Raw genomic sequence first — 56,404 nt, 5'->3', positions numbered from 1 at the left:
CGACCACGACCACCAGCGATTCACTGCCCGGCGCACGGTTGCCGTAGCCGTAGTACTCGCTCAGCGAGAGGATCGGCAGGTACTCGCCACGTACGCGCAGCACGCGGCCTTCGCCGGCCATGCTGCGGATGTCCTCGGCCTGCGGCTGCAACGCCTCAAGCACATAGGCCAGCGGCAGGATCAGGGTTTCGCCGGCAACCGCCACGGTCATGCCGTCGAGGATGGCCAGGGTCAGCGGCAGGCGGATCAGCGTGCGGGTGCCAGTACCCAGGCTGCTTTCGATCTGGACCTCGCCGCCCAGTGCCTGGATGTTGCGGCGAACCACGTCCATGCCGACGCCACGCCCGGACAGGTCGGTGACCGCATCGGCAGTGGAGAAGCCTGGCTGGAAGATCAGGTCCCAGACCTGCGAATCGGTCGGGTTGTCCGGTACGGCCAGGCCGCGTTCGGTGGCCTTGGCCAGGATCTTGGCGCGATCCAGGCCGCGGCCGTCGTCGCTCACTTCAATGACGATATGGCCGCCCTGGTGCGAAGCGGCCAGGGTGATCGTGCCGGTTTCGTCCTTGCCCGCGCCGCGACGCACGTCGGGCATTTCCAGGCCGTGGTCGATCGAGTTGCGCACCAGGTGCACCAGTGGATCGGCGATCTTCTCGATCAGCCCCTTGTCCAGCTCGGTGCCCTCGCCGACGGTGCGCAGGCGCACCTGCTTGCCGAGGCGGCTGGACAGGTCGCGGACCAGGCGTGGGAAGCGGCGGAACACCGCGTCGACCGGCAGCATGCGGACGCCGATCACCGCTTCCTGCAGGTCGCGGGTGTTGCGTTCCAGCTGGTCCAGGCCGGCGAACAGGCTCTCGGCGTGGACCGGGTCCAGCGCGTGCGAGACCTGCTTGAGCATGGCCTGGGTGATGACCAGTTCGCCGACCAGGTTGATCAGCGCATCGACCTTGTCGACGCTGACGCGGATCGACGTTTCGGCTTCCTGGGTGGCAGCACCGCCGGCGGCAGGCGCAGCAGGCGCTGCCGGCACGACGGCAGCAGGTGTGGAAGGGGATGCAGCAACGGGCGCCTGGGTTGCCAGGCTCGGCGGCGCTGCCGGACGGATGTCCAGCTCGCAGTCGTCCAGTACCCAGGCGAAGGTGTCTTCGATCTTGCTGCGCGGCACCTTGCCGACCAGGCCCAGGTCCCACGCCAGGTGGGCCTCGAGCGGGTCGAGCTGGGCGAAGCCCGGCAGGCGTTCCATGCGCGCGGCCACCTGCAGCGAGCCGAGGTGTTCCAGTTCGCGGATGATGCGCAACGGGTCGTTGCCGCTCATGAACAGCGACGGCGCCGGGGTGAACCCGATCTGCCAGGCTTCCGGCGTATCGTCCACCTTGGCTGCGGCAGCGGCCGGCGCGCTCGGTGCGGCCTGGCCGGAGAGAACGGCTTCGAGGCGCGCCTTCACTGCGGCGACCGCCGCGGGGTCTGCGGCCTGGCCATGTTCGGCTTCGCGCAGCAGGGCGCGCAGTACATCCACCGAGGACAGCATGGCATCGACGGCATGGCCTTCCAGGGCCCGCTTGCCGGCACGCAGCTCATCGAGCAGCGTTTCCAGCACGTGGGTCAGGCCGGCGATGGCATCGAAGCCGAAGGTGCCGGCGCCGCCCTTGATCGAGTGGGCGGCGCGGAACACCGAATTGATGATCTCCGCGTCCTGCTGCCCCGATTCCAGGGCCAGCAGGCCAGCCTCCATCGCGTCGAGGCCTTCGCGGCTCTCCTCGAAGAAGGTGGCGTGGAAGCGTTGCAGGTCCATGCTCATGGCAGTGGTGGTCCGGAAGCGAAGAAGGGGAGCGGTGCGGGGCGATCAGCCCAGCACTTTCTGCACGGTGGCGACCAGCTGTTCCGGATTGAACGGCTTGACCAGCCAGCCGGTGGCACCGGCGGCCTTGCCTTCGGACTTCTTGTCGGCGGCCGATTCGGTGGTCAGCATCAGCAGCGGGGTGAACTTGTAGTCCGGCAGCTGGCGCAGTTCGCGGATCAGCGCGATGCCGTCCATGTTCGGCATGTTGACGTCGGTGACCACCGCGTTGAAGCGCTGGCCCTTGGCGCGACCCAGCGCGACCGCGCCGTCTTCGGCTTCTTCGACGGCAAAACCGGCCGAGGTGAGGGCGAAGGAAACCATCTGGCGCATCGACGCCGAATCGTCCACCACCAAGATACGTGCGCTCATGCAGCGTTCTCCACAGATTTCAGGTTGTCATGGGTTACGTCCAGGCCCAGGGCCTGGGTGACGCCCAGCAGGCGCGCGGCGTCACGGAAGGTTGCGGTGCAACCGTGGAAGCCGGTGCCCAGGCCTGCCTCGCGGCGGGCCTGCACGAATGCACACAGCACCTGCACGGCGGCCGTGTGGATGCGGGCGACCTGGCTTGCATCCAAGGTCAGCTCGCCTGCCTGCGCCACCAGCGGGGCGAGGCGGTTCTTGAGCTCGGTGCTGCTCTCGATGCCGAGATCCTCACCCAGTTCGACAGTGCTCATCGTTGCTCCGGACAAACGGTTCCGTGATCCATAACGGCACCCCGGCGGGGTTCTTTAGAGGAATCGACGCGGTGCGTCGACGCGGTCGCAGCTGAAAAGGGGACGGAGGGGATCAAGTCGCAAGCGACCTGGCTCTACTGCAGCCCCTCGGCAACGGCGACCGCGCAGTAGGGACGTAAGGTGTTGATCCAACGGATCAACTCCTTGTGTCCCCGACAGGCACCGCGTCGGCGCAAAGCGCCGAGCCACTTGCGACTTAATCCCCTCCGTCCCCTTTTTTCCAGATCAACTCAACAGCCGTGTGGCGTCCAGCAGGATCATCGGGCGCTGGCTGACCCGGGCGACGCCGCGGAACAGATCATTGGAGATCTGGCAGATGCGGGCGGTATCCGGGGGTTCGATCTGTGAATCGGTGAGGTTGGCGACATCTTCCACTGCCGACACGCGCAGGCCGATGGTCTCGCCGTCTTCTTCCAGCACCACGATGCGGGTCTGGGCATCGTCTTCTGCTGCTGCGGCGCCGAGGTGCAGGCCGAGGTCCATCACCGGCACCACCTGGCCACGCAGGTTCATGATCCCGAGCATCGCCGGTGCCGTGCCGCGCAACGGCAGCAGTGGCACCGGCAACACCACTTCCTGCACTTTCAACAGTTCCAGCGCATAGGCCTGGGTCCCGCAGCGCAGGCGCAGCCAGCGCGAGGTGCGCTCGCCGGCGCGGCGGTTCTGCGGGTGCGGGCTGCTGGCGGGCTGGTGCGCCTGCGCCTGCAGCTCCTGCCAGGTACCGGGACGGTTGGTGGCCGGGGCATCCAGGGCAACGCGGGGCGGCGGCGCGGCGGCAGCACGCGCGGCCGGGGCGGGCGCGGGTGCAGGGCGCGGTGCCGGGGGCGCAACCACGGCCGGTGGCGGCGTGGGGACATCCTCGCCACCCGCAGCGGCTTCGAACGCAGCCTGCAGACCGGGGCTGTCAGTGTGGGCGAGCTGATGGCTGTCGGCCGCGTCGGTCTCGTAGATCACTTCGTCGGGCAGGTCGTCCCAGGTGGGCTCCGGGCCGGCCTTGGCCGGGGTCGTCTCGTGGATCACCTCGTCAGGCAGGTCATCCCAGGTCGGTTCGCGCTCGGGAGCGGCGACCGGCATTGCGGCGGCCTCGAAGGCGGCTTCCAGTGCTGCCTCGTCCTGTGCCGGGGCAACGGCAACAGCGTCCGTCTCATAGATCACTTCAGCGGGCAGATCGTCCCAGGTGGGCTCGCGCTCGGCCGTTGTGGCCGCCTCGAAGGCGGCTTCGAGCGCGGCGTTGTCCACGGCAGGCCCCGCGGCGACGGTGTCGGTTTCGTAGATCACCTCGGCCGGCAGGTCATCCCAGGTCGGCTCGCGTTCCGGTTCCGATGTGCTGTCCGGAGCCGGGGCGGCGCTGTCCGGCGTTGGCAGCACGACGGCCGCCGGGGGGATCGCTTCGCCCAGCAGTTCGTCCAGGTAGTCGTCCAGTACGCCGGTGCTGTTCATGCGGCCTGCTCCAGGGCACGGGCATCCTCACCGAGGATCCAGTTCAGTGCGCGGCGATAGGCGGCCAGGCCGCGGCCCGGGTAGTCTTCACCAACGCTGGGCAGGGTCAGGCCTGCGGCATTGCTGATGCGGGTGTCGATCGGAATGGCGTCTTCCCACACGCGGGTGCCATGGCGATCCTGCATCGTGCGCAGCGACTCATTGCCGGCGCGGGTGCGGCGGTCGAACAGGGTCGGCAGGATCGAGATCGGCAGCGGGCGGCGGCGCGAGCGCTCGACCATCTCGCCGGTGCGGACCATGCCGTCCAGGCCATGCAGGGCCAGCGGCTCGGCCTGGGTGGGAATGATCAGGCGGTCGGCAGCGGCCAGCGCGTTGATCATCAACAGGCCAAGGGTGGGGGCACAGTCCAGCAGGATGTAGTCGTGCTGGCCCTGGTGACGCGCCAGTGCGTTCTGCAGGGCCAGGCCGAGGCCGGGCTGGTTGGCGCTGCGGCGCTCCAGCGTGGCCAGCGCCGACTGCGCGCAGACGTAGTCCAGGCCGTGGATGCTGCTGGCATGGCACAGGCTGGAAAGATCGGCCGGCGGGGCGCCGAACAGTTCCAGCACGCCCGCCGGTGGCGGATCCACCGGCACGCCGAAGGCGCGGCTGAGCGAGGCATGCGGATCGAGGTCGATCAGCAGCACGCGATGGCCAAGCGCGGCCAGGCCGCGGCCGAGGGCGAGGGTGGTGGTGGTCTTGCCGACTCCGCCCTTCTGGTTGGCGACTGCCCAGATGCGCATCGGTTTACTCCTTCATTGCCGGGGGAACGGCGGCGCCGACGCGGCTGCCAGCCGGCACCGGCGGCAACTTCACCGGTGCGATGGGGGAGGTGGGGGCGGTAGCCGGAGTTGCGGCGGCCTGTTCGGTGGTGTTGTCGTCGACGGCGCCGGTGGCCGCGTTGAGGCGCTGGCCAAGCGGATCCACCGAATGCGAGGTGTCGGCCAGGATGATGACCATCACCCGGCGGTTGCGGTTGCGCCCCTGCGCGCTGTCGTTCTCTTCGCGCGGACGGAACTGGCCATAGCCAACCATCGCCAGCCGTGATGGCTGCACGCCCTGGTCGGCGAACAGGTGCACCACGCTGGCGGCGCGTCCGGCCGACAGTTCCCAGTTCGAAGGGAAGGTGGCGGTGGCGATCGGCACGTTGTCGGTATGGCCTTCCACGCGCACGCTGTTGGGCACGTCGCGCAGCACCTCGGCCAGGCTGGCCAGCGTCTGCCGTGCATGCACGTCCAGCGCGGCCGAGCCGGTGGGGAACAGGATGTCGCTGTTGATCTCCACTTCGATCCACAACTCGGTGCGGCGCACGCTGATCATGCCGCGGTCGATCAGCGGCGCCAGTGCGGCGGTGAGGCGGTCGGCGATGCTGTTGAGCTGGCGCTCGGCACGGGCGATCTGTTCCTGGTTGTGCACGGAGACCGGCATGCGCATCTGCGAGGCCATCGACGGCAGCAGGGTCGGGTCGTGCGACGGCGCGGGCGCGGAGGGGCCGATCTTGGTGCCGGACTTGATCACCGAGGGGCTGTCCCAGCCGCCACCCTGCACCTGCTTGTTACCCACCTGCACCGGATTGATGGTGCGCGGTGCGCCGCCGAAGGCATCGGTGAGCGCGTCGGCCATGATCCGGTACTTGCCCTCGTTGACCGAGGAGATCGCGTACATGACCACGAAGAAGGCGAGCAGCAACGTCATCAGGTCGGCATAGGGGATCGCCCATGCTTCATGGTTGGCGTGCTCTTCGTGGTGCTTGCGGCGCGCCATGTCAGTGCAGGAAGCCGGAGAGGTTGGTTTCGATGTTGCGCGGGTTCTCGCCCTGGGCGATCGAAATCAGGCCTTCAATGACCATTTCGCGGTCGCGGGTGTTGTGCGAGATCACGCTCTTGAGCTTGGCGGCGATCGGCAGGAACAGCAGATTGGCCGAGGCGATGCCGTAGATGGTGGCGGTGAACGCGGCGGCGATGCCGTGGCCGAGTTTGCTCGGGTCGGCCAGGTTCTTCATCACCGCGATCAGGCCGAGCACGGCACCGATGATGCCGAGCGTGGGCGCGTAGATGCCCATCGCTTCGAAGACCTTGGCGCCGGCCTGGTCCTGGTGCTCCTGGCTGCCCAGTTCGATCTCCAGCATGTGACGCATCGATTCGGGTTCAACGCCGTCCACCAGCAGCTGCAGGCCCTTGCGCAGGAACGGGTCCTGCTGCGCTTCCACCTGCGATTCCAGGCCCAGCAGGCCCTGGCGGCGGGCGATGTTGCTCCACTCGACGATCTGCTGGATCAGTTCGCGGCGATCGCTGTGCGGCGGGCGCACGACCCAGCGCACGATCTTGAACGCATGCTTGAACACCGCCGGCGAGGTGTGAAGCAGGATCGCGGCAACGGTACCGACGATGACGATCACGAACGCCGCAGGCGACCACAACGACGCCAGGCCGGCGCCCTTGAGGATGCTGCCACCGACCAGCGAGGCCAGGGCGAGAAAGAGTCCAATGAGGCTGAGTCTATCCATGGTTCCGGTATCGGCTTGTATGAATGGGACTTGAGACACCGGGAGAATGCGTACAGACGGTAGTCACAGTTTTCGGGTCGCCGGGCCATGCCCGGCGGCGTTCAGCGTATGCCGTCCACGTCCAGGATCAGTGCCATGCGACCATCGCCGATCAACGTTGCACCGGCATAACCGCGCGGGCCGCGCAGGGCTTTTGGCAGTGGCTTGATGACCACTTCCTCGCGCCCGCGCACCTGGTCCACGACCAGGCCGAAGCGCGCTTCGCCGGCCTGCAGCACCACGATGGTCAGCAGGGTTGACGCGGCCGGCGTCACATCCAGCCACTGGCGCAGGTCGACCAGCGGCAGGGTGTGCGAGCGGCGATCAAGCACGGCGCGGCCATCGAACCAGCCCAGCGAGGTGCGCGGCGCGTGCAGCACTTCCATCACGCGTGCCAGCGGTAGCGCGTAGACGTCCTCGCCGGCCTGCACCAGCAGGGTCGGCAGGATCGCGAGGGTGAGCGGCACGCGGATCAGGAAGCGGCTGCCACGACCCAGTTCCGACTGGATCTGGATCTGGCCGCTCAGTTCGCGGATGCGCGACTGCACCACGTCCATGCCGACGCCACGGCCGGAGATGTCGGTGACCTGCTGCTTGGTCGAGAAGCCCGGCAGGAACACCAGGTGCAGGCACTCCTCGCTGCTCAGGCGGGCAGCGGCTTCCGGATCGATCAGGCCTTTCTCACGCGCCTTCGCGCGCAGCTTCTCCGGGTCGATGCCGGCGCCATCGTCCTGCACCTCGATGCTGACGTAGTCGCCTTCCTGCTGCGCTGACAGGCGTACATGGCCCATCCGCGGCTTGCCTTGTGCTTCGCGCAGGTCGGGCATTTCCACGCCATGGTCGATGGCGTTGCGGACCAGGTGCACCAGCGGATCGGCCAGTGCTTCGACCAGGTTGCGGTCGAGTTCGGTCTCGGCGCCGACCAGCTCCAGGTCCACTTCCTTCTTCAGCGAGCGGGCGACGTCGCGGGCGACCTTGGGGAAGCGCGAGAACACCTTGCCCACCGGCTGCATACGGGTACGCATCACCGCCGACTGCAGGCGGGCAGTGGCGATGTCCAGCGTCGATACGGCGCGGTCCAGCTCTTCGTCGCGCAGGCGTGCACGCAGGGTCTTCAGGCGGTTGCGGGAAAGCACCAGTTCGCCGATCAGGTTGACGATCGCATCCAGGCGCTTGGTGTCCACGCGCACGGTGTGTTCGGCTTCGGCCAGCGGCTTGGCGGCCGGCTTGGCCGCCGGTGCCGGTGCGGCCGCCGGGCGCGGGGCGGCGGTCGGCGCTGGCGCCACTACCGCAGCGGGCTTGGCGCCCGGTGCGGCGCCACCGTGCAGCTGGTCGAGCAGGGCTTCGAATTCGTCTTCGCTGATCAGTCCGTCGTCAGCCTTCTTCGCTGGCGCGACCGCGGTCGGTGCGTTGCCGCCATGCAGCTGGTCCAGCAGGGCCTCGAATTCGTCGTCGGTGATCAGGTCGCTGGCGGCTGCCGCAGGGGCGGCCGCAGCGACCGGCGCGGCAGTGCCACCGTTCATGTCGAACTGCGCGATCAGGTCCGGCGGCGCATAACCCGGCTCGGTGCCGGAGGACACGGCGTCCAGCATCGACTGCAGGTAGTCCAGCGATTGCTGGGCGGCGTCGAAGTGGTGGGCCTGCAGCACCGCCTGCCCGGCACGCGCGATGCCCAGGGCCTCTTCAGCGGCGTGGCACAGCTCGACCATCGCCGTGACGCCAAGGAAGCCGGCACCGCCCTTGAGCGTGTGGTATCCACGGAACACCGCGTTGAGCTGCTCGGTGTCCTGCGGTGCCTGCTCCAGCGACACCAGCTGTTCGCCCAGGCGATCCAGGATTTCCTGTGCCTCGATGATGAAATCGGCAGTGATGTCGTCGGATACCGCGCTCATGCTTACAGCCCCAGATCCGACAACAGGTCGTCGGCGTCGTTCTGCGAGACCGCGTGGCGGTCCAGTCCCTTCAGTGCCGGCCCGGCCAGTTCCGGGTCGGTGCGATGCTGTTCCGGCGGCAGGCCGAGTGCGCCGAAGCCCTCGTGCACGCGGCGGACGATGCCGACCACGCGACGGATGATCTGCCCGGTCAGGTCCTGGTAGCTCTGGGTCAGGGCGATCTCGGTCAGGTTGTGGCGGATGCGCTCGAGCTGCGCGTCCTGGCCCGGCTGCAGGCCTTCAGCACGCAGCTGTTCGGTCAGGCTGCGGCATTCCTCGGCCAGGTCCAGGGTGCGGTGCGTGGCCTGTTCGGTCATGGCCACCACGTGGTCCAGGCGTGCGCAGGCGTCGTCCAGCTCACCGGCCTCGCTGGGCACGGTCGGCAGCTCACCCAGTGCCTGCCCCAGCTCGCGGGCCAGCCGCGAGAGGCCGCTCATCATCGGCTGCGTACGCAGCGCGACCAGTCCGTCGATGCGCTGCCGCCAGGCGGCCTCGTCACCGGACTCGAGTGCGTCCAGGGCTTCCTGCAGGCGCAGGGCGAGGGCGCTCTTGTCGACCGTGGTATCCATCAGGCGCTGGCCGCCAGGCGTTCGAAGATCTTGCCGAGCTTCTCTTCCAGCGTCTGCGCAGTGAACGGCTTGATGATGTAGCCGTTCACGCCGTTCTGGGCGGCTTCGATGATCTGTTCGCGCTTGGCTTCGGCGGTGACCATCAGAACTGGCAGGGTCTTCAGCTTGGCATCGGCACGGATCGCCTTCAGCAGCTCGATGCCGGTCATCACCGGCATGTTCCAGTCGGTGACCACGAAATCGAACGGCTGGCTCTGCAGCAGCGACAGCGCGGCATGCCCGTCCTCGGCTTCGGCGGTATTGGTGAAGCCCAGATCGCCCAGCAGGTTCTTGACGATCCGACGCATGGTCGAGAAGTCATCGACGATCAGGATGCGCATGTTCTTGTTCAAAGCAGAGTTCCTTTGTTGTTCATTCCGGGCGGCCGGGGGCAGCCGCCTCGGGCATGTTCATTCTTCCAGGCCGGCGTCCGCCGCCTCGAAAATCTTGAGCCGGCCACGCAGGCGCAGCACCGCCTGGCCGTGGATCTGGCAGACCCGCGACTCGCTCACGCCGAGCACCGCGCCGATCTCCTTCAGGTTCAGTTCCTGCTCGTAGTAGAGCGAGAGCACCAGCTGTTCGCGCTCGGGCAGGTGGCCGATGGCCTTGCCCAGCTCGCGGCCGAACTCACCACGCTCCAGCACCTGCTGCGGGGTCGGGCCGCCCTGGGCGACGGTGTCCAGCTCGCCCTGGTCCTCGATGCGCGACTCCAGGCTCAGCACCTGGCCACGTGCGGCGTCTTCCATCAACCGCAGGTATTCGGGCAGCGGCATCTCCATCGCGGCGGCCACTTCGGTGGCGCTGGCGGCGCGGCCGCTGCTCTGTTCCAGGCGGCGGATGGTGGCGGCGGCATCGCGTGCACGGCGGTGCACGGAGCGCGGCACCCAGTCGCCACGGCGGATCTCGTCGATCATCGAACCGCGGATGCGGATCGAGGCATAGGTCTCGAACGAGGCGCCCTGGTCGGCGTCGTAGCTGCGCGACGCTTCGATCAGGCCCATCATGCCGGCCTGGATCAGGTCGTCCACTTCAACGCTGGCCGGCAACCGCGCGGCCAGGTGGTGGGCGATGCGCCGCACCAGGTCCGAATGCTGGGCGATGACCTCGTTGGCCGCCGAGCGCTGGACTTCCCTGTACTGGGCTGCGCCTTTCATGCGGCCACCCCGCGCTGCTTGAGGATGCGCTCGAGGAAGAACTCGACGCCGCCGCGTGGTTCGGTCGGCGCCTGCCAGCGTGCGGTTCGACGCGCGATCTCGGTGATCGCCAGCGCGGCCGGGCTGGACGGGTAGGCCTTCACCACCGGCTGCTGGCGCTGCACCGACAGGCGCAGCCAGTCGTCCTGCGGCACGCAGCCCAGGTAGTTCAGCGAGACATCGGCGAGGAACTTCTCGCAGACGCGGGTCAGCTTTTCGTACAGCACGCGGCCCTCGTTGGGGTCGCGCACCATGTTGGCCACTACCTGGATGCGGTCCACGCCGCGTTCTCGCGACAGCACCTTGATCAGCGCGTAGGCGTCGGTGATCGAGGCCGGCTCGTCACAGACCACCACCACGGTGTCCTGCGCGGCCTGGCAGAAGGTCAGCACGCCGTCGGTGATGCCTGCGGCGGTGTCCACCACCATGATGTCCAGTTCGCGTTCCAGCTCGGAGAACACGTTGACCAGGCCGACGTGCTCGGCCGGGGCCAGCTCGGCCATGTGCCGGCGGCCGGACGCGGCCGGCACCACCAGCACGCCGTTCGGGCCTTCGACGATGACGTCGTCCAGCGAGCAGCGGCCGGCGACCAGGTCGGCCAGCGTGAAGGTCGGGTTCAGCCCCAGGATCACGTCGATGTTGGCCAGGCCCAGGTCGGCGTCCAGCAGCAGCGTGCGCTTGCCCATGCCGGCCAGTGCCACCGCCAGGTTGGCGGACACATTCGTCTTGCCCACGCCGCCCTTGCCGCCAGTGACGGCAATGGTGCGCACAGGGCCGAGCGGCTCGCTGCGGGTGGCCGACAGCGGGAAGGTCTTGGTCAGCTTGGCGTACTCACGCGACGGCATGGTTCAACTCCGGGTTGCAGGGCATATCGGCCGCGCGGCGCAAATCTTCAAGGCGAAGTACGAGATTGGCCGCACTGGCCCGGTGCAGGTCCTCCGGAACGTCCTGGCCATCGGTCACCCAGGTGATCGGCAGGGCGTGGTCCACGGCCACTGACAGGGCGTTGCCGAAGCGGCCGGTCTCGTCCAGCTTGCTCAACACCAGGCCCTGCAGGTTGGCGGCGCCGAAGCGGCGGACCACCTCGTCCATGTCGCCGAAGCTGGTGTTGGCCGGCAGCACCAGCAGGGTGCGTACCTGGCGGGCGGCGCGCAGCCACTGCAGCTGCGCGGCCAGCGCGCGGTCGCGCGGGCCCAGGCCGGCGGTGTCGATCAGCACCAGCTTGTAGTCCTTCAGGCGTTCCAGCAGCTGGTCCAGGTCGGTGCCGCTGTTGGCCTCGTGCACCGCGATGCCGAGCTGGCGGCCGTAGCCGTACAGCTGCTCGCGGGCGCCGATGCGGGTGGTGTCGGTGGTGACCAGGGCCACATCGCGCGGCGCATGCTTCTCGGCGAAGCGCGAGGCCAGCTTGGCGATGGTGGTGGTCTTGCCGGCGCCGGTCGGGCCGACCAGGGCGATCACGCCGCCTTCTTCCAGCGGGTCGACCGGGGCGATCGGCAGCTTGCGCGAGATCAGCCCCAGCATCAGGCCGCGGCCACGATGGGCTTCGGTCTCCAGCGGGATCTGCATGGCCACGTCGCGGGCCAGCCCGGCGTCGAAACCGTACTCGTCCATCAGGTCCAGCGCGGTGGCGCGCACCGGGCTGCCACGCAGGCGCTCGTCGGTGAAGCGGTTCATCTCGCGCTCGATCACCTGGCGCATGCCGGCCACTTCCTGGCGCAGCTGGCGGATCTCGGCGTCGTCCTGGGCAACCACGGTCAGCGTCGGTGCCGGGGCCAGCATGGGGGCCGGGCTGGCTTCGCCGGCGGCTTCGGCCGCTGCCGGTTCGCTGGCGGCGATCCCGAGCTGCGCTTCGGTCACGGCAGCGGTCGGCAGCGGCGGCGGCTGCACGGCCGGGGCCACGCTTTCGTGATGCATGTCGCGCGGCGGGTCGATCTGGAAGCGGGCGCGGTTGGCCGGCACGGTGGCGGCCGGTGCAACGATGGCCTCGGCGAACGGGGCGAAGCTCTGTTCGGGCAGCGCCGGTTCGTTGACGGCGGCGCGCGCCAGGGTGGCGGCGAAGCCAGTGCTGCCACGGGTCGGCACGATCTCGTCGGCGCTGTCCAGGGTACGGCCGGTGGCCCCAACGGCCGCACGGGCGAGGGCGGCCACGGCCGAGGTGGTGGCGGCGACCGGTTCCGGCGCCGGGGTGCTGCTGCGGCGGCGGGTGACCGCGGCGATCACCGCGTCAGCAGCGGTGCGCGGCTTGGGTGCCGGCGGCGGTGCGACATCCCGGCGCGAGGCTTCCAGTGCACGCTGCACGGCGCTCTCGTCGTAGTTGGCCGCGGCGACGATCTCGACGCCTTCCTCGATCCGGCGGTTGGACAGGATCACGGCGTCAGGACCATGTTCCTTGCGCACCAGGTTCATGGCCGAGCGCATGTCGGCGGCGACGAATCGTTTGATTTTCATGCTGTGGTCACGGGACGAAGACGGCGGGGTGGCGGTCGGAGAACTCGGGTGGTCGGTGGTCTGCACGGTGCGGGTTCCCCTTGGTATCTGTCTGTTGCGTTGGTTCGAAGGTGGTGTCTGTTTTCTGGCGCATCGGTGGGCGGCGTCAGCTGATCGTTCCGACCAGCTTCAGGCGCTTGTCCTCCGGCACCTCGCTGTAGGCCAGGACCGACAACGACGGAACGCTGTGGCGGACCAGGCGCGCCAGCGCGGCGCGCACCGGGCCCGGTACCAGCACGACCGCCGGCTCGTTTCGCGCTTCCTGCTTGCTGACACATTCGGCCAGGCTCTGGTGCAGTCGCTCTGCGAGTCCGGGTTCCAGCGCGGCGCCGTTGCCCTGCGTGGACTCCTGCAAGACACGTTCCAATTGCGGGTTGAGGGTGAACACCGGCAGCTCCGCCGACATTCCGGCGATCTCCTGCACGATGAAGCGGCCCAGCGCGGTGCGCACGGCGGCGGTCAGCACCGCCGGGTCCTGGCTGCTGGGCGCGTGTTCGACCAGCGCCTCGGCGATCTTGCGCAGCTGGCGGATCGGGATGCGCTCGACCAGCAGGTTCTGCAGCACGCGCACCACCGCCGACAGCGGCAGCGCCTTCGGCGTCAGATCTTCGACGAGCTTGGGCGCGCTCTTGGCCAGGTTGGCCAGCAGGTGCTGCACTTCCTCGTGGCCGAGCAGTTCCGGCGCATGTTCGCGGATCAGGTGCGAGAGGTGGGTGGCCACCACGGTGGCCGGGTCGACCACGGTGTAGCCCAGCGTTTCAGCCTGGGCACGCTGGTGCGGCTGGATCCAGGTGGCATCCAGGCCGAACGCGGGATCCTTGCCGGCAATGCCCTCCAGGGTGCCCAGCGCGCTGCCCGGGTCCAGCGCCAGTTCGCGGTCGGGGTGGATCTCGGCGGTGGCCACCGGCACGCCGTGCACCAGCACGCGGTAGCCGTTGGCGGGCAGTTCCAGGTTGTCGCGGATATGCACCGACGGGATCAGGAAGCCGACGTCCTGGGTCAGCTTGCGGCGCACGCCCTTGATGCGCGCCATCAGTTCGCCGCCCTGGTTGCTGTCCACCAGCGGGATCAGCCGGTAGCCGACCTCCAGGCCCAGCGGATCGACCGGGCGCAGTTCGTCCCAGCTCAGTTCGGCGGTCGGCGCAGGTGCCGCCGGGCGGCCGAGTGCGTTGAGTGCGGCCGCCTCATTGCCGGCGGCTGCCGGGTCGGTGGCTGCGGCCTTGCCCTTGCGGTAGACCTTCCAGGCGATGAAGCCGAGGATCGCGGCCAGCGTCAGGAAAGCGACGTTGGGCATGCCCGGCACCAGGCCGACCACGCCGATGATGCCGGCGGTGATCGCCAGCGCGCGGTACTGGCCGAACACCTGGCCGGTCATCGCCTGGGCCATGTCCTGCGAGCGCGAGGCGCGGGTGACCAGCATCGCCACGGCGCTGGAGACCAGCAGGGCCGGCAGCTGCGCCACCAGGCCGTCACCGATCGACAGCAGGGTGTAGGTAGCTGCCGCGTCGCCGAACGGCATGCCATGCTGCAGCACGCCCACGGCCAGGCCGCCGAGCATGTTGATGAACAGGATCAGGATGCCGGCGATGGCATCACCGCGGATGAACTTGCTGGCACCGTCCATCGCGCCGTAGAAGTCGGCTTCCTCGCGGACTTCCTCGCGGCGCAGCTTGGCTTCTTCACGCGTCAGCAAACCGGCGTTGAGGTCGGCGTCGATCGCCATCTGCTTGCCGGGCATCGCGTCGAGGATGAAGCGCGCGGTCACTTCCGAGACGCGGCCGGCGCCCTTGGTGATCACCACGAAGTTGATGATGGTGAGAATCGCGAACACCACGATGCCCACCGCGTAGTTGCCGCCGATCACGAATTCGCCGAAGGCGGCGATGACCTTGCCCGCGGCGTCGTGGCCGTTCTGGCCGTTCAGCAGGATGACGCGGGTGGAGGCCACGTTCAGCGCCAGCCGCAGCATGGTGGTGATCAGCAGCACGATCGGGAAGATGGTGAAGTCCAGCGGGCGCTTCACGTAGACCACCGCCAGCAGCACCATCAGCGAGATGGCGATGTTGAAGGTGAACAGCGCATCGAGCACCGGCGCGGCCAGCGGCACCACGACCATGGCCAGCAGGGCCAGCACGATCAGCGGCGCGCCAAGGCCCTGGCGGATCATTTCCAGGGCGCGGCGGGTGTTGAAACCGGTGGAGGGCTGGGCGCTCACGGGCGGCCTCCCTTGCCGAATTCATCCACCTGGATGTGCGGGGCGTCCGGCATCGGGCCAGTGCGCCAGGCGCGCAGCTGGTAGACGTAGGACAGGACCTGGGCGACGGCCGAATACAGTCTCACGGGGATTTCCTTTCCGAGTTGGCCTTCCCGATACAAGGCGCGTGCCAAAGGCGGGGCGGAGACGATCGCCACCTTGTTGCCGTCGGCCACTTCACGGATGCGCAGGGCGGTCTCGTCCACGCCCAGCGCGACCACGGTTGGGGCGTTCATAGCGCCTCCCTCGTACTTCAACGCCACCGCGTAGTGGGTGGGATTGACCACCACCACGTCGGCCGTGGGCACTGCTTCCATCATCCGGCGATTGGCCATCTGCTGCTGCAGCTGGCGGATGCGGCCCTTGACCTCGGGGCTGCCTTCGCTTTCCTTCATTTCCCGGCGCAGTTCTTCACGGGTCATCTTCAGCTTGCGCATCCAGTTCCAGCGCTGGTACGGCGCGTCGATGGCGGCCAGCACCAGCATCGCGCCGGCGGTGGCCAGCAGCAGGCGCAGGGTGAAGCCGAGGCCGTCGGTGATGGCAGTCTCCAGCGGGTGGTGGATCAGCCCGCGCAGGGTGTCAAAGCCGGTCCACACCACCAGTCCGGCGGCGACGCCGACGAAGGCCACGCGCAGCAGCGACTTGGTGAACTCGGCGATGGCCTCGGGCCCATACAGGCGCTTGAGCCCGCTCATCGGGTTCATGCGGTTGATGTCGGGCAGCAACGCCTTCTGCGACCAGCGCAGGCCGCCCATCACCAGCGGTGCGACGAAACTGGCCAGCAGGCAGACCAGCACCAGCGGCGCGATCACCAGCATGAACTGCAGCAGCAGGTCGCCGAAGTGGCCGAACAGTTCCTTCGGGTTCTGCCGCAGGCCCTGTTCCGGGCTGAGCGCCTGCTTCATCCAGGCCGTGGCGCCACGGCCGATCGAGCCGCTCATGGCCATCACTGCCAGCACGCCGGCACCGAACACGGCGGCGGTGCCGAGTTCGCGCGAGCGCGGCAGGTTGCCTTGTTCACGGGCGTCGCGCAGGCGTTTTTCGGTAGGTTGTTCGGTCTTTTCGCCGGCGGATTCGTTCTCGGACATCACGGGCACTGCGGCAGGGGATGCCGGGGTGCGTGCAAGAAGTGTTCCGTGATGGGCCGTTGCCTATCCACGCATGGTATGGATCTACTGTAGGGAGTCGCTGGCAGGGTGCAGGGGAATCGTCAGAACACTGTCGCTGTGCCACTCCACCTGCAGGGGGGCGCCCGCAGCGGCGGCCGATTCGTCGCTGACATCGCGGCCGCTGCCGTGGTTGACCTGGTGCATGGCGTCCTTCAGCACATCCACCTTCACCAGCAGGCGGCTGCCGGCAGCCAGGCGGCGGGCGACCATGCGCGTGCGATCGAAGGGCAGGTGGGTCCATTGGCCGGGCTGCAGTAACTGGCGCGTGCTCGGGTCACGCACGTGGCTGGCCCGGCCCATGTAATAGGACAGCTGCATCCGGCGTCCATCGGCGAGCAGCTCGTACACGGTGACGGTGAAGTCGAAGTCGCGCTTGTTGATCCGTACCTTCAGGTCGCCGGAGAAGCTGCCCACCAGATCCATCGGACCGGCAAAGGGATCGGTGGCAAAGGACAGCGCGGTATCCCTTTCGTCCTGCGCCGCGATGATCGGGAACGGGTAGTAGCCGTGCCGCATTTCGTTGCGGTCGGCCATGTCCACGGTCTGCCCCAGCTGGCCCGGCGCTGCCGGCTGTTCCTGCAGGCGGTGGTAGCCATCGGGCGAAGCGGGTGCGGCCGACAGGTGGTAGCGGCGGTGGGCACCTGCGGCGGCGTCCAGTGTTGCCGCATGCCCCCAGCGGTTGGCGCCCATCAGCTGGTAGTTTACGCGGTCGGGCACCAGCGCCGGGCGAGGGGCGCCGCGCAGCACATGGTCCAGCCACTGGAAGGTCAGTGCGGGCGTGTCGAACTGCGCGACGGCGTCCAGGTCGTATCCACGCAGCTGCATCGGCTTGAGCGCCGACTGCGCACCGCGATGGTCATAGGGGCCAATCAGCAGGGCATGGTCGGCATCGGGGCGGTGCCGCAGGTGGTCCTTGAAGTACTGCAGTGCCGAGATCTGGCCGTCGTCGTAGTACCCGGTGATGGTCAGCACCGGGATGCGGATGTCGTCGAACTGGTCGCCATAGGGAACCATCGACTGCCAGTAGGCGTCGTACGTCGGGTGATCGAGCCAGCGCTGCAGCCAGGGGTTGGGCGTGCCGTCGATCTGGTCGATCTGCCGGTAAGGGCGGCCGGAGGCATACCAGCGGCGGGGCAGCTGTGACCAGCGTTCGTTCTGGTTGTAGGTGTCGTTGTCCAGCATCGGGCCATTGGCCACATAGAACGCCCAACCGTAGTTGGCACTCAGGAACACGTTGTTCTCCATCGGCAGGCCCTGGCCGGGGATGGCGGCAACGTAGGGCACGATGGTCTTCAATGCGGGATGGTGATGGCGCGCCGCCGCCCAGGCAGTAAAGCCCTCGTAGCTGCCGCCATACATGGCCACCCGGCCATCGCTCCATGGCTGGCGGCTGATCCAGTCGATGGCCGCGTTGGCGTCCGCGCCGTCATGCTCGTAGGGGGCGATGGTGCCGCTGCCCTGGCCCTTGCCGCGCGCATCGACCACGATGCCGGCGTAGCCATGCGCGGCGGCCAGCAGCATCTTCTGCCGGTTCTTGGGTGGATCGGTGTAGATGGTGAACAGCATGGCCGCAGGCAGGGGCGCCGATGCGGCGCGAGGGCGGGCCAGCTGCGCCGACAGCACGACGCCATCGCCAACGGGGATGCGCAATGCGTCGTCGATGGCGAAGCGGCGCTGCTCTTCCGCCGCGACCAGCGGAGGGGCCAGGGCAGCGGCCAGGGTCTGCGCACGCAGTACCGCCCGCAGGCGCAGCAGTTCCAAAGCGACGGCCTCGGCAATGGTCGTCGCCCCCGCCTGTGCCGCGACGGCCTGCTTCAGCTGGGCGCGCACCGGGGCTGGCTCAACCGAGAGTGCGGCACCGGCCTGCACTGCGGCAACGTCGTCGAGGGCGACGAAGGTGCTGTGGAAGGCACGCACATAAGCGGCGTTGTCCCGCTCGCCGGCGGTGGCAAGCAGCAGCATCGGCAGCCAGCGCTGCATCGCCGCGGTGTCGCCGTCGCTTGCCAGCGATGCGCGTACCCGCTGGATCGATTGCCGCGCTTCGGCGGTCTGGCCCATCGCCAGCAGCGCGTGGCCGCGCTGTGCATCGGTCAGGTCGGGCGACTTCAACACGCCCTTGCCGAGGACCTGCAGGGCGGCGTCGACCTGGGCCGGGGAAGCATCGGCTGGTAATGACCACGGCAGATCAGCGGCAGCAGCGTGGCCAACAGCAAGGGCCAGCAACAGGCCAGCAAGGGGGGTGCGTAGGGCCACGGGCGCTTCCTGGGATGAGGGTGGAACGGCGCATCCACGCGTGGCGTGGATCTACCGAAGGCCAACCAATGGTAGCGCCGGGCCGTGCCCGGCGGGAGCCGAGCGCAGGCTCGGCGCTACCGGGGCGCGTTGTCGCTGGGCGGTGGGCTCTGCGCCAGTTCCACCCGCGGCCGGGGCAGGTCGTGCAGCTGCATGAAGCGCGCCGCATCGACCGGCCGTCCCAGCAGGTAGCCCTGCAGGTAGTCGCAGCCCAGGCGCTCCAGGTAGGCGCGCTGGGCGGCGGTCTCCACGCCCTCGGCGACGATGTCCATGTCCAGCGCATGGCCCAGCGCCACGATCGCCGAGACGATCACCACGTCCTCTGCACTGTGTTCCAGGTCGCGCACGAACGCATGGTCGATCTTGATCTCGGTGGCTGGCAGCCGCTTCAGGTACAGCAGGCTGGAATAGCCGGTGCCGAAGTCATCGATGGAGATGCCTACGCCCAGCGCCGACAGCGCCTGCAGCAGGCGCAGGCTGGTGTCGGTATCGCGCATCACCGTGCTTTCGGTGATTTCCAGCACCAGGTGGCGCGGGGCGAGGTTGTGGCGTTCGATCACCGCGCGCACATCCTGCAGCAGGTGCGGCGAACTGAACTGCACCGGCGACAGGTTCACCGACATCGACCAGCCTTCGTGACCGGCATCGTGCCAGCGCCGCAGCTGCAGGCAGGCCTGGTCCAGCGCCCAGCGCCCGATCTCGTTGATCGCGCCGCTGCGCTCGGCCAGGCGGATGAACCGATCGGGCGGAATCAGGCCATGCTCCGGATGGTGCCAGCGGATCAACGCTTCGGCACCGGCCACCTTCTGCGTGGCCACGCGGATCTTGGGCTGGTAGTGCAGGAACAACTGCTCGCTGCCGATGGCCCGGCGCAGGTCGGCCAGCAGCCGGAACTGTTGTTCGGCGCTGTCATTCATCCAGTCGGCGAACAGCACGAAGGCGTTGCGCCCGGATTCCTTGGCCTGGTACATCGCCGCGTCGGCAAAGGCCATCAGCTGCCGCTCGCTGGCGGCATGGTCGGGGCAGATCGCCACACCGATGCTGGCGGTTACCTGCAGTTCGTTGTCCGGCAGCAGCGGCCCACTGCCGACCGCCTGCAGGATGCGCCGGGCGAGGGTTGGCAGATCCTCATCGTGCTCGATGCGCACCACCAGCACGAACTCATCGCCGCCCAGGCGCGCCAGCATGTCATGCGGGCGCAGCAGCTGGCGGGTGCGCTCGGCCACCGCCACCAGCAGTGCGTCACCCGCCTGGTGGCCATAGGCGTCGTTGACCTGCTTGAAACCGTCCAGGTCCATGAACATCACCGCGAAGCGGCTGCCGCCCTGTTCGGCCTCGGCCAGTGCCTGCACGATGCGGCGCTGCAACAGCAGGCGGTTGGGCAGGCGGGTGAGCGGATCATGCAACGCGGCCTGGGTCAGTTCCTGCTGCGCATCGGTCAACGAAGTGCTCAGCATGGAATTGCGCAGTCGTAGCAGCTGCGCCTCCACCCGCTGGTCCAGCCAGGACACCACCAGCACCACCGCGAGGATCGCGACCGTCAGCACCACTACCAGCATCGCCAGCCACTCGTTCTGCAGGCCATCGCCGACCGCCGCGCCGCAGATGCTGCCTTCCGGAAAGCGTGCGGCGGCCATGCCGGTGTAGTGCATGCCAACGATGGCCAGCCCGAGCAGGCCAGCGGCTGCCAGCCGGTCGCCGACACGGGTGCGCTGCGCGCGCAGGCGGAATGCCACATACAACGCAGTCCATGAGGCGGCGACCGCCACGATCAGCGAGAACAGCAGCCAGCCCGGGTCATAGTCGATGCCGGGTTGCATGCGCATCGCCGCCATGCCGACGTAGTGCATGCCGGCAATGCCGGTACCCATCAGCAATGCCCCGCCGGCCAGGCGTGGGTGCGGCAGGGTGCGCAGCGAAACCAGCCACAGCGCGAACACCGATGAGGCGATGGCCAGGGCCAGGGAGAGCAGGGTGATCGGCAGGTCGTAGCCGAGCGGAATGGGCAGGTCGAAGGCGAGCATGCCGATGAAGTGCATCGACCAGATGCCCAGGCCCATGGCGAAGCCACCACCGAGGCGCCACCACCAGGCCGCGCCCTTGCCGGGTGCGGTGACCGTGCGCCCGGCCATCGCCAGCGCGGTGTATGACGCCATCACGGCAACCAGCAACGAGATCGCCACCAGCCACGGGTTGTACGTGCCTACCAGCATTCGTCAGTCTCCCGGACCTGCCTGTCGACGGAAACCACGGTGGGGCATGCATGAGGCAGGCCGACGCAGGGCGGCGGCCACGTGCGGCATCCCCCCGGTTGCCGCGCATTCACTCTAGCGCGCAGACCCGGGGGAAGGGCAAGCAGTAAAACGTGATGATCGGGTCAGTGTGTGACCGCGTCCGCAGCCTGGAAGGCGGCATCGAACAGGCGCTGTACCGGCGGGCCCATTTCCCCGGCCAGCAGGGCCAGCAGGAACAGGCCCAGCAGCAGTGAGACCGGCAGGCCCAGCTGGATCGGATTCAGTGCCGGGGCAGCACGCGCCAGCACGCCGAAGGCCAGGTTCACCGCCAGCATCGCCACGGTCAGTGGAATAGCCAGGGTCAGTGCGCCGCGCAGCACGGTCAGCAGGAAGGTCGGAGCGATGCTGAAGAAGGCGTGCGGGTCCGGCAGCGGGGCGCCGATCGGCAGCGCCCGGTAGCTGTCCACCACCAGCGAGATCAGCGCCAGATGGCCGTTGGCGGTGAAGAACAGCAGGCCGAACAGCAGGTAGAACCACTGCCCGATCACGCCGGAGGTGCCACCACGAAGCGGGTCGCTCATCTGCGCGAAGGCCAGGCCGGTGCCCTGGGCGATCAGTTCGCCGGCCATCGCGCCGGCCTCGAACACCAGCCGCAGCAGGAAGCCGATGGACACGCCGATGGCCAGCTCGCGGGCGATGGTCAGTACGGTGGCAGCATCGAAGCCGGTCCAGTCCGGAACCGGCGGCAGCAGCGGCGCCAGCGCGATGGCAAGGGTACCGGCCAGGATCACGCGGATCCGTGCCGGCACCGCGCGGGTGCCGACCATGGGCATGGCCATGGCCACCGCGCCGATGCGCAGCATGGTCCACAGCACGGTGCCGATCATGCCGAAGGCCTGCAGGCCGTCGGCAGCCATCTGGGTGGCGGCGTCCATCGAGGCGCGTGTCCTAGCCGATCAGGTGTGGAATGCGCTGGAACAGCAGCGTGGTGAATTCAACCAGGTGGCCGATCAGCAGGCTGCCCAGCGCGAACAGCACCGCGGTCAGTGCCGCCGCCTTGGCAACGAAGGCGATGGTCGGTTCGTTGAGCTGGGTCGCGGCCTGCACCACGCCCACCACCACGCCCACCACCAGCACGGTGAGCAGCAGCGGGCCGGCCACCCACAACACGGTGATCAGGCCGCCACGCAGTTCGGTCAAGGCAAGTTCGGGAGACATTCGGGGTCCATCTGCTTGTGTGGAGTCGAGCCGCGCTCGACTGTGCTTCTGTAGAGCCGAGCCATGCCCGACTGCCTCTCAATCACGCCGGATTGAAGCTCGCCGCCAACGTACCCACGGTCAGCACCCAGCCATCCACCAGCACGAACAGCAGGATCTTGAACGGTGCCGACACCAGCATCGGCGACAGCATCATCATGCCCATCGACATCAGCACGCTGGCCACGACCAGGTCGATGATCACGAACGGGATGAAGATCAGGAAGCCGATCTCGAAAGCGGTTTTCAGTTCGCTGGTGACGAAAGATGCGACCAGTACCGGGAACGGGATCGCGTCGGGGCTGGCGTAGGTGCCGTGCCCGGCGATGCCGGCGAAGGTCATCAGGTCGGTCTCCCGGATCTGCGCCAGCATGAAGCCGCGCAACGGCGTGGTGGTCAGCGTCCAGGCGGTCTGGAAGTCGATCTCGCCGTTGAGGTACGGCGCCATGCCGGTGCTCCAGGCCTTGTCCCAGGTCGGCATCATCACCATCGCGGTGAGGAACAGCGCCAGGCCCAGCAGCACCTGGTTGGACGGCGTCTGCCCGGTACCCAGCGCCTGGCGCAGCAGGCCCAGCACGATGATGATGCGGGTGAACGAGGTCAGCACCAGCAACATCGACGGGATCAGGGTGATCGCCGTCATCAGCAGCAGGGTCTGCAGCGGCAGGCTGACCGGCGCACCTCCGATCTTGCCGACGTTGATGTCCGGCAGTGGCGTGGTCGGTGCGCCGGGTGCAGCGAAGGCCAGTGCCGGCAACAGGCACAGGGCGAGCATCAGCAGCCACGGCATCAGGGTGGCAAGACGGGTACGGGTGACACGCATGTCAGGGGTCCTTGCGCAGCCGCTGCTGCAGCAGCTGGGCGAAAGTCGGAAGATTCTTGAAGTCCGGCACGCGCACGGGCGCGGGCGGCGGCAGCGGTTCGGGCAGGGTGTGCAGGGTGTTGATGCCGCCGGCGGTGACGCCCAGCAGCAGCTGCTGGCCGTTGACATCGACCACCACCACGCGCTCCTTGGCGCCGACACTCAGGCTGGCCACCACCTTCATGCCTTCGGCCGGGCGGAAACCACTGCCGGGCAGGCGCTTGAGCAGCCAGCCGAGGCCGATGACCAGCGCCAGCACTGCCAGCAGCGCCAGCACCGCGCCGAACAGGCTCGGTGCGGCGGCTGCGTGCTGGCCGATCTGCGGGCCGGCCGGAGCGGCGGTCTTGCCGACCGCCAGCAGGGTGGAGGCCAGCAGGCTCAACGCAGTCTCCGGATCCGCTCGCTCGGGCTGACCACATCGGTCAGGCGCACGCCGAAGCGGTCATTGATCACCACCACTTCGCCATGGGCGATCAGGGTGCCGTTGACGAACACATCCAGCGACTCGCCGGCACCACGTTCCAGTTCCACCACCGAACCCTGGTTGAGCTGCAGCAGGTTGCGGATCGGCAGGCGCGCGCGACCGACTTCCAGCGACAGCGTCACCGGTACGTCGAGGATCACGTCCAGGTTCAGGTCCGGGCCGTTCGCCTCATCGGCCTGCAGGCTGCTGAACTGGGCCGGAGTGGGTTCGAGGGCGTCGATATCGTTCATTGCGGGTCTTCCTGGATGACGGGTACGCGCGGGCGGGTGCCCGGCGGATGGGTAGCGGTGATCTTCACGGCGTTCATGCCGTTGGCGATGCCGAACTCGCCGGTGAACACCGGGATGTTCTCCACGCACACCGGCACCTGCGGGCTCAGCTCGATCGGCAGGATGTCGCCGACCTTCAGCTGGGTCAGGTCACGCAGGGTCATGCGCTTGCTGGCCAGTACGCTGGACAGGGTGACTTCGGCGATGTTGAGCTGTTCACGCAGGGTCTTGCCCCAGCTCTCGTCGCGGTCGTTGCGGTCGCTCTGGATGCCTGCGTCGAGCAGCTCGCGGATCGGCTCCAGCATCGAATACGGCAGGGTGACGTGGATGTCGCCACCGCCGCCATCGAGTTCGACGTGCAGGCGGCACACCACCACGTATTCGCGCGGCGTCACGATGTTGGCGAAGTGCGGGTTGATCTCCGAGTTGATGTACTCGAAGTCGACGTCCATCACCGGTGCCCAGGCCTCGCGCAGGTCGGCGAAGGTCTGCTTCAGCAGCAGGTGGATCACCCGCATTTCGGTGGCGGTGAACTCGCGGCCTTCGATGCGGGTGGGGTAGCGCCCGTCGCCACCGAAGAAGTTGTCGACGATGGCGAACACCAGGGTCGGCTCGAACACGATCAGGCCGGTACCGCGCAGCGGCTTGAAGCGGATCAGGTTCAGGTTGGTCGGCACATACAGCGAGTGCATGTAGTCGTTGAACTTGATCAGCTCGATGCCGCGCACCGACAGCTCGGCCGAGCGGCGGATCAGGTTGAACAGGCCGATCCGCCACAGGCGCGCGAAACGCTCGTGGACCATTTCCAGGGTTGGCATGCGACCGCGGATGATGCGGTCCTGGCTGGCGAAGTCGTACGAGCGCGCTTCGCCTGACGGCGGTTCCGGATCGGTTTCGACCGCGCCACTGTCCACGCCGTGGAGCAGGGCATCGATCTCGTCCTGGGACAACAGATCATTCATCGGTGGGCCCTTACTGAGTCACGAAGCTGGTGAACAGCAGGTCGTCGGCACCATTGCTGCCGGTCTCGGCCTTGAGCACTTTCTGCACTTCGGCCAGCGACGCAGCCTGCAGCTTCTGCTTGCCGGCGACATCGGCGATCTGGTCCGGGCTGACCTGCGAGAACAGCATCAGCAGGCGTGCGCGGATGGCGGGTGCATGGGTCTTGATCGCTTCCAGCGCGGCCGGGTCGCGGGTCATCAGCTGCACTTCCAGCTGCAGGTAGCGCGGGCCGTCGACCGGGCCGTTGAGGTTGACCACGAAGGCCGGGTCCAGCGCGAAATACTGGGCCGGTGCCGGGGTCGTGGTCTTCTTCGGGGCCTGCGCGGCCTTGTCTTCGTGCTTGGACTGGGTGAAGAACCAGACGCCGCCACCGGCGGCAGCGGCGGCCAGTACGGCCACCAGCGCGGTGATCAGGATCGGACTGCGCGGCTTGGCGGCCTTGTCCTTCTCGGCGGTCTTCTTGGTTTTGTCAGCGGCTGCGGCCACGGGGTGAAGCTCCTGAGGGTTGCTTCACCGGGATATGCAAGGGGTGTGCCGAAGGCGGGGCAGAGGGGTGCGACGGAATTCCGTCGGGGCGGCGGTGGGGCCGTGCGGAGCAAGCTCCGCACCCACCAACGCGATACTGGCCGGTGCGGCTCTATTGCCCCGGTGCCCTGGTGGGTGCCAACCGCCCCGCTCTGGTGGGGCCAACCGCACTGCCCTGGTGGGTGCCAACCTTGGTTGGCACGCCTGTCAGGCGTAGGCGTCCAGCAACCCGCGCTGGCGGATCAACTGTGCGGACGACACGTTGGTGTCGCCCGGCGACGGTTCTCCGTCACCGGCGGTCCCACCGTTGCCAGATGCTCCCGACGCATTGCCGTCGCCCCCCGGGGCCTGGTGGCCAACATCAGCGTGTGCCAGCTGGAAGCCCTGTTCGCCCAGCAGCTCGCGCAGGCGCGGCAGGCTGCTTTCCAGAGCCTGTCGCACGTCCACGTGCGGGCTGCTGAAGCTGGCATGCACCTTGTCGCCGTTCAACTGCAGGCGCACGTCGACCGGGCCCATATCGTCCGGGCTCAGGCGGATATGGGCGTGGCCGATTTTCTGGTCGGCCAGCCAGCCCAGGCGTGCGCCAATGGCCTGGTCGAAGCCGTCGTCACCCAGCACGGGCTTGGGCGTGGGTTCGCCATTGAAGATCGCGTTGCCGGTGGCGAGCGCCGCCTTCAGGTCCTGTACGGCGGCCCCCGCCGGTGCATGCAGCAGTGGTGCACTGGCGCGGTCGCCAACGGCGGCCACGTCACTGCCTTCGCCGCGCTCGCTGCGCTTGCCGGGCAGGATCATCTCCGGCAGTGGCAGCGCGCTGGCATCGCCCGCGCTGGCCGCCGCCGGTTTGCCGTCGGTCGTCGCTGCGGTGGCCGCTGCTGGCGCGGTTGCAGGCAGTGCCGGGTTCGCGGCAGGGGCAACGGGCAGTGCGCTGCCGTCGCTGGCCTGCGACGGTGCAGCGGTGGTCGGCAGGGCAGCGGCCGGATCCACGGGCGTCGGCATCGCCAGCACCAGGCCGGCCAGACCGAGCGGCGGCCAAGGGGCGTCTTCGGTCGCGGCGGGCTTGTCCTTGTCGGTAGCGGGTGCAGCCGGGGTCACGGCAACGGACGGCAGCGGTGGCGCTTCAGCGGTTAGCGCTTCGGCGTCGCTGCGTTCGCCTGGTGCCTGGCCACTGCTGTCTGTGGTCGACGGCTGGCTCGACGTGGATGGCGACGGCGTGGTGGCGCTGCCGGCAGGGGCGGGTGCAGAGGGCGCGCCGTCCTGCAGCAGCTGGCTGAAGTCCTTTCCGCCTTCGCTGCGCGGGGCGCGCGCCGCACTGTTGCTGGTGGCCGGCGTGGCAGGGTTGGCACTGCCGGCGAGTGGGGAGGGCATCACGAGCGACCTCCCTGCTCGGTGCCGTCCTGGTCTTCGGCCTGGACCAGGCGCGCGCGGCGCGCACCGATATCGTCCATCTCGCGCTGGTCGCGGCGGTCGGTCACCACTTTTTCCTCCGCGCGGTAGCTCGCGGCCAGCTGTTCCAGCACGGCCTTGTCACGGCTGGCCAGGATCAGCCGGGCGCGCTCGGCTTCCACCTTTTCGCGGTTGCCATTGACCGTGGCCTGCTGCTGTTCGACGGCACTGTCCAACCGGTCGAGGAAAGCGCGTCGGTTCAGCAGCTGCGCCGGGCTGGTGGCGGCCATCTGAGCGTTGGCATACTCCTCGGCGTAGCGGCGCAGTTCGTCCAGTCGCGATAGATGGGTATCGAGCACGCGCTGGCGTTCGGCCAGGTCGCGGGCAACCGCGTCCTCGTGTTCCTGGGCCCGCTTGAGCAGGGGATCAATGCGCTTGGACTGGTTCATGGCTTAACTCTCTTGTTCCACCAGGCGCTGCAGCGCCGCCTGGCTGTGCGGGAGATCTGCGGCCTTGGCAACGTCCTGGCCGAGGAACTCCATGATTTCCGGCCAGCGTTCCAGGGCTTCGTCGGTGGCCGCGTCGTTGCCGCGCTGGTAGGCACCGATGGCGATCAGGTCACGGTTGGCCGAGTAGGCCGAGACCAGTCGCTTCAATTTGCGGATGCGCAGGCGCCACGGCTCGTCGGCGATTTCCGTGACCACACGGCTGACCGACGATTCAACGTCGATGGCCGGGTACAGGCCGCTGTCGGCCACGCGCCGCGAGAGCAGGATGTGGCCGTCGAGGATCGCGCGCGCCGCATCGGCGATCGGGTCCTGCGGATCATCGCCTTCGGTCAGCACCGTGTAGAACGCAGTGATCGAGCCACGGCCCTTGGCGCCATTGCCGGCGCGTTCGACCAGTGCCGGCAGCTTGGCGAACACCGATGGCGGGTAGCCGCGGGTGGTCGGCGGCTCGCCCACCGACAGGCCGATCTCGCGCTGTGCCTGGGCAAAGCGGGTCAGCGAGTCCATCAGCAGCAGCACGTTCAGTCCCTGGTCGCGGAACCATTCGGCGATGGCGGTAGCGCGGTAGGCACCGTGCAGGCGCGCCAGCGGCGGCCGGTCGGCGGGACTGGCCACCACCACGGCGCGGCGCAGGCCTTCCTCGCCCAGCGTGGTCTCGACGAAATCGCGCACTTCGCGGCCACGTTCACCGATCAGGCCGACCACGATCACGTCGGCGGCGGTGTAGCGGGTCATCATGCCCAGCAGCGTCGACTTGCCGACGCCGGAGCCGGCGAACAGGCCGACACGCTGGCCGCGGCCGATCGGCAGCAGCGCGTTGATCGCGCGCACGCCCACGTCCAGCGGCTGGGTGATCGGTTCACGCGCCAGTGGATTGATCGACACGCCGGCCATGCCGACATGGCCTTCGGCGCGGATCGGGCCCTTGCCGTCCAGCGGCACGCCATCGCTGTCGATGACGCGGCCAAGCAGGCCTTCGCCCACTTCCACGCCACCGCGGCGCGCCGATGGCACCACCCGCGCATTGGGCAACAGGCCATGCAGCTCGGCACTGGGCATCAGGTAAGTGCGCTCGCCGGCGAAGCCGACCACTTCGGCATCGACCCAGCCGCCGTCGACCACTTCCACCTTGCAGCTGGCCCCCAGCGGCGCCTCGCAGCCGACGGCTTCCAGGGTCAGTCCGACCGCGCGGCGCAGCACGCCTTCGCGGATCAGGCCACGGCCATGGGCGGTATCCACGCGCAGTCCATCGAGGCGACGGGCCAGGCGCAGGTTGCGGGCCATGGCCCAGTCGGCCGGTGGCGGCGTCGGCTGCGGATCGGGGTTCATGCATTGGCTCCGGTCTGGCGGATCACCGCGTCCAGCGCGCCGCGCAGGCGGGCTTCCAGGGTGCCGTCGATGCGCACGGCTTCGGCGTGCACGCGAAGATCGCCGCGGCTGAGGCTGGTGTCTGGCACCAGGCGCTGTTGTGGCGGCAGGCTCAACAGCGGGGCGAGGGCGGCGATGTCATCCGGATGCAGTCGCACTTCGACCTCGCGGGTGCTGCCACCCACCGCGTCGATGGCCTCACCGACGAGCTGTGCCAGCAGTGCCGGGTCAGCTTCGTAGGCGCGGCCGACCAGCGCACCGGCGATGCGTACCGCCAGTTCGCCCAGCGCGCCGACCACTTCGTTCTCCAGCCGCACCAGGGGGCGGCTGAAGTTGTCTAGGATGCCTTCGATCTGCGCGGCGAGGCGACGCACTTCGGCCTGGCCCTGGCCGTAACCTTCGGCATGGCCGTGCTGGAAGCCTTCCTTCTCGGCGCTGTCCTGGATGGCCTGGATTTCCTCCAGGGTCGGCAGCTGCAGCGGCGGCTCCGGCTCGTGTTCGGGGTCCGGCTCGGTGAGTTCGAACGCATCCTCCTGCTCCAGCACCGGTTCGGGCTGGGCCAGCAGGTCCGGGGCAAGCCAGCGCACGACGTTGCTCACAGCATGGCCTCCGCGCTGCCACCGATGGTGACGGTGCCTTCATCGGCCATGCGCTTGACGATGGCCAGGATCTCGCGCTGTGCGCCTTCCACGTCGGACAGGCGCACCGGGCCACGAGCTTCCATGTCTTCCAGCAGGATTTCGGCCGCGCGCTGCGACATGTTGCGGGTGATCTTGTCGCGCACCTTGATGTCGGCACCGCGCAGGGCCAGGCCCAGGCGCTCGCCGCTCACTTCGCGCAGCACCAGCTGCATCTCGCGGTCGTCGAGGTCGACCAGGTCGTCGAACACGAACATCAGGTCCTGGATGCGGTTGCTCAACGGCGCATCGATGCGGGCGATTTCGCCCAGGATCGCCTGGTCCTGGCCGCTGTCCATGAAGTTCAGGATGTTGGCCGCGCACTGCACGCCGCCGATGTTGGACGATTTCAGGTTCTGGTTGCCGGCGAACTGGCGCTCCATGATCTCGTTGAGTTCATTGAGTGCGTTCGGCGGAATGCCGTCGAGGGTGGCGATGCGCAGCAGCACGTCCACGCGGGTACGGTCCGGCAGCAGTTTCAGCGCGTCGGCGGCCTGGTCGGTTTCCAGGTGCGCCATCACGATGGCGATGATCTGCGGGTGCTCGTTGCGCACCAGGTCGGCCACCGCACGCGGGTCCATCCACTTCAGCGCGTCCAGGCCGGTGGTGTTGCGGCCGAGCAGGATGCGGTCGATCAGGTTGCCGGCCTTCTCGCTGCCCAGCGCCTGCACCAGCATGTTGCGGATGTAGTCGTCCGAGCCCACGCCCAGCGAGGTCTTCGAGCCCAGCTCCTGGCCGAACTGGTCCATCACCCGTTCCACCTGCTCGCGGGTGATGTCGGTCATGGTGGCCATGGCGATGCCGATCTTCTGCACTTCCTTGGGTTCCATGTGGCGCAGCACTTCGGCCGCATCCAGCTCACCCAGGGACAGCAGCAGCACGGCCGCGCGCTGTACGCCGGTCAGTTGTGCCTCAGTCATTGGCCACCCAGCCCTTGACCACCTGGGCCACGCGCTTGGAGTCGGTCTTCACGGCTTCACGCGCCATCCGCAGTCGTTCCTCATAAGAATCCACCGGCAGGGCCAGTGCGTCTGGTCCGGCCAGGCTGGTCCGGTCGGCGCCCAGCGCCGGCAGCGGCATGCCATCGTCATCGACCAGCTGCACATCCGCGGTATGCGGTTCCAGTGCCGGTTCGTCGTTCTTCTTGTTCTGGCCGGTGATCGCACGCAGTGCCGGGCGCAGCACACCGAACAGCAGCGCCAGCACCACCACCGCGCCGAGCAGCATGCGGCCGGCATCGTGCACCCACGGCAGCTCCCACCAGGCCGGCCCTTCGACCGGCGTGGTATCCCGCACGAACGGGGCATTCATCACCGAGACGGTATCGCCACGCTCGGCGTTGAAGCCGACGGCCTGCTTGACCAGCGCTTCGACGCGGGTCAGTTCGGCGGCCGACAGCGGCTGCGGGCTCATCTTGCCGTTGGCACCGGCGCGCGGCACGTTGTCCACCAGCACCGCCACCGAGACGCGCTTGATGCGGCCTGCCGGCTGGCGGGTGTGCTGCAGGGTGCGGTCCAGCTCGTAGTTGCGGGTGGCGTTCTTGCTGCTTTCGGTCGGGGTCTGTGCGGTGGCCGGTGCAGCCTGCTGGCCCGGCGGGCTGTTGCTGGTGGCACCCGGCACACCCTGCGGGCCAGGGGTGCTGGTGGTGTTCTCGCTCATCTGCTCGCTGCGCAGCTTCTGCGGCTCACCGTTGTAGAGCTCGCGGGCCTCCTCGGTCACCGAGAAATCCATGTCCACGCTCACTTCCGGGTTGACGCGGCCAGGGCCGGTCATCGGTTCCAGCAGCTCGCGGATGCGCTGGTTGAACGAGGTTTCCTGGCGGCGCACCTGCTCGAACTGGGCAGCGTTGACCGCCGCTTCGCTGTTCGGGTCGGTGATGCTGAGCATGCGCCCACTCTGGTCGACCACGGTTACCCGCTCCGGCGCGAGATCCGGGATGCTGGCCGCAACCATGTGCACGATGGCATCCACCTGGCTGCGTTCCAGCTGCTGGCCACCACGCAGTTCCAGGGTGACCGAGGCACTGGCTACGTCGCGCTGGCGGGTGAAGGCGCTGGGCTTGGGAATGGCCAGGTGCACGCGCGAATCGCGCACCGGGCGCAGCGTGTTGATGGTGCGCGACAGTTCGGTTTCCAGCGCGTGCTGGTAGCGCGCGCTTTCGACGAACTGGCTGACGCCGAAGCCCGGGTCGCGTTCCATCAGCTCGAAGCCGAGCTTGCCACTGTCGGTCAGGCCGGAACCGGCCAGCTTCAGGCGGGCGTCGTGCAGGTTCTTTTCCGGCACGGTGATGCCACCGGTGGCCGGGTCGAGCGCGAACGGAATCTGCGCGGCGCGCAGCAGGTCGGTCGCTTCAGCGGTGGCCTTCTGGTCCAGGCCCGTGTACAGCGGGACCATGCCCGGCTTCTGCGACCAGAAGAACACGGACAGGCCTGCCGCCACCGCCACCGCGATCATCGCCATCAGGCCCAGCCGACGGGTGATCTGCAGGCTCTGCAGGCGGTCGAACCATTGCCCGGCCTTTTCGGCGTTCAGGCTGTCCTTGGAGAGCGTCAGTGCCATGCGTCTCTATTCCTTACAGCGGCATGTTCATCACGTCCTGGTAAGCCTGGACGAGACGGTTGCGGACTTCCACGGTGGCGCGGAAGGCGATCTGGGACTGCTGCGAGGCGACCATCACCTTGGCGAGGTCGGCGCTGGGGTCGCCCATTTCGAAGGCCTTGGCGAGGGCGCCGGATTTCTGTTGCGCATCGTTGACGCCGGCAATCGCACCACGCAGGGTTTCGGTGAAGCTGGCCGGCTGGGCCTGCGGTGCATCCGGCACCGTGCCCGGCAGGGCGTTGCTGCGAGGCGTTTCGCCCAGCGGGTTGAGCGCCGGCTGTCCCATCTGGGTCTGATAGGAGCGGATCTGCGAAAGGATCGAAGTGACGGAGTGGGACATCTGCAACGGTTCCAGAAACAGGGATGGGGTTGTCTGCTGTAGCCAGTGCAAGTGCTGTGCCGAAACCGGTTTTCGATTCAGTGAAGTGAGGGTTGGGGGTGTTTGGTGGCAGGGCTGCGCCCTGCACCCGCAGAGGCCACGTCAACATCAACGTCAAAATCGGGCTATCCGTGGGGTGGCGGGGTGGGTCCGGTTACGGGGGACGCCGTAAACCCGTCCTTGGGGGCTTGGCCGCGGCATCCATGCCGCGGACACCCCCGCAACCGGACCCACCCCGCCTTCGACAGTGGGCCGCGATCTGTTGGAACCTGCTGCTGATGGTGCTTCTGATGATGGTGGGTGCCGACCGTTGGTCGGCACGGGGTCGGATCCCGTTGCGACGCAACGGGCTCTGACTCCGGTCGTGGCGCCATTTAACCGGCGTCGGTTTTCTGGCCTAGGGCTGCAGGGTCCATCGGCCGGAATTCTGGCGCTGGTCGAGCGTGGCGGGCGGTGTGCAGCCGATGGCGGTGGCAATGCCGGGGCAGAGCAGGGCGGCGAGCAGGGTAAGGCGATGCATGGTGGAGCCTCGTTGGGAAGTCCCACTCCATCCTCCGGAACGCGGCAACGTTGTCTGTAGGAATTCGTGCAGATGCGCGGCGTTGTCAGCGCGCGGCCACGGTCTCTATCCACGCATGGCGTGGATCTACTGACGTCGTGCAGCGGTGCCAGAAACACCAACGCCCGGGCAAGCCCAGGCGTTCGTGCCCCCTTCATGCTGGTAGCGCGCTTCAGCCGGCCAGTTCGGCCTGCTCGCGTTCGATGCCGTACTTGCGCAGCTTTTCCACCAGGGTGGTGCGGCGCAGGCCGAGCAGCTGGGCGGCGTGGGCGACCACGCCCTGGGTGCGTTCCAGTGCTTCGTTGATCAGGCCCAGCTCGATGTTGGCCATGTGGTTGCGCAGGTCCATGCCTTCGTCGGGCAGGGCGGCCGGTGCCGCCGGGCGATTGACGGCGATGCCGTGCTCCAGCGCCGGCTGGTTGCCGCTGCCGGGCGTGTGGAACGAGAAGCTGCGCAGGTCCAGTCGCTCTTCGCTGGTGGCGGGCTGTGCCGGCGCCGGCGTAGCGACGGTGGCCAGCGCGGCATCGCCACGGTAGCGGGCCGGCAGGTCCTGTACGCGCACCGATCCACCCGGATGCAGCACGGCCAGGCGCTCGACCAGGTTGGTCAGCTCGCGCACATTGCCCGGCCACTCGTAGCCGGCCAGTGCCTGCAGGGCTTCCGGGGTGAAGCGCACTTCGCCACGGCCGGTTCGCGCCAGCTGTGCGGCGATGGTTTCCACCAGTGCCGACAGGTCCTCGCGACGCTCGCGCAGCGCGGGTACTTCAATCGGGAACACGTTGAGGCGGTAGAACAGATCCTCACGGAACTTGCCTTCGGCGATGCGGGTTTCCAGATCACGGTGGGTCGCGGCCACGACACGCACGTTGCAGCGGATGGTCTGGTTGCCACCGACGCGCTCGAAGCTGCGTTCCTGCAGCACGCGCAGCAGTTTCACCTGCATCGGCAGGCTCATGTCGCCAATTTCGTCCAGCAGCAGGGTGCCGCCCTCGGCCATTTCGAAACGACCCTTGCGCGCGGTCAATGCGCCGGTGAAGGCACCCTTTTCGTGACCGAACAGTTCGCTTTCCAGCAGGTCGGCCGGAATCGCGCCGCAGTTGATCGCCACGAACGGGCCATCACGGCGCGGCGAGCGCTGGTGGATGGCGCGCGACACCACTTCCTTGCCGGTGCCGGATTCGCCCAGCACCAGCACGGTGGTGTCGAACGCGGCCACCTGTTCGATCATGGTGCGCAGTGCGGTGACAGCCGGGCCGTTGCCGGTCGGTCCCTGCTCCTGCGCGGCACCGGCCTGGTGCTCGGCATCCAGGCGCTTGAGGCTGGCGCGGCGCAGCAGGGCTTCCATCTGCGCGTGGCGCAGCGGCGTCTCCAGCGGCCAGATGTTGGCTTCGTGCAGGCCGTGCTGCTGCGCGAAGGCTGCGGCATCACCGTCGGCCAGCAGTACCGGCGGTGGCAGGCTGCTGCCGCCCAGCCAGTTGTAGAGTGCGGTGCTGGCGGCGTTGTCGTCCAGGCTGCCGACGATCACTGCCATCCAATCGTTCTGGCGCTGCCGGCCCAGATCGAAGTCGGCCGCGTCGGAGACCCAGCGCGGGTTGAAGTCCATGAACTCCAGCAGGGCAACGGTGCGCTCTGCACGCACGGCGTCGTTGTCCAGCACCAGGATGCGCGATTCGCTCACGATCGATCCTCCCTGAGGCCTTCCAGGATCGGCATGACTTCCTGGATGTAGGACAGCTTGCTGACGAAATTGTCGGCACCGGCACGCAGCGCGTGCTCGCGGTGCTCGGCGTCGTCGAAGTGGCTGGCGATCACGATGTACGGTGCGTCGTCCTGCGACTTGATCAGGCGGGTGGCCTGCAGGCCGCCCATCTCAGGCATTGCCAAATCCATCAATACGACCTGCGGGCGCAACGTTTCCGAACGCTCGATCGCTTCCAGACCGTTGCCGGCGCTGCCGACGATCTGCAGCCAGTCGATCTTGCGGAAGTGGCGCATTGCCGCGTTGATGAAGCCCTCGTGGTCATCGACCAGCAGGACGGTAAGCTTGTTCATGTCCAACATCCTTTTCAGCCCACCCGGGCCAGCTGTGGTTGCCTGGCGCCGAGCCGGCGCCGTTCACGGGCCGGGGCGATGTCCAGTTGTTCCCGGTATTTTGCGACGGTTCGGCGGGCAATGTTCACCCCCTGGCGTGACAACAGGCCGGCGATCGCCTCATCGGCCAGTGGCCGACCGGCCGGTTCGGCGTCGATCAGGCGGCGGACCATGGCCTTGACCGCCTGCCCGGAGACGCTGGCGCCTTCCAGTCGGACGGCGAAGAAATGCTTCAGTTCGAAGGTGCCGCGCGGGGTCTGCAGGAACTTGCCGGTGGTGATGCGCGAGACGGTGGACTCGTGCATGCCGATTTCCTCGGCCACTTCCTTCAGGGTCAGCGGTGCCATGGCTTCCTCGCCACGCACCAGGAACGCGGCCTGGCGCTCGACGATCACCCGCGCGGTGCGCAGCAGGGTGTCGTAGCGCATCGACAGGCCGCGGCTGAACCAGCGCGCTTCCTGCAGCATCTCGCGCAGTGCCGGGGCGGCCTCACTGGTCTCTGCCAGCGCCTGTTCGTACTGGCTGTTGATCGATACGCGGCGGCTGGTGGCCGGGTTCAGTGCGACCTTCCACTGCCCATCAGCGTGCCAGGCGACCACGTCCGGCACCACCACGGCGTTGCGTTCGGGCAGCAGGCTGTCGCCCGGGCGCGGCTGCAGCGAGAGGATCAGGCGCACCGCCTCGCGCACGTCGTCGATCTCGGCGTCGTGCTGGCGGGCGAGGGCGGGGTAGTCGTGGGCCGCGAGCGCGTCGAGTGCGCCATCGAGAATGCGTGCCGCCAGGTGGCGGGCCGGCACCACGCCATGCAGGCTGCGCAGCTGCGCCTGCAGGCCTTCGCGCAGGTCCTGGGCGGCCATGCCGGCCGGGTCACCGTGCAGCAGCTGCTGGCGGATGGCTTCGACGCCGTCGGCGTCGATGTCGAACTGGGCGCTGGCCAGCAGCTGCAGCTGGCCCAGTGGCGCCTGCAGGTAGCCAGCCTCGTCGCAGTGGTCCAGCCAGAATGCGGCCACTGCCAGCTGGCGGTCATCCATGTCCAGCGACAGACGCTGCAGCACGCGCAGCTGCGGGTCGGTCGATTCGCCGGCGGCGATGCGCGCCATGCGGTCGTCGTCGCCGTCCTGCCAGCTGGCGCCGGCCACGTCCCACATCGACGACTCGGGCAGCTCGTCGAACGCGGCGGTTTCCAGCGTCGCGGTGGCAACGTCGGTGGCGTCGGCGGCCGGTGCTTCGGGTTCTTCGATTTCCAGCAGGGGATTGGAGTCCAGCAGGCGCTGGATTTCCTGTTCCAGGTGCAGGCCATCAAGCTGCAGCAGCCGGATCGACTGCAGCAGCTGCGGGGTGAGGTGAAGTTGTTGGCCCAGCTGGGTCGAGAGTGCAGCCTTCATCGTGGTTCCCCGGCACCGCTCCCCGGCGCCTTGTGGAACGCATCTTGCTTTTGATCCGGCGGGGGCGGAATCGGGGGGTTCCTGAGGGGCTTCGTGAATTTCCTTACGGCGTGTAGGGATATTCCCTACAGTGGCGCGGAATGTTGACGATGATCGCTGCTAAGTTGCTGATTTCCGGTGCAAGGCCGGGATTGATCGGGCTGCTCCGTGTACGGATTCCTGTCGGGGAGTGTCGGGATGACGGGAATTCGACGCTGGGTGCGGGTTGGCTGCGTCGGCTGTCGATAGAGACGATCACCGGTAGAGTCGACTGTCAGTCGACTGCTCTCCGATCAGACCAAGGAAAAGTCCCGCGCTCCGCGCGCAAGTCGACTGACAGTCGACTCTACCAACAGCCCACTCTACCCAGCCATCGCTTCGTCACGCCGAGGCTGGCGCTTACTCCAGCTCGTGCTGATGGCGCGCGGCCAGCAGCAGCAGATCGTTGGCGCGACGGCAGCCCAGTGACTCCATCATGCGTGCGCGGTGGGTTTCCACTGTCTTGACGCTGATGCCGAGGTCGGCGGCGATTTCCTTGTTGCTCTCGCCCTTGCCGATGCGGCGCAGGATCTCGCGCTGGCGCGGCGACAGTGCGGCGATGCCGGTGGGTTTCTCGCGCCCGAGCATCGGTGCCAGCATCTTGGCGGAGATCTGCGGGCTCAGGAACACCTGGCCGGCATGCGCCGCGCGAAGCGCCAGCTCCAGTTCCTGCGGCGCCGCATCCTTGACCACGAACCCGACCGCGCCGCGGTCGAGGGCATCGCGCACGTGCGCGGCGTCGTCGTGCATGGTCATCATCACCACCCGGGTACCGGGCGCGCGCAGCCGGATATCGCTTAGCGCTTCCAGACCCGTACGGCCAGGCAATGACAGGTCCATCAGGACCACGTCCGGGGCGTGCTGCAGGGCCAGCTGCAGCGCCTGTTCGGCGTTGCTGGCCTCTGCAACCAGCTGCACGTCGGCAAACCCCTGCAGCAGCCGCGCCAGGCCGGCGCGGACCAGGGTGTGATCGTCGACGATGAGAACTCGCACAGGCACGCAGCAGGTCCGTGTAGGGGAGTCCACCTTAACTTAGCTGAACGGGCGCGCCAAGGCTTGCCCGCCAAGCGTGATGGTGGCAGGTTTCAGCGCGCCCGGCGTGCCTCGGCCACCTGGCGCCGGTGCAGGCGGAACAGGTGGCGCTCCATGGCCATTTCCAGGCCATCGCCAAGGCGCTGGAAGCGCAGCCACAGATAATGGCCGCCGCCGCCATCGGCCGCTTCGGCAATCACTTCCACCGGCAGGTCGATATGGTCGGGCAGCCAATCACTGGGCTGCAGACGGACCAGGCCCGCCTGGCCGGGGCTGGCGCCACTGCGCGGGCCCAGCTGCAGGCGGATGCCACGGCGCGACCAGCGCACCGGGCGCAGGGTCAGTTCCTGGCCCTGCTGGCGGACCAGGCGGCCAAGCAACACCATCGCCAGATCCAGCTTCGCCTCCAGCCGCTGCAATTGCAGGCTGGCTTCATTGCGGTCGTCATGCTCGTCAACGCGGCTGTCTTCAACCAGCGCCAGGCTGCGCAGCAGGCCCTCGGCACTGCCGGTACGGCCGGTGCCACTGCCTGCCTGGAATTCGGCGGGCAGTGCCAGCTCGCAGCTGAGCGTTTCGTCGAACAGCTCGCTTTCGGCGGGATGGTGCAGCGACGTTGTCGGCAGTTGGGTCATGCCAGCGATTCTGCCTGCAGGTAGGCATGGGCCGCGCGAAGAGAGCGCTGGCCGTCATTCATCAGTGCTGCCACCGCATCGCGACGCTGGCGCAGCAGGCCCAGCAGGTTCTGCTGGCGCTCGAACAGCGCACTGAGCGGTGCGTGGTCGTCCGAGGTCAGCGGCTGGCTGAGCAGGGCATGCAGCGTGCTGTCGTGACCGTCGAGCAGGCTGTCGGCCTGGTCGAGGGCGTCTTCGCCCAGGGCCTTTTCGAAGGCGTCCAGCTGGGCGTGCAGTTCGTGCAGGCTCATGGCGCCACCGCGGCCGGGCGGCGCTGTTCCTGCGGAATTGCATTCCAGGCGCTGTCGATCTCGCCCAGCAACTGCAGGGATTCATCGAGGGCGGCACGGTCGTTGTGCAGGTTGGCCTCGGTCAGGCGCTGCAGCACGTAGTCGTAGAGTGCCGACAGGTTCCCGGCGATTTCACCGCCAGCCTCATGATCCAGCGAGCCATTGAGGTGGCCGACGATCGCGCAGACCTCGCCGATCGCCTTGCCCTTGCCGGCCTGGTCGCCACGCTCGAGGCTGGCCAGGGCGCGCCGCACGCGCTCCAGTGCGCCGGCCAGCAGCATCGCCACCAGCTTGTGCGGATCGGCATCGGCGACCGCACTGGTCACTCCCACCTGGCGGTACTGCTCGGCATATTGACGGCTGGAACCGTACATTCGTGATTCTCCTTGCGCGGGGTGCCGCCAGACGGTCGTGGGGACCGCTGCCGGCGGTGCGGCGTTGATTGCTGTTGCGTCCGTTATCGGTGCGTTACACGCCAAACTTGAGCGTTGCACGCAGTCCTTTAGCGGTTCAGCTGTGCCAGCTGCTGCTGCAGCGACGTATTGCTCTGCTGCAACTTGCCCATCAGGCTGTCCAACGCGATGAACTGCTTCTTGTAGCGCTCTTCCACGTTCTTCATGCGCGTGTCGAGGTCCTTGCGGCGCTTGTCGATGTTGTCCAGCGTGGTGTTGAGGCCCTTGGTGCGGGCGACGAATGCGCCTTCCTTGCCGACCGTGGTGCTGACGTAGCCGTCGACCATGGTGTAGAGCGTGCCGGCACCGCCGGTGTCACCGGTGATTGCCGAGCGGATCTTCTCGGGCTGACTGGCCAGCGCGGCGGCAAACTTGGTGGCGTCCAGCACCAGGCTGCCGTCGGCGTTGGGATAGCCACGCGTCTGCAGTCCCAGCGTTTTCGGGTCCAGGCCATCGGCGGACAGTTCCTTCAGCACGCCCGACATCACCGAGCGCAACTGGCTGGAGGCACCACGCATCTGCGCGTCGCCGGTCAGCGTGGCGGCTTCCTTGGTCTTGGCGTCGTACTTGGTCTCGGTGTTGATCGCCGCGATTGCTGCGTTGTAGGCGGTCACGAATTCCTGCATCACCTTGGTGGCTGCAGTGGTATCGGTGCTGATCACGACGGTGCTCTTGCCCTTGACCTTGAGGTTCAGGGTCAACCCCGGCACGGCGTCGGCCACGGTGTTGCTGGCGCTGACCACCGTGACGCCATCGATGGTCAGCTCGGCATCGGCTGCCGCGGTGTTTTCCTGGAGGCTGCCCACCAGTGCGGTCAGTTTCGGGTCGCTGCCGCCGTACTCGAGCTTGATCGCATTGGCGGCGCCGGTCTTTTCCTGGGCGATCGACAGGTACTGGTTGTCGCCCGAGCTGATAAGCGTGGCCTGCACGCCTTCCTTGCGCCCGGCGGCATCGATCTTGTTGCGGATGGTGGTCAGCGTGTCGCCGTCCTCCACCGTCACGTTCATGGTCTTGGCCTTGTCGCCCACGCCAACGGTCAGCGTCAAGGTTCCGGCACCGAAGGTGTCGGTCTTGGGCACCGAGGTATCGGCGATCAGCTTGTGTGCCGTGGCGAGGGATTTCACCTCCACCTGGTGCGTGCCGTTGGAGGCCGCTGCCTTGGTCGTGCCCACGTCGTACAACGCGACCGACGCCGTCAGCACATCATCTGCATTGTTCGGACCGGCCTTGCCGGTGGCGGTGACGGTGCGGGTATCGAAGGCCGTCGTGGCCTTGAGGGCCGTCAGCGCGGTCTTCAGCTTGTCGAAGGCCGCCGTAACGGTGCCGATCGACGACAGCTGCATCTTGGCCTTGGACTGCTGCAGGTTCAGCGCATTGTCGGCGGGCTTGCGGTCAGCTGCGACCAGCTGGTTGACGATGCTGGAAATGTCCAGCCCCGAGCCAATGCCACCGTATCCAAAGTCTGCCACGTCGTTTCTCCTGGTATCCGGGCCTGGCCGTCGTGCGGTGGCCCGTCGTCAACGAAAATAGCGGCCTGCGCCGCTGGGTCTTGAGGACTTCGTTGATGCACGTGCCGTGCCAATGGTCTGGCGCAGGTTCTGGCACGCGGGTTGCAGGAGGGCTGGGGCAGGGTGCGGGTAGGTTCACCGCGGGCTGCCGGGAGTCTGCAAAAAGCCCTCCCCCAATGCAGGGGAGGGATCAGGCTACTGACAATCGGGGGGAGACGAAGCCGCCCGGTACGTACAGTCAAAGGTACAGCGCTGAAAGAGAGGTCCGCAGGAGCGGGCGATGCCAAGCCGGTTCGGGAGTGATCCCGGGCCGGGCATGGCCCGCGCCTTCGTGCATCGTGGCTTCCCGGTTGCCGCTACCGTCGGTTCGACCCGACGGTAGCGGCGCCCTCTTGCCGTGGATCAGCGCAGCAGGCTGAGCACGCCCTGCGGCACCTGGTTGGCCTGGGCCAGCATGGCCGTACCGGCCTGCTGCAGGATCTGAGTGCGGGTCAGCTCTGCGGTTTCCTTGGCGAAGTCGGTGTCCTTGATGCGGCTACGCGACGCCGACAGGTTTTCCGACGAGGTCTGCAGGTTGGCCACCACCGAGGTGAAGCGGTTCTGGATCGCACCGAGGTCGGCGCGGGTGCTGTTGATCGCACCCAGGGCCTTGTCGACCACTTCCATCGCCTGCTGTGCACCCTTCACGGTGGACACGTCGATCTTGTCGGCGAAGCTCTTGGCCACTGCGGTGGTGCTGGCGGTGATGTCGCCCGGGCCGGTGGCGATGCCGGTCCAGGTGCCGGTTTCCACGGCGATACCGAGGAAGGCGCCATTCTTGTCGACGCTGTCCTTGACCGAGCTCAGGTTGATCTTGCCACCACCGGCAGCGTCGACCTCGGCCAGGACGCCGGTTTCACCGATCTTGGCATTGATCGCAGCGACCATGGCCTTGGTGGCGGCGTCCTGGGTCTTGGTGCCATCGGCACCGCCCTGGGCGGCCACGTCGATGTCGGCGATGCTGATTGCCGAACCTGCGCCATTGGTGATGCTCATGCCGGTCATCTTCACGCCGGTCGTGGCGTCTGCCGGAGCGGCGATGGTGAAGCTGACCGAATCGAACATCGCACCGCCCAGGGCATTGGCCTTGGCGTCGATGGTCTTGTCGATGGCGATGGCCTGGCCGGCGTTGGCACCGACCTGGAACAGCTGGCTGGAGAACGAGCCGTCCAGCAGCTTGGTGCCGTTGAAGTCCGACTGCTTGGCGACGCGGTCGATTTCCGAAACCAGCTGGGTCACTTCGGCCTGCAGGGCCTTGCGGTCGCTGGCCGAGTTGGTGGCGTTGGAGGCCTGCACCGACAGCTCGCGGACGCGCTGCAGGTTGTTGCCGATTTCGGTCAGCGAACCTTCGGCGACCTGGGCCAGCGAGATACCGTCGTTGGCATTGCGGATGGCGACGTCGGTACCGCGGATCTGCGTGCCGAAGCGCTCGGAGGGCCTTGCGGTCGCTGGCCGAGTTGGTGGCGTTGGAGGCCTGCACCGACAGCTCGCGGACGCGCTGCAGGTTGTTGCCGATTTCGGTCAGCGAACCTTCGGCGACCTGGGCCAGCGAGATACCGTCGTTGGCATTGCGGATGGCGACGTCGGTACCGCGGATCTGCGTGCCGAAGCGCTCGGAGATCGCCAGACCGGCGGCGTCGTCCTTGGCGCTGTTGATGCGCGAACCGGAGGACAGGCGCTGGATGGTGGTGGCCAGCGAGCTGCCGCTGGTGCTCAGGTTACGCTGAGCATTCAGGGACATGGTGTTGGTGTTGATGACTTGTGCCATGGTGCTTTCCTTTGGCGAAGGTGGAGCGTGTTTCAGGATCCGGGCGCGCGTCATGCAGCGCCCGGAGGTCGATCAGCGGGTGGGGATCAGCGCAGCAGGCTGAGCACACCCTGCGGCACCTGGTTGGCCTGGGCCAGCATGGCCGTACCGGCCTGCTGCAGGATCTGGGTGCGGGTCAGTTCGGCGGTTTCCTTGGCGAAGTCGGTGTCCTTGATGCGGCTGCGCGACGCCGACAGGTTTTCCGACGAGGTCTGCAGGTTGGCCACCACCGAGGTGAAACGGTTCTGCACGGCGCCGAGGTCAGCGCGGGTGCTGTTGATCGCACCCAGGGCCTTGTCGACCACTTCCATCGCCTGCTGCGCGCCCTTCACGGTGGATACGTCGATCTTGTCGGCGTACTGACGTGCCGGCACGGTGGTGTTGCCGGCAACAGTCACACCACCGGTGGAGGTGAGCTGGACCAGCGTGCCATCGGCCTTTACGCTGTCCTTGACCGAGGTCAGGGTCAGCGCGCCGGTGGCATCGGCTTCAGCCAAAATGCCGGTTTCGCCGATCTTGGCGTTGATATGCGTTGCCAGTGCCTTGCCGGCGCCCGCAGCATCGGTGTTCTCGACCTTCAGAGCATCGAAGGTGACCGTGCCCTGGGCGCTGGTCAGGGTGAACGTAGCGATGTCGGCGGTGGTTGCCGGGGTGCCGGTCAGGGTCGGGGCGGCAATGGTGCCGGTGACAAACTGCGCACCACCCAGGGCATTGGCCTTGGCGTCGATGGTCTTGTCGATGGCGATGGCCTGGCCGGCATTGGCGCCGACCTGGAACAGCTGGCTGGAGAACGAGCCGTCCAGCAGCTTGGTGCCGTTGAAGTCCGACTGCTTGGCGACGCGGTCGATTTCCGAAACCAGCTGGGTCACTTCGGCCTGCAGGGCCTTGCGGTCGCTGGCCGAGTTGGTGGCGTTGGAGGCCTGCACCGACAGCTCGCGGACGCGCTGCAGGTTGTTGCCGATTTCGGTCAGCGAACCTTCGGCGACCTGGGCCAGCGAGATACCGTCGTTGGCATTGCGGATGGCGACGTCGGTACCGCGGATCTGCGTGCCGAAGCGCTCGGAGGGCCTTGCGGTCGCTGGCCGAGTTGGTGGCGTTGGAGGCCTGCACCGACAGCTCGCGGACGCGCTGCAGGTTGTTGCCGATTTCGGTCAGCGAACCTTCGGCGACCTGGGCCAGCGAGATACCGTCGTTGGCATTGCGGATGGCGACGTCGGTACCGCGGATCTGCGTGCCGAAGCGCTCGGAGATCGCCAGACCGGCGGCGTCGTCCTTGGCGCTGTTGATGCGCGAACCGGAGGACAGGCGCTGGATGGTGGTGGCCAGCGAGCTGCCGCTGGTGCTCAGGTTACGCTGAGCATTCAACGACATCGTATTGGTGTTGATGACTTGTGCCATGAGGAGAGGTCCTTGAGCGGTTGCACGTGAGTTGGGTTAGACGCCCCCGACGTGCCCCGGGGGCGGCTCATGTCAGCGCTGCAACAGGCTGAGCACGTTCTGCGGTACCTGGTTGGCCTGGGCCAGCATGGCCGTACCGGCCTGCTGCAGGATCTGGGTGCGGGTCAGTTCGGCGGTTTCCTTGGCGAAGTCGGTATCGCGGATGCGGCTGCGCGAGGCCGACAGGTTCTCCGAGGAGGTCTGCAGGTTGGCCACCACCGAGGTGAAGCGGTTCTGGATCGCGCCGAGGTCGGCGCGCACGCTGTTGACCGACTCGAGGGCCTTGTCGACGATCGACAGCGCCTTCTGCGCACCTTCGGCGGTGGTGACGTTCAGGTCCTTGACGAAGTTGGCCGTGGCGCCGGTCAGCAGACCGCCGTTGGTGCTGGTTTCGGTCAGGCCCAGGCCGGCGATGGTCGCGGCGGTGGCGCCGGCCGGCGGGGTTGCGGCACTGACGCCCAGGGTGAAGGTCTGGCCGTCCTTGACCGAGGCCAGGCTGATCACACCGGCATTGACCGAGGCCATGACGCCGGTTTCGCCCAGCTTGTTGTTGATCGCGGCAGAGGTGGCCGAAGTGATCGATTCGCCCGCCTTCACGGTGAAGTCGTTGATGGTGACCGTGGTGGCGGTGCCGCCCGGCGGGGTCACCGAGATCTGCAGGCCGGAGTAGGTGGTGTCGGCGGTGGCCTTGTCGGCCGCGGCCAGGCTGGTGCCGGTGTAGCCGTTGGCGAAGGTCGCCGCGCCCAGCGAATCGGCCTTGGCGTTGACCACGCTGTTGATGGCGATGGCCTGGCCGGCGTTGGCGCCGACCTGGAACAGCTGGCTGGTGAAGGAGCCGTCCAGCAGCTTGGTGCCGTTGAAATCGGCCTGCTTGGCCACGCGGTCGACTTCCGAGACCAGCTGGGTCACTTCAGCCTGCAGGGCCTTGCGGTCGCTGGCCGAGTTGGTGGCGTTGGAGGACTGCACAGCCAGTTCACGGATGCGCTGCAGGTTGTTGCCGACTTCGCTCAGCGAACCCTCGGCGACCTGGGCCAGCGAGATACCGTCGTTGGCGTTGCGGATGGCCACGTCCAGACCGCGGATCTGGGTGGTGAAGCGCTCGCTGATGGCCAGGCCGGCCGCGTCGTCCTTCGCGCTGTTGATGCGCAGGCCGGACGAGAGGCGCTGGATGGTGGTAGCGAGCGAGCTGCCGCTGGTGCTCAGGTTGCGCTGAGCGTTGAGCGACATCGTATTGGTGTTGATTACCTGTGCCATGGGGTCGTCTCCTCTTATATGGAACCCGTTGGTGAATGAAACGAAGCGCCGCCTTTTTTTTGTGTGGCTGTGTGCTTCGCTGTTGCCAAATGAATAACGGCGCTTTGTCAACAACCTTTAGCCGTGAATTCCGTCGATGCTGCAATTCGGTGCCGGAGGCTGTTTTTCCCGGGTTTTCCAGCCCTGGCTGGGCGTGAAGGCGACCCCGGAAAGGGCGGTTGGGCATGCCCAACCAGCGCTGATGAAGGTATCGGCGGGGCAGGGCCGGGCTTGATGGGCAATCACGGAGAATGCGTGCAGCACGTTTCCGGTAGCGCCAGCCCACGCCCGGCGAGCGCGACGGAACGGGCACGCAGGAACGAAAAAGGCCGCGATGCAGGGCATCGCGGCCTTTCAGGGGTGACGCAGGAGATGCGTCAGCGGATCTTGTTGAACAACGACATCGACTGCATCTGCGAGAAGATCGTCTGTGCCGCCTGCAGCGCGGTGCTCTGCAGCTGGTACTGGCTCAGTGCATCGGCATAGTCCAGGTCGCGCATCTGCGACAGCGTGGTCTTCAGGGTCACGCTGTTGGCTTCACGCATGTCGGCGGCATTGTCCAGTGCCTTCAGCTGCGCACCGCCGGCCGCGCGCGAATCGATCATCCGTTCCGACGCACGGGCCACATCGCGCAGGGCGCTCTGCAGTTCGTTCTGCTGCGCGCTCATCTTGGCGGTGGTGCCGGTGTCGGCATCAAGCGCGGCAATCAGCTTGTCCATGGTGTCGAAGATGTCGCGGCTGGTTGCCGGCTTCACACTGAAGCTGTCACCGGCAGCGGGTGCGCCGGTGATCTGCAGGCGCACACCGTTGACTTCGACGTTGTCACCAGCCTTGAACGTGCCGGTGCCGGTCACGTTGCCAGCGCCGTCCAGTACCTGGTACTGGTCGGCGGCGGTGAAGCGGATGCTGAAGGACTGGCCGTTCCAGCTGTCGCTGCCATCGCGGGTGATGTTGGTCAGCACGCCATTGCCGGTATTGCTGGCCGCGGCAACACCATCGACGAAGCCGTCGCCAGTAGGAATGCGCATGAAGATTTCGCTGCCGGGCAGGGCATCCCGAACATAGGTATCGGGGCCGACTTCAATCTGGCGCTGGGTCTGGTCGCCACGGTAGACCACCTTGCCATTGATCTTGGCGAACGGCGGATCGCCATCGTTGGTGCCGCCGAACACGTAGCGGCCGGTGCCGTCGTCGGCGTTGGCCAGCGACAGCAGGCCCTCGCGGATCTGGTTCAGTTCGGTGATCAGCGTTTTCTTGTCGGCGGCGCCCAGTGCCGGATTGCTGGCCTGGATGGTCAGGTCGTTGACGCGCGCCATCAGGTCGTTGACCTGGGCCAGGGTGTTTTCCTGTACGCCCAGTCGGTTCTGCACGTTGCCGGCATTGAGTTTCATCCGGTCCAGTGCGGCCAGGCTGCGGTCAAGCCCGACCGCCGCACCAGCGGCAACCGGATCGTCCTTGGCGCTGACGATCTTGCTGCCGGTGGCGATCTGCTGCTCCAGGTGGCTGAGCTTGGCCTGCTTGGCCATCATCAGCGACACGGACTGGTTGAACATCATGCTGGTGGAGATACGGCTGCTCATCGACGGACGGCTCCCAGGATGGTCTGGAACATGCTGTCGGCGGTGGAGATCAGCTGCGAGGCTGCCTGGTAGGCCTGTTGCAGGCGCAGCATGTCGGCCGCCTCCTCGTCCAGGTTGACGCCGGATACCTCATCGCGCGCTTCCTGCGCCTTGTCATTGATCACCAGCTGCGCTTCCAGCGAATACTCGGCCGAGCGGGCGGCTGCACCGACCTGGGTGGTCAGGCCCCCCAGGGCGCCGTTGAGGGTGACCGTGCCGCTGTTGAATGCCTTGGCGCTCTCCACCTTGGACAGCCTGGAGGCGTTGCTGTTGTCCGACGAGCCCGCCGGAGTCGGGGTGATGTTGAAGGTGTCGCCGACCTTCGGCGCACCGTCCAGCACGAAGCTCCAGCCATTGGCACTGATGGTCTGGCCGGGCGTGTAGGTCTGCGGCGGGCCCCCATCGATGGTGTAAGTGGTGGCCGAGGTGAACACGATCGCGGCCGGATTGCGCAGGTTGGCGTTGGTCGAATCGCTGACGGTGACACCGCTCAGCTTGCCGGTGCCCGTGTTGGACGTCGCCGCCGCGCCCTTCACCGCCGCAGCAGCGGCGATGCGCGACGGATCGGTGATCGCCACTTCCATGCTGCCAGCAACGCCTGCGGTCGGCTGCAGCAGGAAGCGGTCGTTGGCCGCCGGGGTACCGCCGACCACCAGCTTGACGCCGTTGATCACCAGTGGATCGGCGGCCGTACCGGTGCCGGTCAGCGGAACGTTCGCACCGGTGTCGGCACGACTGGCCTTCCAGTTGGTGCCATCGAACTGCAGCACCACGTTCTGCGCGTCCAGCTTGCCGAGGTCGCCGTAAGTGGCGCTGAGGCTGGCGGTGCCGGTGTTGGCATTGTTGGCGGTGACGCGTGGATTGCCGATGTTGAAGAAGTCACCCCCGAGCTGGCCATACAGGTCCACGCCCTGGTGATGCACCTGGTTGAAGCTCTCGGCCAGGCCTACCGCCAGCTTGCCCAGTTCGGCCTGGGCCGGTGTCAGCACGGTGTCGCGGAACTCCAGCAGGCCACCGATCTGGCCACCGACCGCCTTCGGGTCGAGCCGGATGGTGTTGCCCTGCGTTTCCAGCGCCAGCTGCAGCCGCTCCGGCTGGTACGGGTCGGCAACGGTGGTGACCTTGGTCGCCGTGGTGCCCACCACCAGCGCGTTTCCGCCGGCGGTGTAGACATTCATGATGCCGCCGTCCTGGATAACTGCGGTGCCACCGGTGTAGCCGATCAGCTGGGTGATCAACTGGTCGCGGCGATCGAGCAGGTCCGGTGCGGCGGTAGCAATGTTGGTGCCGATCGCACCGTTGATCTGCGCGATCTCCTGCGCCAGCCGGTTGACCTCGGTGGCACCGGCCAGCAGGCCGTTGTTGACCTCGCTGTTGAGGTTGTTCAGGTGCGTGTTGAGCTGGACGAAGCGGTTGGCCAAAGCCTTGCCACCGTCGAGCATGTTCTGGCGGTCGGCGGTGCCGGCCGCATTGGACGACAGGCCGCTGACCGAATCGAAGAACTTCGACCAGACGCCGGACACGTTGGTTGCCGCGTCGGAGAACAACGAATTGACCCGGTCGGCCATGCCGGAGAGCTGCTTCAGGCGCGCCAGCTCGCCGCTGCTGTCGAGCAGGCGCGAGATCGCCAGCTGGTCGGCGGTACGGCGGATGTCGGTGATGCGGGTGCCGTTGCCGACCGTGCCGTAGCCGTAGTTCTGGGGATCAGCCGTGGCGAAGTTGACCTTCTGCCGGCTGTAGCCGGGGGTATTGAGGTTGGCCACGTTGTGGCTGGTGGTCGCCAACGCACGCTGGAAGGCGAGCAGGGCACCGGTACCGGTGGAAAGTACGCTGGACATGGGGTTCCTCAACGACGGGTGATACCCAGCGCCGCGGTTGCGGTGCTGGCGAAGGTCTGGCCAAGGCGCGAGCCGGCATCGGCCACGGCGCTGACGGCGCGCTCGATGGTCGGTCCGCCGGCGATCGCGGCAATCTTGGCCGCGTAGCGCGGGTCGGTGGCATAGCCGGCGCGCTGCAGGCCACGGGCGAAGCCCTGCACGTCGGTGCCGGCCTGCAGGGCCTGCTGGTAGCGCGGGCTGGTCTTCAGCAGGCGCACGTAGTCGGCAAAGCTCTCGGCCGGCGAACTGTAGGCACGGAAGCTGGCGGTCTCGTTGCGGCGCACGCCATCGACGTACTCGTGGGTGCCGGCCACGGCGCGCTGGCCGTTCCAGCCATTGGCCTTGATGCCGAACAGGTTGTGCGAGGTGCTGCCGTCGGCATGCTTGATGTGGCGCTTGCCCCAACCGGTTTCCAGCGCCGCCTGGGCGACCAGGGCGCGGGCATCCACGCCCAGTTCCTTGGCCGCACGCTGCGCATGCTGCCAGATGCTGGCGACGAAGCCTTCCGGGGTGTGTTCGCCCAGCTGGGCGACGGCGGTGCGGGTCGCCATCGCATCGGCCGGGCTGATGGCCGTACCGCGGTTGCTGGCGGTGGCCGCCCACTGGTCGCTGTTGGCAGCCCAGTCCTCGCCTTGCAGGCCGCCGATGTACGGATCTTCGGTACCCAGCGAGCGGTGCATGCTGCTGCTTTCGCGCCCGGCGATCAGGTCCAGCGCCTGTTCCATCGGTGCAACCGCCGCGTGTGCGCCGGACTGCGCGCCGGCGGCCATCTGCTGCAGAAGGCGCACGGCCTGGCTGCCGTCTTCCAGCGGCAGCGACGGTGCCGGCTTGGCCGGTGCATTGAGCTGATAGGCGCGGCTGGCCTTGGCGGGGTCCACGCGGGTATCCAGCGCCGGGCCATCGGCGGCCTGGCCGGACAGCTGCCGGCTGATCATGCCGGACAGGCCCAGGCCTTTGCCGCGGGTCATCGCCTCGGCAATCTTCTGGTCGTACATCTCGCGGAACATCTTGTTTTCGCCGGGGAACAGCGAGTCGCCGAAGCTGGCGTCACGCATGCTCTTGACCAGCATCTGCGCGAACTGGCCTTCCAGCTGGCGCGCGACCTTATCGATCTTCGCCGGATCGTTCTGTTGTGCCGGGTGCAGATCGAATGCGGGATTGATGCGCATGTCAGATCACCTCGAGCTCGGCACTCAATGCGCCGGCCTGCTTCAGGGCTTCCAGGATCGCGATGAGATCGCCTGGTGCTGCGCCCACGGCGTTCACCGCGTGCACGATCTCGTCCAGGGTGGTGCCGCCGCTGAACTTGAACATGCGGCTGCCGTCGTTGGTGGCGGTGATGGTCGACTGCGGGCTGGCTACGGTACGGCCGCCGGACAGCGCATTGGGCTGGCTGACGTTGGTGTTTTCCTGGATGGTCACGGTCAGCGAACCGTGCGAGATCGCGGCAGGTCCCACGCGCACCTGCTGGCCGATGACCACGGTGCCGGTACGCGAATTGACCACCACCTTGGCCGGAGCGCTGCCCGGGGTCAGTTCCAGGTTCTCGATGCGCGCCAGCAGGCCGATGCGTGCGCCCGGATCGGTCGGCGCGGTGACCGCCACGGTCACGCCGTCGACCGCACGCGCCGCACCGTCGCCGAACGCATTGTTGAGCGCAGCGACCATGCGCGAGACCGTGGTGAAGTCATTGTTGTGCAGGTTCAGGGTGATCTCGCCGCCGTTGGCCAGCGGATCGGGCAGCGCTCGCTCCACGGTCGCACCGTTGGGAATGCGGCCGACGCTGGGCACGTTCACCGAGACACGGGAACCATCCTTGCCCTGTGCACCAAAGCCGCCCACGATCAGGTTGCCCTGGGCGATGGCATAGATCTGGCCGTCGGCGCCGCGCAGCGGGGCCATCAACAGCGAACCGCCACGCAGCGAGACCGCGTTGCCGATCGAGGACACGGTGATATCGATCGGCTGGCCTGGCTTGGCGAACGGCGGCAGTTCAGCGTGGATCGCCACGGCGGCCACGTTCTTCAGCTGCGGGTTGACGTTCGGCGGTACGTTCACGCCCAGCTCGCCGAGCAGGTTCTTCAGGCTCTGCACGGTGAAGGGTGCCTGGCTGGTGCGGTCGCCGCTGCCATCGAGGCCGACCACCAGGCCATAACCCACCAGCGCATTGCCACGCACGCCGCCGACCTGGGCCAGGTCCTTGATGCGCTCGGCGCTGGCCGGGGCCACCACGGCGAAGACCAGGAACGCGCCGCAGTAGAGCGACGCCACGCGGCGCTGCCAGGAAGAAGAGGGGAGGAGTTTCATGGCCATACTCAGAACGGCGTCAGGCCGGAATTGAAGAAGCGGCTCAGCCAGCCCATCGCGTTGGACTGCGCGACCGGGCCGCGGCCGCCGTAGACGATGCGGGCTTCGGCCACGCGGCTGGAAGGAATGGTGTTGTCCTGGCTGATGTCGCCCGGGCGCACGATGCCCTGCACCTGCACCAGTTCATCACCCTGGTTCAGCCGCAGGTTCTTCTGCCCCTGTACCACCAGGTTGCCATTGGGCAGGCGCTGGATCACCGTGACCGTGACACTGCCCTGCAGGCGGTTGCTCTGCGCGCTGTTGCCCTTGCCGGTGAAGTCACGCGCGCCCTTGGCCGTCGCACTGAGGATGTCCTTGCCGCCCAGGGTGACCGGCGCACCGAGGATGGACGGCGTGCCCAGGCTCAGGTTGGATTCCTTGTTGGTGGCCGTGTTGGCGCTGGTCTGCGCGGTGGTGTTCTCCAGCAGGGTGATGGTCAGCAGGTCGCCGACATCGCGCGCGCGACGGTCCGAATACAACTGCAGGGTCGGGCCGGCCGCGTAGATCGCGCCGGCGGTCGGTTCGGCCTGCGGTGGCATGATCGGCTGGATCGGTGCCATTGCCGGATAGGGGCGCACATCGCCGGCAATGACGCAGCCACCGAGCAGGGCAGCCACGGTGCAGGCGAGGGCAGTGCGGGCGAAGTTGGAAATGGGCGACATGGCGGTTTCCCGGGTTGGCCGGTCAGAGCTTGTTGTTGAGGTAGCCGAGCATCGAATCGGTGGTGGAAATCGCCTTGGCGTTCATTTCGTAGGCGCGCTGGGTTTCGATCATCGACACCAGCTCTTCCACCACGTTGACGTTGCTGCCTTCCAGCGCGCCCTGCACCACGGTGCCGAGGCCGTTGAGGCCGGGGTTGCCGTTCTGTGCCGGGCCGGAGGCCGTGGTCTCGAGGAACAGATTCTCGCCACGGGCCTGCAGGCCGGCCGGATTGACGAAGTCGGTCAGGGTCAGCGCGCCGACTTCCACCGAGGCGGCGCCGTCGGCCATCTTCACGCTGATGGTGCCGTCGGTACCGATGGTTACCGACTGCGCGCCTTCGGGAATCTGGATGCCTGGCTGCACCGGGTAGCCGCTGTTGGTGACCAGCTCGCTGTCCTGGTTGATCTTGAACGAGCCATCACGGGTGTAGGCCGAGCTGCCATCAGGCATCTGAACCTCGAAGAAGCCGCGGCCATTGACCATCACGTCGAGGGCGCGGCCGGTCTGCTGCTGGCCACCCTGTTCAAAATTCTTGGCGGTGGCGACCACGCGCACGCCGGTACCCAGTTGCAGGCCGGTTGGCAGCTGCGTCTGTGCCGAGGAGGAGCCGCCGGGCTGGCGCACCTGCTGGTACAGCAGGTCTTCAAAACTGGCACGGTCCTGCTTGAAGCCGGTGGTGTTGGTGTTGGCGAGGTTGTTGGAAACCACCGACATGCGCATCTGCTGCGCATCCAGTCCGGTTTTCGCGATCCACAATGCCTGGTTCATCTTCGGTGTCCTGTCTGGTGGAGCCGGCCGCGCGGTGCGGCCCTTGTCTTCGGGTGTGCAAGCGGTGTGCCAGCGCCGCTGTCGGGCGGCGCCGGAATTCCGTCAGCTGCCCAGGCGCAGCATGCTGTTGGCGCTGCGCGCGTTCTCGTCGCCGTGCTTGATCACCTGCACCTGCATTTCGTACTGGCGCTGCAGCTGGATCATCTGCACCAGCGCGCCAGCGGCGTCCACGTTGCTGCCTTCCAGCTGGCCGCTGTGCACGGCCGTGCCCTGTGCCGGGGCGAACGGCTGGCGCGGGTCGGTGTTGCGGAACAGGCCATCCAGGCCACGCTCAAGGCGCTCGTCCGGCGCCTGCACCACCTTGATCCGGCCGATCTGCGCCATCGTCTGCGGGCCTTCGCCCTGCGGGATGATCGAGAGCGTGCCGTCGGCACCGATTTCCATCGCCTGGTAAGGCGGAATGGCGATCGGGTTGTTGTTGTCATCCAGTACCGGACGGCCGCTGGAGGTCACCAGCTGGCCGTTCGGCGTCACCGACAACGCCGCGCCGCGCGTGTACGCCTCGCTGCCGTCGCTGGACTGCACGGCCAGCCAGGTGCCGGTCTGCAGGGACAGATCCAGCGGCTTGCCGGTGATGTGCTGCGAACCGGGCGTGCGGTTGAAGCCGGCATCGACGTGCAGCGCATCCACCCGCGAGGCAAAGCCCGGGCCCTTGATCGGGAAGGCTTCGGTATTGGCCAGCGCTTCCTTGAAGCCAGGGGTGTCCGAGTTGGCGAGGTTGTGGCTGAGCGTTCCCTGCGCCTGCAGGGAGGCGCGGGCACCGGTCATCGCCACGTAAAGGGCTTTATCCATGCGGGGAGTTCCGTGACAGGGTCAGCAGCTCATTAACGGATGTTGATGACGGTCTGGGTGATCTGGTCCTGGGTGGTGATCATCTGCGCGTTGGCCTGGAAGTTGCGCTGCGCGGTGATCATGTTGACCAGCTGCTCGGTGAGGTCGACGGTGGATGCTTCCAGCGAGCCGGCCTGGATCTTGCCGAGATTGGAGGTGTCCGGCATGCCGGTGCGCGGGGTGCCCGAGCTGAAGGTGTCCACCCACAGGTTGTTGCCCTTCGATTCCAGGCCCTGCGGATTGTTGAAGGTGGTCAGCGCGACCTGGCCCAGCGGCTTGTCGGCGCCATTGGAGTAACGCGCGTAGACCACGCCGGTTTCCGACACGGTGATCTCATTGAGCTTGCCGGCGGCGTAGCCATCCTGCTGGGTGTTGCGCAGCGCGAACTTTTCGCCGTACTGGGTCGAGCCGCTCACGTCCAGCGTCATGTTCAGCACGCCGGCACCGGTGGTCGGGGTGAAGGTGCCGAGGCTGACCTTGCCGTCCGCTGGTGCGGTCAGCTTGCCGCTGTTGTCGAAGGTGACCGGGGTCGGCGCGCCGGCCGGCTGGCCGTCCACGTAGTTGCGCACGGTCCACTCGTTCGGGTTGGCACCCTTCACGAAGTACGAGACCTGGATGTGGCTGACGCCCAGCGAGTCGTACACGGTGATGCCGCCGCTGGAGTGGTTGTAGCTGTTGGAGTCGGTCGGATCGAAGGTGGTGACCGTCGGCTGCTTCGCGTTGGCCGGCAGGGTAAAGCCGACCTTCACTTCGCTGGTCTGCTTCGGCGGGCTGTCGGTGGTGAGCAGCTGCAGGTCGACCATGCGGCCGGCATCGAAGTTGGTGCCGTCGGCATTCGGTGCGAACACCTGCAGGCGCGCGCCCTGCGGGTTGACCACGTAGCCCGATGCATCGGTCTGGAAGTTGCCGGCGCGCGAGTACACGCGGGTGCCGTTCATGTTCATGGTGAAGAAGCCTTCACCGGAAATAGCCATGTCCAGGCTGCGGCCGGTCTGTTCGTTGTGGCCCTGCTTGAACTGCTGGGCGACATTGGAAACGCGCACGCCAGAGCCGACCGCGTTCTTCGACAGGCCATAGCCGGTGGCCGAGAACAGGTCGGCGAATTCGGCGCGCGATTCCTTGAAGCCGGTGGTGTTGACGTTGGCGACGTTGTTGGCAGTGACGCTCAGGTCGGAATTGGCGGCATTGATGCCGGACAGCGAGACATTGAAGCCCATGGGATGCTCCTGGTAAGTGCGGGGTGTGCGGCTCAGCTGACGCGGAGCACGTAGTCGATCGGGGCCGTGCCCAGGCCCTTGAGGTTCAGGTACAGGCCGTCGGAACCGACGGTCACGCTTTCCACCGGCGCCTGCACGTAGGTGGACAGCTTGGTGCTCTTGCCGGCGGTATCGACGTGGTTGGCAACGATGGAATACTTGCCCGGCTCCATGCGCTTGCCGTTGGCATCCTTGCCGTCCCACTGGAACGCAGTCTCGCCGGCAGCCTTGGCTTCCACGCTCAGCGAGGTGACCTTGGCGCCGTTGGCATCGGTGATGTCGACGGTGATGATGCCGGCCGAAGGCGCGGCCACCGTGCCTTCAACGTTGCCTTCCTTTTCCAGCACCAGCTTTTCCGACGGCACCAGCACCTGGTGGCCGACCAGCGCCGCACCACGCAGCACCTGGTCGCTGGCCATCGATTCCTGGAAGCCCTTCACCGTCTTGTTCAGATCGGTGATGCCCTGCACGGTGGACATCTGCGCCATCTGCGCGACCATCTGCGTGTTGTCCATCGGCTTCAGCGGATCCTGGTGCTGCAGCTGTTCGGTCATCAGGCGCAGGAAATCGGCCTGGTCCAGCGTGTTCTTCTTCTTGGTGGCGTTGCTGTTCGGGGCGTTCAGACCGAGTGCGGTGTAGACGTCCTGGTTGGTCTGGTTGTTGACGGCGGTGGTCATGGCGGTATCCGGTACTGCGGGCCTCAGCGGCCCATGGTCAGGGTGGCCAGGGCCAGTTCCTTGGCGGTGGTCAGCATCTCCACGCCGGCCTGGTAGTTGCGCGAGGTCGAGATCAGGTTGACCATCTGCGCCACCGGGTCGACGTCGGGCTGGTAGATGTAGCCATCGCCATCGGCCAGCGGGTGGCCCGGCTCATAGCGCTTGATCGGCGCGGCCTCGCTCTGGGTGATCTCCTTCACCTTCACCGAGGTGATGTTCGGATCGTTCTTGCTGGTGACGGCCTGGAAGATCGGCTCCAGCGGCTTGTACACGGCGTCGGCGGAGCCAGCGACGGTGTCGGCGTTGGAGAGGTTGGAGGCGATGGTGCTCATGCGCACCGACTGCGCCTGCAGCGCGGAGCCGGCGATATCGAAGATCGGCAGGTTGCTCATGGCTTATTGCCCCGTGATCGCGGTCAACATGGAACGCACCTTGCTCTCGACGAAGCTGAGCGAAGCGCGGTACTCGAGCGCGGCGCGGCCATAGGCCGCACGCTCGGCATCGGGATCGACGGTGTTGCCGTCCAGGCTGGGTTGCACGCCTTCGCGCGCGATCTGGAACGGGTTCAGGCCACTACTGATTTCGTAGTGCTGCTCATGGGTGGTGGCCATCAGGCCATTGGCATCCTGCCCCTGGGCATGGCGCAGGGCGGCGTCGAAGTCCAGGTCCTGGGCCTTGTAGCCGGGAGTGTCGGCATTGCCGAGGTTGCTGGCGATCAGCTTCATCCGCTGTTCGCGCAACGGCATGGCCTGGGCATGGACGCCCAGGTAGTCGGTAATCAGGTTGCGCACGGTGCACTCCCACGGGAACGTTGCCCGGGAAGCTGCAAGGGGTGTGCCAAATTCGAGAGGGTAGTGCCGGCCGCTGGCCGGCTCCCCGATGGATCTGCGGTTGCCGGCCAGCGGCCGGCACTACCGGATCAGTGGCCGTCAGGCCGCCATCGCGACCTTGCGCAGGCGGTCCAGCACGAAATCGGCCAGCTCGTGCGGCGAGTACTTGGCGACGAAGGCGTTGGCGCCGACGCGCTCGACCATGGCGTTGTTGAAGACGCCCGACAGCGAGGTGTGCAGCAGCACGTACAGGCCGGCCAAGCCCGGATGGCGCCGGATTTCCGTCGTCAGCGTATAGCCGTCCATGGCCGGCATCTCGATGTCCGAGATGACCATGGCATAGCGCTCGGCCGGGTTCTCGCCCGAGGCGTGGATCTGCAGCAGATGGTCCAGCGCCTGCTTGCCGTCGGAGAGCAGGGTGGCACCCACGCCCAGCTGGTCGAGCACGCTGCGGATCTGCTGGCGGGCCACGCGAGAGTCATCCACCACCAGCACCTGCAGCTGCGGGCCGTCGGCCGGCATTGCCATCGCCGGATCCAGCACCGCCTCGCCGCGCACCTGGGCAATGTCCGCCAGGACGCTTTCCACGTCGATCACCTGGATCAGCTCACCCTGGAAGCGGGTCACGGCGGTCAGGTAGCTCGATTCGGCGCCCAGCTCCGGCGGCGGATGGATGTCTTCCAC

The 56,404-nt window shown here is 67.4% G+C and carries 54 protein-coding genes and 2 pseudogenes (2 of these 56 only partly in view); 1 reads left to right on the top strand and 55 read right to left on the bottom strand.

The genetic code is table 11. The features are described from left to right. From JLDANKMP_RS21710 to JLDANKMP_RS21515, 41 genes and pseudogenes are all read right to left on the bottom strand, one after another. Positions 1-1,795: the 5' portion of a chemotaxis protein CheA gene (locus tag JLDANKMP_RS21710; protein ID WP_005409520.1), read on the bottom strand. 197 nt of this gene lie to the left of the window's left edge; only the first 1,795 of its 1,992 coding nucleotides appear in the window; the start codon lies at positions 1,793-1,795; its stop codon lies off the left edge, out of view. Positions 1,796-1,840: 45 nt separating this feature from the next. Further along, on the bottom strand, positions 1,841-2,206 hold the full coding sequence (locus tag JLDANKMP_RS21705; protein ID WP_005409521.1) for a response regulator: 366 nt from the start codon (positions 2,204-2,206) through the stop codon (positions 1,841-1,843). Next, positions 2,203-2,511 (bottom strand): STAS domain-containing protein, encoded by a 309-nt coding sequence (locus JLDANKMP_RS21700; protein WP_005409522.1) that lies wholly within the window; start codon positions 2,509-2,511, stop codon positions 2,203-2,205. The genes JLDANKMP_RS21705 and JLDANKMP_RS21700 overlap by 4 nt, the downstream gene beginning before the upstream one ends. Before the next feature lie 285 nt (positions 2,512-2,796). Beyond that, positions 2,797-4,011, bottom strand: coding sequence for a chemotaxis protein CheW (locus tag JLDANKMP_RS21695; protein WP_212562081.1), 1,215 nt, complete (start codon positions 4,009-4,011; stop codon positions 2,797-2,799). Continuing rightward, positions 4,008-4,790: a ParA family protein gene (locus tag JLDANKMP_RS21690; protein WP_005413243.1), complete on the bottom strand. Its 783-nt coding sequence runs from the start codon at positions 4,788-4,790 to the stop codon at positions 4,008-4,010. Before JLDANKMP_RS21690 ends, JLDANKMP_RS21695 begins: the two co-directional genes overlap by 4 nt. 4 nt (positions 4,791-4,794) lie before the next feature. Beyond that, on the bottom strand, positions 4,795-5,811 hold the full coding sequence (gene motD / locus JLDANKMP_RS21685) for a flagellar motor protein MotD (RefSeq protein WP_012480097.1): 1,017 nt from the start codon (positions 5,809-5,811) through the stop codon (positions 4,795-4,797). A gap of 1 nt (position 5,812) precedes the next feature. After that, positions 5,813-6,553, bottom strand: a complete 741-nt coding sequence (locus JLDANKMP_RS21680; RefSeq protein ID WP_005409527.1) for a flagellar motor protein — start codon at positions 6,551-6,553, stop codon at positions 5,813-5,815. A 101-nt stretch (positions 6,554-6,654) separates the two neighbouring features. Further along, entirely contained in the window at positions 6,655-8,484 is a 1,830-nt protein-coding gene (locus JLDANKMP_RS21675) for a chemotaxis protein CheA (RefSeq protein WP_212562080.1), read from the bottom strand. Positions 8,485-8,486: 2 nt separating this feature from the next. Beyond that, positions 8,487-9,092: a protein phosphatase CheZ gene (locus JLDANKMP_RS21670; protein WP_010482455.1), complete on the bottom strand. Its 606-nt coding sequence runs from the start codon at positions 9,090-9,092 to the stop codon at positions 8,487-8,489. Beyond that, positions 9,092-9,484, bottom strand: a complete 393-nt coding sequence (cheY, locus tag JLDANKMP_RS21665; protein WP_005413247.1) for a chemotaxis response regulator CheY — start codon at positions 9,482-9,484, stop codon at positions 9,092-9,094. Before cheY ends, JLDANKMP_RS21670 begins: the two co-directional genes overlap by 1 nt. Positions 9,485-9,541: 57 nt before the next feature. Next, a complete protein-coding gene (locus JLDANKMP_RS21660) occupies positions 9,542-10,285 on the bottom strand; it encodes an RNA polymerase sigma factor FliA (protein ID WP_005413248.1) in 744 nt (247 codons plus the stop codon). Then, complete coding sequence (locus JLDANKMP_RS21655; protein ID WP_005409532.1) at positions 10,282-11,169, bottom strand: P-loop NTPase; 888 nt, start codon at positions 11,167-11,169, stop codon at positions 10,282-10,284. The genes JLDANKMP_RS21660 and JLDANKMP_RS21655 overlap by 4 nt, the downstream gene beginning before the upstream one ends. Continuing rightward, positions 11,156-12,772: a flagellar biosynthesis protein FlhF gene (flhF, locus tag JLDANKMP_RS21650; RefSeq protein ID WP_058980013.1), complete on the bottom strand. Its 1,617-nt coding sequence runs from the start codon at positions 12,770-12,772 to the stop codon at positions 11,156-11,158. Before flhF ends, JLDANKMP_RS21655 begins: the two co-directional genes overlap by 14 nt. 145 nt (positions 12,773-12,917) lie before the next feature. Next, positions 12,918-14,978 carry a flagellar biosynthesis protein FlhA gene (gene flhA / locus JLDANKMP_RS21645; protein WP_212562105.1) on the bottom strand — a complete coding sequence of 687 codons (2,061 nt, stop codon included), beginning with the start codon at positions 14,976-14,978 and terminating at the stop codon, positions 12,918-12,920. A 44-nt stretch (positions 14,979-15,022) separates the two neighbouring features. After that, positions 15,023-16,153 (bottom strand): flagellar biosynthesis protein FlhB, encoded by a 1,131-nt coding sequence (gene flhB, locus JLDANKMP_RS21640; protein ID WP_212562079.1) that lies wholly within the window; start codon positions 16,151-16,153, stop codon positions 15,023-15,025. A gap of 84 nt (positions 16,154-16,237) precedes the next feature. After that, on the bottom strand, positions 16,238-18,487 hold the full coding sequence (locus JLDANKMP_RS21635) for a CocE/NonD family hydrolase (RefSeq protein ID WP_212562078.1): 2,250 nt from the start codon (positions 18,485-18,487) through the stop codon (positions 16,238-16,240). Between the two features lie 116 nt (positions 18,488-18,603). After that, the gene (locus JLDANKMP_RS21630) at positions 18,604-20,739 is read right to left on the bottom strand and encodes a bifunctional diguanylate cyclase/phosphodiesterase (RefSeq protein ID WP_212562077.1); all 2,136 of its coding nucleotides are present in this window, start codon (positions 20,737-20,739) and stop codon (positions 18,604-18,606) included. 164 nt (positions 20,740-20,903) lie between these two features. After that, on the bottom strand, positions 20,904-21,695 hold the full coding sequence (gene fliR, locus JLDANKMP_RS21625; protein WP_005409539.1) for a flagellar biosynthetic protein FliR: 792 nt from the start codon (positions 21,693-21,695) through the stop codon (positions 20,904-20,906). Positions 21,696-21,708: 13 nt separating this feature from the next. Continuing rightward, positions 21,709-21,978 carry a flagellar biosynthetic protein FliQ gene (locus JLDANKMP_RS21620; protein ID WP_005413254.1) on the bottom strand — a complete coding sequence of 90 codons (270 nt, stop codon included), beginning with the start codon at positions 21,976-21,978 and terminating at the stop codon, positions 21,709-21,711. An 82-nt stretch (positions 21,979-22,060) separates the two neighbouring features. After that, positions 22,061-22,840 (bottom strand): flagellar type III secretion system pore protein FliP, encoded by a 780-nt coding sequence (fliP, locus tag JLDANKMP_RS21615; protein WP_005409541.1) that lies wholly within the window; start codon positions 22,838-22,840, stop codon positions 22,061-22,063. Between the two features lies 1 nt (position 22,841). Beyond that, on the bottom strand, positions 22,842-23,261 hold the full coding sequence (gene fliO, locus JLDANKMP_RS21610; protein ID WP_212562076.1) for a flagellar biosynthetic protein FliO: 420 nt from the start codon (positions 23,259-23,261) through the stop codon (positions 22,842-22,844). Then, positions 23,258-23,593, bottom strand: coding sequence for a flagellar motor switch protein FliN (gene fliN / locus JLDANKMP_RS21605; protein ID WP_005409543.1), 336 nt, complete (start codon positions 23,591-23,593; stop codon positions 23,258-23,260). The genes fliO and fliN overlap by 4 nt, the downstream gene beginning before the upstream one ends. Further along, on the bottom strand, positions 23,590-24,594 hold the full coding sequence (fliM, locus tag JLDANKMP_RS21600; protein WP_005409544.1) for a flagellar motor switch protein FliM: 1,005 nt from the start codon (positions 24,592-24,594) through the stop codon (positions 23,590-23,592). Before fliM ends, fliN begins: the two co-directional genes overlap by 4 nt. Before the next feature lie 10 nt (positions 24,595-24,604). Continuing rightward, positions 24,605-25,120 carry a flagellar basal body-associated FliL family protein gene (locus tag JLDANKMP_RS21595; protein WP_012480107.1) on the bottom strand — a complete coding sequence of 172 codons (516 nt, stop codon included), beginning with the start codon at positions 25,118-25,120 and terminating at the stop codon, positions 24,605-24,607. 246 nt (positions 25,121-25,366) lie between these two features. Beyond that, positions 25,367-26,524: a flagellar hook-length control protein FliK gene (locus JLDANKMP_RS21590; RefSeq protein WP_212562075.1), complete on the bottom strand. Its 1,158-nt coding sequence runs from the start codon at positions 26,522-26,524 to the stop codon at positions 25,367-25,369. Then, on the bottom strand, positions 26,524-26,991 hold the full coding sequence (fliJ, locus tag JLDANKMP_RS21585) for a flagellar export protein FliJ (RefSeq protein ID WP_212562074.1): 468 nt from the start codon (positions 26,989-26,991) through the stop codon (positions 26,524-26,526). The genes JLDANKMP_RS21590 and fliJ overlap by 1 nt, the downstream gene beginning before the upstream one ends. 3 nt (positions 26,992-26,994) lie before the next feature. Further along, complete coding sequence (locus tag JLDANKMP_RS21580) at positions 26,995-28,380, bottom strand: FliI/YscN family ATPase (RefSeq protein WP_005413257.1); 1,386 nt, start codon at positions 28,378-28,380, stop codon at positions 26,995-26,997. Next, positions 28,377-29,018 carry a FliH/SctL family protein gene (locus JLDANKMP_RS21575; protein ID WP_005409549.1) on the bottom strand — a complete coding sequence of 214 codons (642 nt, stop codon included), beginning with the start codon at positions 29,016-29,018 and terminating at the stop codon, positions 28,377-28,379. The genes JLDANKMP_RS21580 and JLDANKMP_RS21575 overlap by 4 nt, the downstream gene beginning before the upstream one ends. Next, the gene (fliG, locus tag JLDANKMP_RS21570) at positions 29,015-30,001 is read right to left on the bottom strand and encodes a flagellar motor switch protein FliG (protein ID WP_024958226.1); all 987 of its coding nucleotides are present in this window, start codon (positions 29,999-30,001) and stop codon (positions 29,015-29,017) included. Before fliG ends, JLDANKMP_RS21575 begins: the two co-directional genes overlap by 4 nt. Before the next feature lie 7 nt (positions 30,002-30,008). Beyond that, the gene (fliF, locus tag JLDANKMP_RS21565) at positions 30,009-31,655 is read right to left on the bottom strand and encodes a flagellar basal-body MS-ring/collar protein FliF (protein WP_005409551.1); all 1,647 of its coding nucleotides are present in this window, start codon (positions 31,653-31,655) and stop codon (positions 30,009-30,011) included. A gap of 13 nt (positions 31,656-31,668) precedes the next feature. Further along, complete coding sequence (gene fliE, locus JLDANKMP_RS21560) at positions 31,669-32,034, bottom strand: flagellar hook-basal body complex protein FliE (protein WP_212562073.1); 366 nt, start codon at positions 32,032-32,034, stop codon at positions 31,669-31,671. A 436-nt stretch (positions 32,035-32,470) separates the two neighbouring features. Next, on the bottom strand, positions 32,471-32,593 hold the full coding sequence (locus JLDANKMP_RS22430; RefSeq protein WP_262408386.1) for a hypothetical protein: 123 nt from the start codon (positions 32,591-32,593) through the stop codon (positions 32,471-32,473). 211 nt (positions 32,594-32,804) lie between these two features. Further along, positions 32,805-34,310: a sigma-54 dependent transcriptional regulator gene (locus JLDANKMP_RS21555; RefSeq protein ID WP_212562072.1), complete on the bottom strand. Its 1,506-nt coding sequence runs from the start codon at positions 34,308-34,310 to the stop codon at positions 32,805-32,807. Further along, positions 34,307-34,684 carry a response regulator transcription factor gene (locus JLDANKMP_RS21550; RefSeq protein WP_010485922.1) on the bottom strand — a complete coding sequence of 126 codons (378 nt, stop codon included), beginning with the start codon at positions 34,682-34,684 and terminating at the stop codon, positions 34,307-34,309. Before JLDANKMP_RS21550 ends, JLDANKMP_RS21555 begins: the two co-directional genes overlap by 4 nt. Positions 34,685-34,698: 14 nt before the next feature. After that, positions 34,699-36,108: an RNA polymerase factor sigma-54 gene (gene rpoN / locus JLDANKMP_RS21545; protein ID WP_212562071.1), complete on the bottom strand. Its 1,410-nt coding sequence runs from the start codon at positions 36,106-36,108 to the stop codon at positions 34,699-34,701. Between the two features lie 438 nt (positions 36,109-36,546). Next, a complete protein-coding gene (locus tag JLDANKMP_RS21540; protein WP_005413261.1) occupies positions 36,547-37,179 on the bottom strand; it encodes a response regulator transcription factor in 633 nt (210 codons plus the stop codon). A gap of 92 nt (positions 37,180-37,271) precedes the next feature. Continuing rightward, entirely contained in the window at positions 37,272-37,850 is a 579-nt protein-coding gene (locus JLDANKMP_RS21535) for a PilZ domain-containing protein (RefSeq protein WP_005413262.1), read from the bottom strand. Beyond that, positions 37,847-38,140, bottom strand: coding sequence for a hypothetical protein (locus tag JLDANKMP_RS21530; protein WP_005413263.1), 294 nt, complete (start codon positions 38,138-38,140; stop codon positions 37,847-37,849). The genes JLDANKMP_RS21535 and JLDANKMP_RS21530 overlap by 4 nt, the downstream gene beginning before the upstream one ends. Continuing rightward, positions 38,137-38,553 carry a flagellar export chaperone FliS gene (gene fliS, locus JLDANKMP_RS21525; protein WP_005409561.1) on the bottom strand — a complete coding sequence of 139 codons (417 nt, stop codon included), beginning with the start codon at positions 38,551-38,553 and terminating at the stop codon, positions 38,137-38,139. Before fliS ends, JLDANKMP_RS21530 begins: the two co-directional genes overlap by 4 nt. A gap of 128 nt (positions 38,554-38,681) precedes the next feature. Then, the gene (gene fliD / locus JLDANKMP_RS21520) at positions 38,682-40,100 is read right to left on the bottom strand and encodes a flagellar filament capping protein FliD (protein WP_212562070.1); all 1,419 of its coding nucleotides are present in this window, start codon (positions 40,098-40,100) and stop codon (positions 38,682-38,684) included. Between the two features lie 441 nt (positions 40,101-40,541). After that, positions 40,542-41,733, bottom strand: a pseudogene (locus JLDANKMP_RS21515) (flagellin). Between JLDANKMP_RS21515 and JLDANKMP_RS22425 the strand changes: the two are divergent. Further along, positions 41,618-41,905, top strand: a complete 288-nt coding sequence (locus JLDANKMP_RS22425) for a hypothetical protein (RefSeq protein WP_283246328.1) — start codon at positions 41,618-41,620, stop codon at positions 41,903-41,905. The pseudogene JLDANKMP_RS21515 and the gene JLDANKMP_RS22425 sit on opposite strands and share 116 nt — an antisense overlap. Before the next feature lie 127 nt (positions 41,906-42,032). Here the strand turns inward: JLDANKMP_RS22425 and JLDANKMP_RS21510 are convergent. From JLDANKMP_RS21510 to JLDANKMP_RS21445, 14 genes and pseudogenes are all read right to left on the bottom strand, one after another. Continuing rightward, a pseudogene (locus JLDANKMP_RS21510) lies at positions 42,033-43,191 on the bottom strand (flagellin). A 264-nt stretch (positions 43,192-43,455) separates the two neighbouring features. Continuing rightward, on the bottom strand, positions 43,456-44,676 hold the full coding sequence (locus JLDANKMP_RS21505; protein WP_005413267.1) for a flagellin: 1,221 nt from the start codon (positions 44,674-44,676) through the stop codon (positions 43,456-43,458). Positions 44,677-45,092: 416 nt separating this feature from the next. Continuing rightward, positions 45,093-46,295 carry a flagellar hook-associated protein FlgL gene (flgL, locus tag JLDANKMP_RS21500; protein WP_005413268.1) on the bottom strand — a complete coding sequence of 401 codons (1,203 nt, stop codon included), beginning with the start codon at positions 46,293-46,295 and terminating at the stop codon, positions 45,093-45,095. Beyond that, positions 46,292-48,172: a flagellar hook-associated protein FlgK gene (gene flgK, locus JLDANKMP_RS21495; protein WP_005409567.1), complete on the bottom strand. Its 1,881-nt coding sequence runs from the start codon at positions 48,170-48,172 to the stop codon at positions 46,292-46,294. The genes flgL and flgK overlap by 4 nt, the downstream gene beginning before the upstream one ends. 8 nt (positions 48,173-48,180) lie before the next feature. Further along, complete coding sequence (flgJ, locus tag JLDANKMP_RS21490; RefSeq protein WP_043033570.1) at positions 48,181-49,380, bottom strand: flagellar assembly peptidoglycan hydrolase FlgJ; 1,200 nt, start codon at positions 49,378-49,380, stop codon at positions 48,181-48,183. A 1-nt stretch (position 49,381) separates the two neighbouring features. After that, the gene (locus JLDANKMP_RS21485; protein WP_212562069.1) at positions 49,382-50,524 is read right to left on the bottom strand and encodes a flagellar basal body P-ring protein FlgI; all 1,143 of its coding nucleotides are present in this window, start codon (positions 50,522-50,524) and stop codon (positions 49,382-49,384) included. A gap of 2 nt (positions 50,525-50,526) precedes the next feature. Beyond that, positions 50,527-51,219: a flagellar basal body L-ring protein FlgH gene (gene flgH, locus JLDANKMP_RS21480; RefSeq protein ID WP_005409570.1), complete on the bottom strand. Its 693-nt coding sequence runs from the start codon at positions 51,217-51,219 to the stop codon at positions 50,527-50,529. Positions 51,220-51,241: 22 nt separating this feature from the next. Continuing rightward, the gene (flgG, locus tag JLDANKMP_RS21475; RefSeq protein ID WP_005409571.1) at positions 51,242-52,027 is read right to left on the bottom strand and encodes a flagellar basal-body rod protein FlgG; all 786 of its coding nucleotides are present in this window, start codon (positions 52,025-52,027) and stop codon (positions 51,242-51,244) included. A gap of 102 nt (positions 52,028-52,129) precedes the next feature. Then, positions 52,130-52,879 carry a flagellar basal body rod protein FlgF gene (locus tag JLDANKMP_RS21470; RefSeq protein ID WP_005409572.1) on the bottom strand — a complete coding sequence of 250 codons (750 nt, stop codon included), beginning with the start codon at positions 52,877-52,879 and terminating at the stop codon, positions 52,130-52,132. Positions 52,880-52,911: 32 nt separating this feature from the next. Continuing rightward, complete coding sequence (flgE, locus tag JLDANKMP_RS21465; RefSeq protein ID WP_012480126.1) at positions 52,912-54,135, bottom strand: flagellar hook protein FlgE; 1,224 nt, start codon at positions 54,133-54,135, stop codon at positions 52,912-52,914. Positions 54,136-54,167: 32 nt separating this feature from the next. Continuing rightward, positions 54,168-54,851 carry a flagellar hook capping FlgD N-terminal domain-containing protein gene (locus JLDANKMP_RS21460; RefSeq protein ID WP_212562068.1) on the bottom strand — a complete coding sequence of 228 codons (684 nt, stop codon included), beginning with the start codon at positions 54,849-54,851 and terminating at the stop codon, positions 54,168-54,170. Between the two features lie 23 nt (positions 54,852-54,874). Next, complete coding sequence (flgC, locus tag JLDANKMP_RS21455; protein ID WP_010485892.1) at positions 54,875-55,282, bottom strand: flagellar basal body rod protein FlgC; 408 nt, start codon at positions 55,280-55,282, stop codon at positions 54,875-54,877. 3 nt (positions 55,283-55,285) lie between these two features. Further along, entirely contained in the window at positions 55,286-55,681 is a 396-nt protein-coding gene (gene flgB, locus JLDANKMP_RS21450) for a flagellar basal body rod protein FlgB (RefSeq protein WP_005409576.1), read from the bottom strand. 138 nt (positions 55,682-55,819) lie between these two features. Then, positions 55,820-56,404: the 3' portion of a chemotaxis protein gene (locus JLDANKMP_RS21445; RefSeq protein WP_024958572.1), read on the bottom strand. It continues 360 nt past the right edge of the window; only the last 585 of its 945 coding nucleotides appear in the window; the start codon falls outside the window, past its right edge; it ends in the stop codon at positions 55,820-55,822.

This window comes from Stenotrophomonas sp. PE591 (genome assembly GCF_018320795.1).
Classification (GTDB): Bacteria; Pseudomonadota; Gammaproteobacteria; order Xanthomonadales; family Xanthomonadaceae; genus Stenotrophomonas; species Stenotrophomonas maltophilia.
This window is presented reverse-complemented; position numbering and strand designations above follow the sequence as displayed.

Excerpts from the sequence above, each read along its gene's own strand:
- flhF (WP_058980013.1), bottom strand. The coding sequence starts at position 12,772 with ATGAAAATCAAACGATTCGTCGCCGCCGACATGCGCTCGGCCATGAAC.
- JLDANKMP_RS21630 (WP_212562077.1), bottom strand. The coding sequence starts at position 20,739 with ATGCTGGTAGGCACGTACAACCCGTGGCTGGTGGCGATCTCGTTGCTG.
- fliP (WP_005409541.1), bottom strand. The coding sequence starts at position 22,840 with ATGCGTGTCACCCGTACCCGTCTTGCCACCCTGATGCCGTGGCTGCTG.
- JLDANKMP_RS21460 (WP_212562068.1), bottom strand. The coding sequence starts at position 54,851 with ATGACCACCGCCGTCAACAACCAGACCAACCAGGACGTCTACACCGCA.
- JLDANKMP_RS21700 (WP_005409522.1), bottom strand. The coding sequence starts at position 2,511 with ATGAGCACTGTCGAACTGGGTGAGGATCTCGGCATCGAGAGCAGCACC.
- JLDANKMP_RS21530 (WP_005413263.1), bottom strand. The coding sequence starts at position 38,140 with ATGAGCCTGCACGAACTGCACGCCCAGCTGGACGCCTTCGAAAAGGCC.
- JLDANKMP_RS21590 (WP_212562075.1), bottom strand. The coding sequence starts at position 26,524 with ATGCCCTCCCCACTCGCCGGCAGTGCCAACCCTGCCACGCCGGCCACC.
- fliN (WP_005409543.1), bottom strand. The coding sequence starts at position 23,593 with ATGAACGATATCGACGCCCTCGAACCCACTCCGGCCCAGTTCAGCAGC.
- flgE (WP_012480126.1), bottom strand. The coding sequence starts at position 54,135 with ATGGGCTTCAATGTCTCGCTGTCCGGCATCAATGCCGCCAATTCCGAC.
- fliR (WP_005409539.1), bottom strand. The coding sequence starts at position 21,695 with ATGGACGCCGCCACCCAGATGGCTGCCGACGGCCTGCAGGCCTTCGGC.
- JLDANKMP_RS21675 (WP_212562080.1), bottom strand. The coding sequence starts at position 8,484 with ATGAGCGCGGTATCCGACGACATCACTGCCGATTTCATCATCGAGGCA.
- flgH (WP_005409570.1), bottom strand. The coding sequence starts at position 51,219 with ATGTCGCCCATTTCCAACTTCGCCCGCACTGCCCTCGCCTGCACCGTG.
- flgJ (WP_043033570.1), bottom strand. The coding sequence starts at position 49,380 with ATGCGCATCAATCCCGCATTCGATCTGCACCCGGCACAACAGAACGAT.
- flgC (WP_010485892.1), bottom strand. The coding sequence starts at position 55,282 with ATGAGCAACCTGCCGATCTTCGATATCGCCGGCTCCGCGCTGCAGGCG.
- JLDANKMP_RS21670 (WP_010482455.1), bottom strand. The coding sequence starts at position 9,092 with ATGGATACCACGGTCGACAAGAGCGCCCTCGCCCTGCGCCTGCAGGAA.
- JLDANKMP_RS21505 (WP_005413267.1), bottom strand. The coding sequence starts at position 44,676 with ATGGCACAGGTAATCAACACCAATACGATGTCGCTCAACGCTCAGCGC.
- fliF (WP_005409551.1), bottom strand. The coding sequence starts at position 31,655 with ATGGCACTGACGCTCTCCAAGGACAGCCTGAACGCCGAAAAGGCCGGG.
- JLDANKMP_RS21690 (WP_005413243.1), bottom strand. The coding sequence starts at position 4,790 with ATGCGCATCTGGGCAGTCGCCAACCAGAAGGGCGGAGTCGGCAAGACC.
- JLDANKMP_RS21695 (WP_212562081.1), bottom strand. The coding sequence starts at position 4,011 with ATGAACAGCACCGGCGTACTGGACGACTACCTGGACGAACTGCTGGGC.
- JLDANKMP_RS21655 (WP_005409532.1), bottom strand. The coding sequence starts at position 11,169 with ATGCCGTCGCGTGAGTACGCCAAGCTGACCAAGACCTTCCCGCTGTCG.
- JLDANKMP_RS21535 (WP_005413262.1), bottom strand. The coding sequence starts at position 37,850 with ATGACCCAACTGCCGACAACGTCGCTGCACCATCCCGCCGAAAGCGAG.
- JLDANKMP_RS22430 (WP_262408386.1), bottom strand. The coding sequence starts at position 32,593 with ATGCATCGCCTTACCCTGCTCGCCGCCCTGCTCTGCCCCGGCATTGCC.
- fliM (WP_005409544.1), bottom strand. The coding sequence starts at position 24,594 with ATGAATGATCTGTTGTCCCAGGACGAGATCGATGCCCTGCTCCACGGC.
- flhB (WP_212562079.1), bottom strand. The coding sequence starts at position 16,153 with ATGTCCGAGAACGAATCCGCCGGCGAAAAGACCGAACAACCTACCGAA.
- fliS (WP_005409561.1), bottom strand. The coding sequence starts at position 38,553 with ATGTACGGTTCCAGCCGTCAATATGCCGAGCAGTACCGCCAGGTGGGA.
- flgL (WP_005413268.1), bottom strand. The coding sequence starts at position 46,295 with ATGAGCAGCCGTATCTCCACCAGCATGATGTTCAACCAGTCCGTGTCG.
- JLDANKMP_RS21580 (WP_005413257.1), bottom strand. The coding sequence starts at position 28,380 with ATGAACCCCGATCCGCAGCCGACGCCGCCACCGGCCGACTGGGCCATG.
- JLDANKMP_RS21620 (WP_005413254.1), bottom strand. The coding sequence starts at position 21,978 with ATGTCTCCCGAACTTGCCTTGACCGAACTGCGTGGCGGCCTGATCACC.
- motD (WP_012480097.1), bottom strand. The coding sequence starts at position 5,811 with ATGGCGCGCCGCAAGCACCACGAAGAGCACGCCAACCATGAAGCATGG.
- fliE (WP_212562073.1), bottom strand. The coding sequence starts at position 32,034 with ATGTCCCACTCCGTCACTTCGATCCTTTCGCAGATCCGCTCCTATCAG.
- flgK (WP_005409567.1), bottom strand. The coding sequence starts at position 48,172 with ATGTCCAGCGTACTTTCCACCGGTACCGGTGCCCTGCTCGCCTTCCAG.
- JLDANKMP_RS21550 (WP_010485922.1), bottom strand. The coding sequence starts at position 34,684 with ATGAACAAGCTTACCGTCCTGCTGGTCGATGACCACGAGGGCTTCATC.
- JLDANKMP_RS21470 (WP_005409572.1), bottom strand. The coding sequence starts at position 52,879 with ATGGATAAAGCCCTTTACGTGGCGATGACCGGTGCCCGCGCCTCCCTG.
- fliJ (WP_212562074.1), bottom strand. The coding sequence starts at position 26,991 with ATGAACCAGTCCAAGCGCATTGATCCCCTGCTCAAGCGGGCCCAGGAA.
- flhA (WP_212562105.1), bottom strand. The coding sequence starts at position 14,978 with ATGATCCGCCAGGGCCTTGGCGCGCCGCTGATCGTGCTGGCCCTGCTG.
- JLDANKMP_RS21705 (WP_005409521.1), bottom strand. The coding sequence starts at position 2,206 with ATGAGCGCACGTATCTTGGTGGTGGACGATTCGGCGTCGATGCGCCAG.
- rpoN (WP_212562071.1), bottom strand. The coding sequence starts at position 36,108 with ATGAAGGCTGCACTCTCGACCCAGCTGGGCCAACAACTTCACCTCACC.
- JLDANKMP_RS21680 (WP_005409527.1), bottom strand. The coding sequence starts at position 6,553 with ATGGATAGACTCAGCCTCATTGGACTCTTTCTCGCCCTGGCCTCGCTG.
- flgG (WP_005409571.1), bottom strand. The coding sequence starts at position 52,027 with ATGAACCAGGCATTGTGGATCGCGAAAACCGGACTGGATGCGCAGCAG.
- JLDANKMP_RS21660 (WP_005413248.1), bottom strand. The coding sequence starts at position 10,285 with ATGAAAGGCGCAGCCCAGTACAGGGAAGTCCAGCGCTCGGCGGCCAAC.
- JLDANKMP_RS21485 (WP_212562069.1), bottom strand. The coding sequence starts at position 50,524 with ATGGCCATGAAACTCCTCCCCTCTTCTTCCTGGCAGCGCCGCGTGGCG.